Origin of the sequence: Aurantiacibacter xanthus, from assembly GCF_003584015.1 — a bacterium.
GTDB lineage: Bacteria > Pseudomonadota > Alphaproteobacteria > Sphingomonadales > Sphingomonadaceae > Alteraurantiacibacter > Alteraurantiacibacter xanthus.
The window spans coordinates 1-54,443 of record NZ_QXFM01000010.1; the positions used below are offsets into that span (position 1 = coordinate 1).

The following is a 54,443-nucleotide window of genomic DNA, read 5'->3' on the forward strand; positions in this document are numbered from 1 at the left end:
CAAGCTGCTCGCCCCGCAGCTCGCGCCCGCGTGCGATCCGGTCGCGCAGCCCCTGCGTGCGTTCGCGCACCTGCGGCACGGCATCATGCATCAGCGCGCGCAGATAGACGACATCCTTGACCGAGCCGGGCCGGAGCACCGCCAGCGCCACCGGACGACGCGAGAACTTCTGCAACGCCGCCGTGAGGCGAACGACGGGGCGCTGCTGATGGCCGATCTCCTCGCGCAGATCGAGCCGCTCGCGGTCGATCATGGCGATGCGGGCATGGGCGGCGGCGATCCCCGCCTCGGCCTGCTGGATGCGCGCGGCGGTGGCAGCGGCCTCGGCGGCGTAGCGTTCGGCGGCATCCTCGGCCTCGCTGGCCTGCTGCTCGAACTGCGCGCTGCGTGCCTCGGCAGCGCGGCGCTCGGCCAGCGCCTGGGCAAGTGCGGCGCGAGTATCGTCAGCATTGTCGAACATGACCGGGGCCTGCGCGAAGGCCGTGGCGGCGAACAGGCCGGCGGCAATCAGCAGCAGGATGAGGCGGTCCATCGCGCTATCCTGCCCGATGATAGGGGTGCCCGGCAAGGATCGCGGTGGCGCGGAAAAGTTGCTCCATCACCATCGCGCGTACCAGCAGGTGCGGCCAGGTCGCCTTGCCGAACGAAATAAGCAGGTCCGCCGCCTCACGTTCCTCGGGCGCGTGGCCATCGGCGGCGCCGATCACGAAGCGGCACTCGCGCATGCCGCCATCGCGCCATTGTTCGAGCTGACGGGCCAGCTCTTCGGACGAGAGGTTCTTGCCCTTCTCGTCGAGCAGCACGGTGCGCATGGGCGTGAGCGGCTCGGGGATGCGACCGCCGGTTTCGGGCAGTTCGGTGAGTTTGAGCGGCCAGGTGATGCGCTTCTCATAGCGCGCGACCAGCTCGGCCTCGGGCGACCGGGCGATCTTTCCGCGCGCGATGACATGGAGCAGCATGGGAAGGAGGCCTAAATCGGTCGCTCTGCGACCGCAAGCATGTCCTGAGCCTGCCGAAGGAGGCGACTGGCCGCCCGCAGGCGCCCCGCAGCCCTAAAAGGGCGAAGGGAATAGCGCCGAGGACGCTCGCCCGGATGGGCGAGCGCAAAGATAGCTACGCGCTTCCCACGGCCTCGCGCTTGCCTTCGTCGCCGAAGCCCCACATCCGTTCCAGGTTGTAGAAGCTGCGCACTTCGGGGCGGAACAGGTGGACCACCACGTCGCCCGCGTCGATCAGCACCCAGTCGGCGGCGGGCAGGCCCTCTATCCGCGGGCTCGGCTCGCCGGACTTCTTCAGCTCCTCGGCCAGCTTCTGCGCCATCGACGCGACCTGCCGGGTCGAACGGCCCGAGGCGATCACCATGTGATCGGCCACCGAGCTTTTGCCTTCGAGCGGGATCGAAACGATTTCCTGCGCCTGATCGTCGTCAAGCTGCTTGAGGATCATGGCGTGGAGCGATCCGGGGACCGCTTCGATTTCTGAAAGTTGGTCAGTCATTGCAAATATGGTTGCTGCTCTGGTGCTGGTGCCGATGTCGCTGCGGCGCGGGTGCGCTGGTGTGCTCGCTTCGGTCATCACGAAAGGTCAGGCTCCTCATAGGGAAATGCTCATGGGCAATAGCGAGGCCCGGCGGCTCACGCAGCCGGCTCCCTATGGGACACATGAATGAGAGAATGCGTCACTTCGTCGCGAGGCGGTGCGCCGGAATATCCGTCCGCCCAGTGCGGATCCTGTTCGCGCAGCATTGTCGCCGAGCGCGGATCGGGATCGAAACGCAATTCTATCAGAGCGGGTGCGCTCCATTCGCCCCGGTTGCGAAAGCGGGCTGCAGATAACCGGTAACGCCGCAGCCAGGCCATTGCAGGACTTGCAAGGGCATCGGCATCATAGCCGGGGCGGGCAATCACGGCAATGGGCATTTCCCGCGCGATGGCGCGCCAGCTTTTCCAGCGGTGAAACTGGGCGAGATTGTCCGATCCCATCAGCCACACGAACCGGCGGTGGGGGAACCTGCGCTTGAGCGCGCGCAGCGTGTCGACGGTGTAGCGGGTGCCAAGGTCGCGCTCGATTGCGGTGACCCTGATCGGAGCGCGGCGACTCTGCTGCCGGGCCGAGCGAACGCGCGCGCTGAGCGGAGCCATGCCCGCGCGCGGCTTCAGCGGGTTGCCGGGCGAAACCAGCCACCAGACCTCGTCGAGATCGAGCGCGCCCAACGTGAACAGCGAGATGCGCCGATGCCCTGCATGAGCCGGGTTGAAGCTCCCGCCCAGCAGCCCGGTCAGCGGACCATCGCGGCCTCGTCGCTGGACGCGTGTCAGCAAGAGGTAGCCCGGCGCGGAGTGATGCGGAAACCGTGGCGATGGTTCTGCGCCTTGATCGCCCAGCCCGGATAGTCGTCATCGGGCGTACCGATAGCCGCAAGCTGTTCCAGCTCGCCCGCGCTCAGCTCGATATCGGTCGCGGCGAGATTCTGCGCCAGCTGGTCGGCCTTGCGCGCGCCCATGATCACGCTCGACACCACCTCCTGATGCAGCAACCACGCCAGTGCCACCGCTGCCACAGACACATCACGCTCAGCCGCCATCGGGCGCATCGCATCGACCGCCTGCGCAGCAAGACCGATGTCGGCGCGCGGGAAATCGAGCGTCATGCGTCGGCCCTCGCCCTTCACCGCACCATCCTTGCCAAAATCGTACTTGCCCGAGAGCAGGCCGCCGATCAGCGGGCTCCACACCAGCAGGCCCAACCCTTCCGAGCGCATCATCGGCACGATCTCGCGCTCCAGTTCGCGCCCGGAAACAGCGTAATAGGCCTGATTCGAAACGAATTTGTCCCACCCGCGCCGCTCGGCAATGCCCAGCGCCCTGGCGATCTGCCAGGCCGCCCAGTTGGACACGCCGACATAGCGCGCGCGGCCCGAACGCACGATGTCCTCCAGCGCGCGCAGGCCCTCCTCCATATTGGCGTTCGGATCCCAGCCGTGGATCTGGTAAAGATCGACATGGTCGAGCCCGAGCCGCTCAAGGCTGGCGTCGATCTGGCCGAGCAGGTGATAGCGGCTGTAGCCGCCATCGTTCGGCCCCTCGCCCATCGGCCCCATGCCCTTGGTCGCGATCACGATCTGGTCGCGGGCAATGCCGAGGTCGCGCAGGGCCTGCCCGGTGAACTGCTCGCTCTGCCCGAACGAATAGACATTGGCGGTGTCGATGAAGTTCACGCCCGCATCGAGCGCCTGCTTCACCAAGGCGGTCGAAGCCGCCTGATCGAGGTCGTGCTGGAAGAAGCCGCCCGGCTTGTTGCCGAAGGTCATCGCGCCAAGGCACAGTTCGGAGACGACCATCCCGGTCGTCCCCAGTCGGTTGTAGCGCATTCGGCCTCTCCCCTATGCGGCGCGGCTCAGGGGCGTGCCTGCCCCGTGCCGTGGACCTGCCACTTGTAGGTGGTCAGCCCCTCGAGCGCCACTGGCCCGCGTGCGTGCAGGCGGCCCGTCGCAATGCCGATCTCGGCACCGAGGCCGAATTCGCCGCCATCGGCGAACTGGCTCGAGGCGTTGTGCATCACGATGGCGCTGTCGACCTCGGCGAGGAAGCGCGCGGCAGCCGCTTGGTCGGCGGTGACGATGGCTTCGGTGTGGCCCGAGGAATGAAGCGCGATATGCTCGAGCGCGGCATCGAGACCGTCAACCACGGCCACCGAGAGCACGGCGTCGAGATATTCGGTGTCCCAGTCCTCATCGGAAGCCGTGCCGATCCGTGAATCGAGCGCCCGTGCCCGCGCATCGCCGCGCAGTTCGCACCCGGCATCGAGCAGCGCGGCCACCACGTCCTGCGAGGCAGGGAAGTTGGCATCGAGCAGCAGCGTCTCCATCGCGCCGCAGATGCCCGTGCGGCGCATCTTCGCGTTCAGCGCCAGCTTCTTCGCCATCTCGGGATCGGCAGCGGCATGGATATAGGTGTGGCAAATGCCGTCGAGGTGCGCGAGCACCGGCACGCGGGCATCGTTCTGCACCCGCTCGACCAAACTTTTCCCACCGCGCGGCACGATCATGTCGACCAGCCCCGCAGCCTTGAGCATCGCGCCCACGGCGGCACGGTCCTGCGTCGGCATCAGCTGGATCGCCTCAGCGGGCACGCCCTTGCTGGCGACGCCCTCGGTGAAGGCAGCGTGCAGCGCACGGTTCGAATTGACCGCCTCGCTCCCGCCGCGCAGCAGCGCCGCATTGCCCGAGCGCAGGCACAACGCCGCCGCATCAGCGGTGACATTGGGGCGGCTCTCGTAAATGATCCCGATCAGGCCGATAGGAATGCGCCGGCGCACCAGTTCGAGCCCCGAGGGCACGGTGCTGCGATCGATCTCCTGACCGACAGGATCGGGCAGGCTCGCCACGTTCTCGATTGCAGAAGCAATGCCGTCGAGGCGCTGCTCGTCGAGCATCAGCCGGTCGAGCATCGCAGGCGCGAGGCCATTGGCCTTGCCCGCATCGAGGTCTTTCGTGTTGGCGGCGAGGATTTCCGGCGCAGCCTTGCGGATGGCGGCGGCGGCGGCGCGCAGGGCGTCTGCCTTGTCGGCATCGCTCATCAGCGCGAGCACGCGCTGCGCCTTGCGCCCGGCACGCGCCAGATCGTGTACGATCTGCTCGCAATCGGAGGGGGTGTTCTGGCCGGAATCGGCCGTGCGTGTCTTCAGTTCAATATCCATAAAGGCAAACCTACCATTGCTGCGACGGCTTGTCAGGGGGCGATTCGCGCACACTCGAGTCGTCAAAAAGTTCCCGCATCCCGCGAAAATATTTCGCAAATCCGCACGACTCATCCCGCGCAACCGTCAGTTCATCCCGTCTCAGCACCCCAAGCGGTCGACCTCACACACGCTTCCGCTATCGCCCCCCGCGGACAGGGGTAACGCGTCAAGCGGGGTCGACATTGGTTTTTCCTAAGGTTGCAAAGCGCCTTGCGCGCGTCCGCTCCTGGTTTCCCGAGCGTGAGTTCTTCATGCGCTCGCAAGGGCAGGTTCGCTTCATCAAGGTCAGCTCGCGCCTGCAGATGGGCGCTGCCGCCGTCGTGCTGACGGCTGGCCTGCTCTGGCTCGGCGCGCTCGGCACCATGGCGGTCACCCAGTACCAGACCAGCAGCGAAATGGCCTCGCTGCTTGACCGCGAGGCGACCGTCGCCAGGTCGGAAGACCGGCTGGACGCCTATCGCGGCGATCTCGATGCCACCATGGCCGATCTTGCCAAGCGGCAGGATGTGCTCGACCAGCTCGCCGACGAACTGCCCGAAGACCTGCTGACCGACAGCGCCGACGACACCGTGAGCGATTCGAGCAAGGAGGCCACGCGCCTGATCAGCCTGGTGGGTGAGAGCTTTCCCGAGGCGGTTGGTCTGGCCCGGCTTGAGGCCCGCCAGCTCGCCTTCGTCGAGCGCATGACCCGCTTTGCCGACCGCCGTTCGCGCCGCGCCGAGGAGGCGCTGCGTTCGCTCGGGCTCGATCCGGCCTCGATCCTCGCGCAGGACCGGGTCGCCACAGGTGGCCCACTCGAACTGCTGTCGACCGAGAGCGACGGTTCGCTCGATCCCCGCTTCGAACGGCTGGGCCTCAGCATTGCCCGGATGAGCGCGCTCGAACGCGGGCTGGACGGGGTGCCGCAGGTGATGCCCGCCGATGCCGGGTCGATCAGTTCGGGCTTCGGTGTGCGCCACGATCCGTTCAACGGCCACGCAGCGATGCACTCGGGCCTCGATTTCCGCGCGCCCTATGGCTCGCCGATCCACGCCGCCGCCGAGGGCGAGGTGACCTTCGTCGGGTTCAAGGGCGGCTATGGCCGCACGGTCGAGGTGAGCCACGGGTCGGGCATGATCACCCGTTATGCCCACATGTCGCGCTCATCGGCGAAGGTCGGCCAGAAGGTCGAGGCCGGCGCGGTGATCGGCGCCATCGGCAGCTCGGGCCGCTCGACCGGGCCGCATCTGCATTTCGAAGTTCGCATCAACGGGCGCGCGGTAAACCCGCGTCCGTTCCTGGAGACAGCCCCGCATGTTCTTGAAGAAGCAAGATCCAGCAGCCCTTCCCGCATCGCCGGGGAGCCAGGCGGAGCGACGGCGGGTGGCTAGTTCCGGCACCTTTTCGGTGTTCGGGCCGGATGTCACCATCCACGGCAATGTCGAGGCCTCGGTCGACCTGCATGTCGATGGCAGTGTGATCGGCGACATTGCCTGCGCCTCGCTGGTGCAGGGCGAAGGCAGCCGGATCGAGGGTGAGGTCAAGGCGCAGAGCGCGCGGCTCGCGGGAACGGTGGAAGGCCGGATCGACGCGGTCGAGCTGGTGATCCTCAAGACCGCGCGCATCCTCGGCGATGTCAGCTACGAGACGCTCACCATCGAGCAGGGCGCGCAGGTCAATGGCCGGTTCGCGCCGCACGGGGCCAATCTGGCCGCAGGCAATGCGCAGGTCGACGTGGCTCCGCTGCCCGGCGCCGACAGCGACCAGATGCTGCTGCCGAACTGATTTTCACGAATAGCCGGTTGGAGAGGAGAAAGGGGCGGACCGCAAGGCCGCCCCTTTTGCAATTTCTCGTCCTGACGGGAAAGGCCCCGATCAGCCCTGGCCGGGGGTGCTTTCGCCCGCTTCGGCAGCGCGCCTGGCTTCGAGCCATGCCTCGGCCTCGGCTTCCTGCGCGGCTTCGGAGGCGGCCTTGGCGGCTTCCTCGCGTTCGCGGCGCAGTTCCTCGATCAGCTTTTCCTTGTCGTCGCGCTGGTCGATCACCGGCACTTCGACTTCCTCGCCTTCGACGACCGGGATGTTCTTCGCCGCCTTGGCCACGGCCGCATCCAACTCGCGCTGCGAGCACAGGCCCAGCGTCACCGGGTCCTTCGGCTGGATGTTGGCGATGTTCCAGTGGCTGCGATCGCGAATCGCGTTGATGGTGTTGCGGGTGGTGCCGATCAGCTTGCCGATCTGCGCGTCCGAAATCTCGGGGTGGCTGCGGATGATCCAGGCGATGCCATCGGGCTTGTCCTGACGCTTCGACACCGGGGTATAGCGCGGGCCCTTGGTGCGGCTGACGTCGACCGGGGCTTTCTGCATCTTCAGCGAATAGTTGGCATCGGCCTGGCCACGCTCGATCTCGGCGTGAGTCAGCTCGCCCGAGTGCACGGGGTCGCGCCCGGTGTACTTCGAGCTGGCGAGGTCGTCGGCCATGGCCTGAACCTCGAGAATGTGCAGCCCGCAGAACTCTGCGATCTGGCTGAAGCTCAACGCGGTGTTGTCGACCAGCCAGCTGGCGGTCGCATGCGGCATCAGGGGAGTCGGCTGGGCCACGGTGATTCTCCAAGTGCAGATCGGGCGGAAAATTCGGCCCGAAATAAAAGGGCCGCCCCTCGCGGGACGGCCGACCTTGAGCCTCCATGTAGGCCAATTGTCGAAAGACGGCAAGGATTTCGCGCAAGAGCGCCGCGCGAGGCCGCCCGTCGTCAGGCGGCAGCGGCGCGCAGGCCCGCCATCTGCACTTCGCGCGCGATCGGCGCAAGGCCCTCGCAAAACTGGTCGGCGCTGGCCTCCCAGCTATAGGTACGGCCCGCCGCAAGGCAGTCTTCGCGCGAGAAGGTCAGCGCCTCGGCGATGGCGTCTTCGAGCCGTTCGGCCATCGCGCCGCTGCCGGGTGCCAGCACGTCGAGCGGGCCGGGGACCGGATAGGCCGCCACCGGCGTGCCGCAGGCGAGCGCCTCGATCATCACCAGCCCGAAGGTATCGGTACGGCTCGGGAACACGAACACATCGGCCCCGGCATAGCAGGCGGCCAGCGCCTCGCCCGAGCGGCGGCCGAGGAAGTGCGCCTCGGGATAGGCCTGTCGCAGCCGGTCGAGCGCGGGGCCATCGCCCACCACCACCCTGGAGCCGGGGTGGCTGTTGTCGAGAAAGGCCTCGATGTTCTTCTCCACCGCCACGCGCCCGACGTAGAGCTGGATCGGCCGTTGCAGCTCGAAGAACAGGTCGGGCGGCGGATAGTCGGGCACGAAGGTGGCGAGATCGACACCCCGGCTCCAGTGATGAAGATGGGTCAGGCCATGGTCGCGCAACTGCTCGCGGATGGTCTCGGTGGCCACCAGCACCCGCTCGGCGGGGGCATGGAACCGGCGGATCAGCGGCCAGATCGCGCTGGCGGGCAGGCCCGTGCGGCTGGCGACATAGTCGGGGAACTGCGTGTGATAGGCGGTGGTGAACGGATAGCCGAGCCTTAGGCAGTAACGCCGCGCCGCCCAGCCGAGCGGCCCCTCGGTCGCGATGTGAATCGCATCGGGGCACAGGCTATCGAGCAGCGCCCCCACCTTGCGCAGGCCGGTCAGGGCCAGCCGGATCTCGGAGTAGGACGGGCACGGCACCGAGCGGAACAGGTCGGGCGAGATGACGGCGACCTCGTGCCCACGGCTGCGCAGTTCGGCCACCACTGTGGTCAGCGTGCGCACCACCCCGTTCATCTGCGGGAGCCAGGCATCGGTTACGAGGGCGATCTTCATCGGAAAACCCCGCGCCAATCAGGCCGCGACGGCCACTGCGGTGGCGGCTTCCCGCTCCGCCGCCTCTGCCTCGCGGGCGGCGATTTCGTCGGGCCAGTGGAGGATTTCCATCGTACCGTCGGCATGTTCGACCAGCGCGTTGCAGCCTTCGACCCAGTCGCCGTCGTTCCAGTATTCGATCTCTTTGCCGGAATGGGTGAACATGCGGTGTTCGGCGGTGTGAATGTGGCCGCAGACCACCCCGTCGACCCCGCGCTCGGCTGCGGCGCGGGCCACCACTTCCTCATACTGGCCGATGAATTCGACCGCGTTCTTGACCTTGTGCTTGGCCATCTTCGACAGCGACCAGTAAGGCAGGCCAAGCTTGCGGCGCACCACGTTCACCCAGTGGCTGAGCCCCATCATGAAGGTGTAAAGCGCATCGCCCACGAAGGCGAGCCAGCGGTGCGACAGCATCACGGCATCGAACTCGTCGCCGTGCAGCACCATCAGCCGGCGGCCATCGGCGGTATCATGGAAGGCGGCGCGGCGAATCTCGATCCCGCCGAAGTCGAGCCCCGTGAACTGGCGGAACATCTCGTCGTGGTTGCCGGGGATATAGACGACCCGCGTGCCGCGCTTGGCGCGCTTCATGATCCGCCACACGATGTCGTTGTGCGCGTCGGGCCAGTAGAACTTCTTTTTCAGCCGCCAGCCGTCGATGATGTCGCCCACGAGGTACATCGTTTCGCAGTCGACATTGTCGAGGAAATCGATCAGCAGCTCGGCGTTGCAGCCCTTGGTGCCGAGGTGGATGTCGGAGATCCACACGGTGCGATAGGTGCGGCGGCCCGTGTCCTCCGGCTCGGGAACGGAGGGCCTGGCCCTAGAAAAGTCGCTGATCGTGGCCATCGGCGTAGCGCCGCCGAAGACATCTTCCAGATGGTTGCCGAACATGGTGCCCAAGCCCCGATTTGTTGTGCCTTGGGCTCAGGTTTATGGCGCACGAATGTGACAGCAGCCCCACATTTCGGGGTCAAATGGCTGACAATGTTACGTTTAGGCGGCACCGCCCGAAACATCGAGCGGTGCCGGATGGGTGCTTAGCGGACCACGTAGGGCTGCTTGCCGACCCATGGCGAGGTCATGTTGTAAGGCACGGTCACGAACACCGCCTCGACCTCGGCGATCTTGCCGTCGACGATCTTGAACAGTTCGAGCAGCACGAAGCTGTGCGGGAAGGTGAAGATCGACTTGTGGCGGCTGCCATCGGTCCATGTGATATCGGTGAGGCGGCCCGAGTGGTCGATAAAGCCGGCGGCGACCACGATGCCCTTCTCCTCGTCGACCAGCGGGAAGCGGCGGTCGCGCAGGCGGTCATCGTAGATATACTGGCCGAGGCGGAACTGATCGGCGCAGCCCATCTTCGAGATCGGATAGCCCTCGATATCGACATTGGTGGTCTGCAACCCGTTTTCGATCCGGTCGCATGCATCGGTGAAATCGGTGAACAGCTCGCCGTCGTTGTTCTGAAGCGTGTCGAAATAGCCATCGGCAATCGCGATCAGGCGTTCGCGCGGGCGGCGCTGGGCTTCGGGCACGTCCTCGGCCAGAACGGCACGTGGGCGGCGGGCATCGTCGATCTGCGGGAACGGGCCGAGTTCGCTCGGCCGGCAGACCAGCGTTTCGACCTCGGTAATCTTGCCGGCCTGCATGGCGATGCGCATCGCCATCACCGCCGCATCGCCCGATTCCTCGACAATGCCGAACCAGCTCGCCTGACCCGTCTGCGGATCGGCTGCTTTCACATCATAGGTGTCGCGCACCTTGGTGATGGTGTTCCACAGGCCGTCACCGAGCATCAGCTGCACGTTGTTTTCGGTAAAAACTACGTCGTCCGCCCAAGCGACACGCGACACGTCCTTCGCCGCGAGTGCGGCAAGGTAGGTGTCGATGGCAGAGTAAAGCTCCTCGCGCGTGGCGATCGGGGCCGGGTTCGAAGTCATGGCATTGTATCTCCCGTTACAATGCCACTTGTGAACAAGTCTCGCCTGTCAGTCCACTGCCAAGACGATTTTTCCGATGTGATCGCCCGCCTCCATCCGGCGATGCGCCTCGGCCGCCTCGGCGAGCGGAAAGACGCGGTCCATCTGCGGCCGCAGGTCGCCCTCTTCCACCAGCGGCCAGACCTCGCAGGCAATCTCGGCGGCGAGCAGCTGCTTGAAGGCGTCGGACCGGGCGCGCAGGGTCGATCCGGTCATGGTCTGGCGGCGCACCATCAGCCTGGCCATGTTGACCTCGGCCTTTGCTCCACCGAGCACGGCAATCGTCACCAGTCGCCCTTCTTCGCCAAGACAATCGAGATTGCGCTGGGTGTAAGAGCCCGCGACCATGTCGAGCACGATCTGGCAGCCCGCCTTGCCGGTGATCGCGCGGACCTCCTCGACGAAATCGGCGGTCTTGTAGTTGATCGCGTGGTCGGCCCCGAGCTCGCGCGCTGCCACACACTTGTCGTCACTGCCGCAAGTCACGATCACGGTAAGGGCAAACAGCTTGGCCAGCTTGATCGCCATCGAGCCAATGCCCGAGGTGCCGCCGTGGACCAGCAGCGTCTCGCCATCGCGCGCCAGCCCGCGCTGGAACACATTGTGCCACACGGTAAACAGCGTCTCGGGCAGGGCCGCGGCTTGCTCCAGCGGCAAGGCGTCGGGCACCGGCAGGCAGGTGCCCAGCTTCGCCACACAGTATTGCGCATAGCCGCCCCCGCTCACCAGCGCACAGACCCGCCGTCCAAGCCAGTCCGCCGCCTCGGCGTCGCCCGCGCCCACGATGGTGCCCGAAATCTCCAGCCCCGGCAGCGCGCTGGCCCCCGGCGGCGGCGGGTAAAGCCCCGCGCGCTGGAGGCAATCGGGCCGGTTGACACCGGCATAGGCAACCTTCACCAGCACCTCGCCCGGACCGGGCACCGGCACCGGCTGGTCTGCCAGCGCAAGCACCTCCGGCCCGCCCGGCTCGCTGATGGTTATCGCCGCCATGCGATCCGGCACCTGAAAATTCACCTTGTCCCCCATTGCCTTGCGTTCCCCCGTCTGGCTCTGGCTGCGCCCCCACTTAGCCGGAGCCATTGACAGCAAGCAATCCGATAGTGATGTTGCAGGGCAATGGATGGCGACGATCTCCCGCGAGTCCGTAGCGATGCGGCGAGCCTCTTGGCGAAAGAGGATCTCGACCGCTATTCGCAGGACGAGCTGATGGAACGGATCGCGCTGCTCGAAGCCGAGATCGCGCGCATCAAGGTGCAGCATGCCAAGGCCGCCGCGCACCGCAGCCTCGCCGATCAGCTGTTCAAGCCGAGGCCCGGCAGCGGAGGGGGCGAGTGAGAGGCCGCCCGGCCCCGCTTTCCCCTCGCAATTGCGCAGTGGCGCACCATATCGGTCATCACGAACAGACCCGCCCCGTGCAGGGCCGGTTTTCCCTCAAGCCGTCATTAGCCTTCCGTTCACTATGCCAGCCGCACACTGGTTCCCTTGCCGGCCCGCGGGCTGGCTGAGCCAACCGAAAGACTGCAATGCCCAGTTTCGCGCAGAACCTCGAAAAGACCCTCCACACCGCGATCCAGCACGCGATCGACCGCACGCATGAATATGCGACGCTCGAACACCTGCTGCTGGCGCTGGTCAACGATTCCGACGCGGCCGAAGTGATGACCGCCTGCGGGGTCGACCTGGAAGAGCTGGCGAACGTGGTGCGGCAGTATCTCGATCAGGAATACCAGTCGCTGAAATCCTCCGACCAGGCCGATCCGCAGCCGACCGCCGGGTTCCAGCGGGTGATCCAGCGCGCGATCCTGCACGTGCAGACCTCGGGCAAGGACACCGTGACCGGCGCCAATGTGCTGGTCGCGCTGTTCTCCGAGCGCGACAGCTATGCGGTCTATTTCCTCCAGCAGCAGGATATGAGCCGATTGGACGCGGTGAGCTTCATCAGCCACGGCATCGGCAAGAACGGCCGCCAGATCGAGAACCGCAACCCGCAAGGCACCGAAGAGCCCGAGGCGGCCAAGGCCGAGGAAAAGCCCGACCCCAAGAACAAGAAGGATTCGGCGCTCGACCAGTTCTGCGTGAACCTCAACCAGAAGGCGCTGGACGGCAAGGTCGACCCGCTGATCGGGCGCGGTCCCGAGGTTGATCGCACGGTGCAGATCCTGTGCCGCCGCTCGAAGAACAACCCGCTCTACGTGGGCGACCCCGGCGTCGGCAAGACCGCCATCGCCGAAGGCCTCGCGCGCAAGATCGTCGAGGGCGACGTGCCCGAGGTGCTCGAAGAGGCGGTGATCTATTCGCTCGACATGGGCTCGCTGCTCGCTGGCACCCGCTATCGCGGTGACTTCGAGGAACGGCTGAAGCAGGTCGTCTCCGAACTGGAGAAAATGCCCGAGGCCGTCCTGTTCATCGACGAAATTCACACGGTGATCGGCGCCGGCGCCACCAGCGGCGGGGCGATGGACGCCTCGAACCTGCTCAAGCCCGCGCTGTCTTCGGGCGCGATCCGCTGCATCGGCTCGACCACCTACAAGGAGTTCCGCAACCACTTCGAGAAGGACCGCGCCCTGCTGCGCCGGTTTCAGAAGATCGACGTGAACGAGCCTTCGGTGGAGGATACGATCAAGATCCTGCGCGGGTTGCGCACGGCCTTCGAGGAACACCACAAGGTCAAGTACACGCCCGATGCGATCAAGACCGCGGTGGAACTGAGCGCGCGCTACATCAATGACCGCAAGCTGCCCGACAAGGCCATCGACGTGATCGACGAGGTCGGCGCGATGCAGATGCTGGTGCCGCCGAGCCGCCGCCGCAAGACGATCACCGCGAGGGAGATCGAGAAGGTCATCGCGACCATGGCACGCATTCCTCCCAAGTCGGTCAGCAAGGACGACAAGGCGGCGCTCGCCAACCTTGAGAAAGACCTCAAGCGCGTGGTGTTCGGGCAGGATCAGGCGATCGATCGCCTCTCTACCGCCATGAAGCTTTCGCGCGCCGGTCTGCGTGACCCTGACAAGCCGATCGGCTCGTTCCTGTTTTCCGGCCCCACCGGCGTCGGCAAGACCGAGGTCGCGCGCCAGCTTGCCTCGATCATGGGGATCGAGCTGAAGCGCTTCGACATGTCCGAATATATGGAGCGCCACAGCGTCTCGCGCCTGATCGGTGCGCCTCCGGGCTATGTCGGCTACGATCAGGGTGGCCTGCTCACCGATGCCATCGACCAGCACCCGCACTGCGTGCTGCTGCTCGACGAGATCGAGAAGGCGCACCCCGACCTGTTCAACATCCTGCTGCAGGTGATGGATAACGGCCGCCTGACCGATCACCACGGCAAGACGGTCGATTTCCGCAACGTGGTGCTGATCATGACCACCAATGCGGGCGCGTCGGATGCGGCCAAGCAGGGGATCGGCTTCGGCAGCGGCACCAAGGTCGAGGCGGCGGAAGAGGCGGTGAAGAAGATGTTCACCCCCGAATTCCGCAACCGCCTGGATGCCATCGTGCCGTTCGGCTATCTCGGCAAGGACACGATCAGCCGCGTGGTCGACAAGTTCATCCTCCAGCTCGAACTGCAGCTGGCCGACCAGAACGTGCACATCCAGTTCGACAGCGATGCGCGCGAATGGCTGGGCGAACGCGGCTACGACAAGCTGATGGGCGCGCGCCCGATGGGCCGCCTGATTCAGGAGAAGGTGAAGCAGCCGCTCGCCGAAGAGCTGCTGTTCGGCAAGCTCGCGCACGGCGGCGAGGTCCATGTCAACGTGAAGGAAGACAAGCTGACCTTCGAGCTGACCGCCGCTCCGCCCAAGGCCAAGCCGAAGAAGGCGCGCAAGAAGCCGGCCGCGAAGAAACAGCAAGGCGATGCCTCGGCCGAGGGCAGCACCTCGGAAGACTGATCGTCCCCCCAATTACTGACTTACCGCAGGGCGGCGCTGGAACCCCAGTGCCGCCCTTTTGCGTTATCCACCAGAGTCTTGGGGGATAAACCCGAGGCGTCCTTGACCGAATCGGTCTCGCAGTACTGAAGTGAAATTGGTCGCGTGACCACTTTGTTTGATCTCAGAACCTTGAGCCCCTTTTGAGCGCGAGAGGCGAGAGGCTTTTCGGAGACGTCGGGCTCTACCCGATCTTCAAACAAAGGAGGTGGCTATGAGAAGCGTATTTGTGCGTTCTTATATCCGCTGGCGCTTTGGCCGTTGGGAGAGTGTGTGTCAGCACACTCGACGTTGGCCTCGTCAGTACTCGTTTAACTTCTAAACGAGAGCAGTGAACTCGGTCACGCGGCCACTTTTCCCAACGACCCTGTATCCATACTGGACGCAGTTTGTTCGCACATTGCGAATCCCAGTTCAATATGTGCCCGAGCTATATTTTCGCCTGTCAACCGAGCTGACGACAGGAACTCCACAGCTTTCCGCACAGTTTATAGACTATGAGCTCCGCCCCCCACTGGATCCAGCCGCACCCGCAGGGCATCTACGTCGCCCCGGCCGATTGCTGGGTCGATCCTTCGGTGGCGGTCGAAAGGGCGCTGGTCACGCATGGCCATGCCGACCACGCGCGCGGCGGCCACGGCGAAACGCTTGCAACCCCGGAAACGCTCGCGATCATGGACCTGCGCTACAACACGCGGGCGGGCGCGGTGCCCGTCGCCTATGGCGAAACCTTACGGCTCGCAGGCTCTGTCGATGCCACTTATCTGCCCGCCGGGCACGTGCTCGGCTCGGCGCAGATCCTGCTCGAACACGCGGGCGAGCGGGTGGTGATCACCGGCGACTACAAGCGCCGCCCCGATCCGACCTGCGCCCCGTTCGAACTCGCGCCATGCGACATCTTCATCACCGAGGCGACCTTCGGTCTGCCGATCTTCACCCACCCGCCGATTGCCGAGGAGATCGGCAAGCTGCTCGGCGCGCTGGCGGCCAACCCCGAGGCTTGCGTGCTGGTGGGCGCCTATGCACTGGGCAAGGCCCAGCGGGTGATCGCCGAACTGCGCGCGGCAGGCCATCACGATCCGATCTACCTCCACGGCGCGATGGAACGGATGTGCCGCCTCTATGAAGAGCTCGGCGTGCCGCTTGGCGAGCTGCGGCTGGTGGCCGATCACACCAAGGAAGATATGCGCGGCGCTATCGTCATCTGCCCGCCCTCGGCGCTGAACGACCGCTGGAGCCGCCGTTTGCCCGATCCGATCACCGCCATGGCGAGCGGCTGGATGCGCGTGCGCCAGCGCGCCCGCCAGCGCAATGTCGAGCTGCCGCTGGTGATCTCCGACCATGCCGACTGGCACGAGCTGACGCGCACGGTCGAAGAGGTGAACCCGCGCGAGACCTGGATCACCCATGGCCGCGAGGAGGCGCTGCTGCGCTGGCACGAGCTGCACCAGCGCAAGGCCCGCGCGCTGGCGCTGGTGGGATATGAGGATGAGGATGAGGATGACTGAGTTTCTTCCCCGAACCGTCGGTCCGTTCGTGTCGAGCGAAGTCGAGACACCTGTGCGGCGCGTCTCGACTTCGCTCGACACGAACGGTGTCCGGCTGAGTGTTTCGGGCAGAGAACCCTGACAGATGGAACAATTCGCCGCCCTCGTCGATGCGCTGATCTACACGCGCAGCCGCAACGGCAAGCTCACGCTGATCGCGGACTATCTGCGAGTCACACCCGATCCTGATCGCGGCTGGGCGCTCGCCGCGCTGACCGACGGGCTCGACTTTCCGGCAGTGAAAAGCTCCACCATCCGCAACCTGCTCAAGGATCGGGTCGACCCGGTACTGTGGAGCCTCAGCCGCGACTTCGTGGGCGACACCGCCGAAACCGCCAGCTTCCTCTGGCCCGAGCCGCTGCGCCCCGTCGACGCCCCGCCCCCCACGGTATCCGAAGCCGTCGCCAGCCTTGCCGCCATGACCCGCGCCAGCGTGATGGCTGACTTGCCACGGCTTCTTGACCGCCTCGACGCGAAGGGCCGCTATGCGCTGTTCAAGCTCGCCACCGGGGGCATGCGCGTGGGCGTGTCGGCGCGGCTGGCCAAGGTCGCCTTTGCGCAGGCCTTCGATGTCGAGGTCGATAAGGTCGAGGAATTGTGGCACGCGCTCGCCCCGCCCTATGCCGAACTGTTCGCCTGGGCCGCCGAGGGCGCCGCTCCGCCCGATACCGCGAACATGCCGCTGTTCCGCCCCTTCATGCTCGCCCACCCGCTGGAAAATACCGAGGTCGACCTCGCCGACTACGTGGCCGAGTGGAAGTGGGACGGCATCCGCGTGCAACTGGTCCATGTGGGTGGCGAAACGCGAGTATATTCACGCTCGGGCGACGACATTTCCGCGACCTTTCCCGAACTGATCGACGCGCTCGCCATCCCGGCGGTGCTCGATGGCGAACTGCTGGTGCGTGGCAGCCACCAAGGCGGCGAAACAGGCGGCGCGGCGAGTTTCAACGCCTTGCAGCAGCGGTTGGGCCGAAAGACCGTCAGCAGGAAAATGCTCGCCGAGGCCCCGGCTTTTGTGCGGCTATACGATGCGCTCGCCATCGGCGGCGATGATCTGCGTGCCCTGCCATGGAGCGACCGGCGCGCCCGGCTCGAAGCGCTGATGCCGCGCTTGCCCGACAGCCATTTCGACCTCTCGCAAATCGTCGAGGCCGAGAACTTCGCCCAGCTCGCGCAGATCCGCGAGGGCGCGCGCGACGAGGCCATCGAAGGCCTGATGCTCAAGCGCCGCGACAGCCCCTATGTCGCGGGCCGCAAGACCGGGCTGTGGTACAAGTGGAAGCGCGATCCGCTGCTGGTCGATTGCGTGCTGATGTATGCCCAGCGCGGCAGCGGCAAGCGCAGCAGCTTCTATTCGGACTACACCTTCGGCTGCTGGACCGCCGATCCCGACGAGGGCGGCGAGCTGCTCCCGGTCGGCAAGGCCTATTCGGGCTTCACCGACGAGGAACTGAAAAAACTCGACCGCCATGTGCGGCAGAACACCGTCAACCGCTTCGGCCCTGTGCGCGAAACCGACAAGAGCCTCGTGTTCGAGGTCGCCTTCGATTCTGTCCACGCGAGCAAGCGCCACAAGTCCGGCCTCGCCATGCGCTTCCCGCGCATCCACCGCATCCGCTGGGACAAGCCCGCGCACGAGGCGGACCGCATCGAAGCTCTGCTTGCGCTGGTGCGCGACTAGACTTGCGGCAGATCAAGGAGCCGTGAACGTGCGCGCGGCACAGGGCATGCTCAACCCTTCTGCCCGAGAGACCTTGCCTTGACCGATCAGCCCAAAGCCACGCCCTACGAACAGCTCGGCGGCCAGCCCGCTATCGCAGCCGTGGTCGAGCGTTTCTACGACCTGATGGACAGCGACCCGGCCTATGCCGAGCTGCGCGCCATCCACGCGGCCGATCTCACCCCGATGCGCGCCTCGCTGGCCGGGTTCCTCACCGGTTGGGCAGGCGGCCCGCGCGACTGGTTCGAGGCCAATCCGGGCAAATGCATGATGAGCATGCACTCGGGCTTCCCCATCACTGCCGAGACCGCCGGCCAATGGGTAGAGGCGATGGCGCATGCCTTTGCCGATTGCGACCTGGCCGATCACCCCGTGGGCAAGCTGATGAACGAACGCTTCGAGATGATGGCCAGCGGCCTGGCCCGCACCGCGGCAATGGCAGGCTGAGCGCCACCACAATCCAATTGCGCAGGACGCTCTCGTAGCGCAGGTAGGCGGCATGTATCGCATGTCCCGCGCTGACCGCGTGCTCGCCTATTCCATCGCCGGTGCGGCCGGTTTTGTCGATGCCAGCGGCTTCCTCGCGGCGGACCGCTATTTCGTCTCGTTCATGTCGGGCAACACCACCCGGTTCGGCGTCGAACTCGCGCGCGGATCGAGCGCAGCCGCGATTGCGGGGATGTTGCTGGGGGGGTTCGTGGTCGGCGTGGCGCTCGGCGCGCTGGTCGCCGACCGGTTCGAGCCATGGCGCAAGACCTCGGTGCTGATCGCGGCCACCTTGCTGCTGTTCGCCGCCGCTGCGGCACAAGCCTTCGGATTCACGCTCGGCCTCTTGCTCGGCGCGGTGCTGGCGATGGGCGCGATCAACAATGTGTTCCGCAAGAGCGGCGAGGTTGCGCTCGGCGTGACCTATATGACCGGCGCGCTGGTGCGGGTGGGCGAAGGGCTGGCGGGGCTCATCAAGCGCAGCGCGCAGCGGCGGCGCGGGGCTTTCGAAAGCCTGCTGCTGTGGGCGAGCCTGTCGGGCGGCGGCTTTGTCGGCGCGCTGGTTTACCTCCATGCGCAACCTGTGGTGGGCTGGCTGGGCGCGCTGTGGGTGCTGGGGCTTACTCTGGCGGCCTGGCGGATCGAGGCGCGCGAGTCAGTCCAGACGAACTAGCTTGCTGCGCGAAGTTGCGCCGCGCAACAAGGTGAGCCGCGAGGGCGCAGAGCCGAGCGCCTTGGCCAGCAGGCCGATCACCGCATCGTTGGCGGCACCGTCCTGCGGCTTGGCACGCACCTTCACCTGCACCGCGCCATCGACAATCGCGACGCCCTCGCTGCGCGCGCCCGGCGTTACCCGCACGGCCAGCCGTCCCTCACCGTCGGCCAGCGCGCGGATCGCCTCGGCGGGCGGGAGATCAGGCTTCGGTTTCGCCACGCAAGGTCGCCAGATGCCGCTCGGCCAGCGCGCAATAGCGCTCGGCCTGAAAGCGGATTTTCTCCACCTGCGCCGCGTCCATCGTGCGCAAATACTTGGCCGGACGCCCGATCCAGATTTCGCGCGGTGGAATAGCCTTGCCGGGGCTAAGCAAGGCACCTGCGCCCAGCATCGCGCCTTCGCCCACATGGCACCCGTCCATCGCGATCGCGCCCATGCCGACGAAGGCCTTGTCCGCCAGAGTCGCCCCGTGGACCAGCGCCATATGGCCGATCACGCAGTCCTCGCCGATGATGGTGGGGCAACCATCGGTGTCGGGCCGCGGGCCTTCGACGTGGAACACCGAGCCATCCTGTACATTCGACCGCGCGCCGACCTCGATGCGGTGAATGTCGCCGCGCAGCACGCAATTGTACCAGATGCTTGCCTGCGGGCCGATGGTGACATCACCGATGATCCGCGCACCAGGCGCGACAAAGGCGGTCTCGTGAATCTGCGGCACCTTGTCCTCAAACGGGAGGATGGTGGCGCCGGGGAACCGCTCGGCGAAGGTCATCGCTGCGCCAGCCACTGCGCGCGGGTGATGTGGTGGACGATGGTCGGGTTCAGCTCGGCGGGGAAGGTCGGGTCTTCATAGTCCCACTCCTCGCGCCGCTGCATCCCCAGCCGCTGCATCAGGCCCCAGCTGTCGGTGTTTTCCGCCACGGTCAGCGCCACCACATCATCCTCGTCACGCTGGGCGAAGATATAGTCGAGGCAGCCGCTCGCGCCTTCCTTCGCATAGCCCTTGCCCCAGACATCCTCGCGTAGCCGCCAGCCGATTTCGAGCATGCCGTGAACCTTCGTGCCTTCGGTCGTCGCGCGCTTGAAGCCGACCATGCCAAGCACAGCGCCCGAAAGATGGCCGCCATCGTCCTTGCGGCGGCAACACCAGAAGGTGTGACCGAACTCCTCGACAAATCCTTCGAGACGCTTGCGGGTCTGGGCGGTGCCCGCCTCATCGCGCACTCCGTTGAGCCAGCGCATCACCGCCGGTGTGTTGGTGTAGCGGACGAAGTCTGCCCACGAAGCGTCGTCCCACATATGAATGCGCAGGCGTTCGGTTTCGAGGATGATGGCGGGCTGGTCGCTCATTGGGTACTCCATTGGGCGCGGGTAAGGCCGTAGACCCGCGTGGGATTTTCTTGCCTCTCGTAGTCGGGGTCGTCGTAGTCGAAGTCAGGCACACGCAACAAGCCGAGCCGCGCCATCAGGCGGGTTGAGGGGCCGTTGTGGTCGCTGGCCTGCGCATAGACCGCCTCCGCGCCCATTGTTTCGAACGCATAGGCGAGCGCCGCGCGCGCCGCCTCGGTGGCATAGCCATAGCCTTCGTGCGCGCTGGCGAGGCTCCATCCGATCTCGCGCTGTCCGCGCAGGCCATCCGGGGCAGCAGCGCTGCGGATAAAGAACAGCCCCGTCCGCCCCACCCGGCATTGGCTGTCGCGGTGCCAGATCGTCCAGCGAATGCAGCGGCCCTCGGCCATGGCGGCCAGATCGGCCGCGAGGTTTTCAGTCACGGCCTGCTCGCTGCGCGGGCCGCCGAGGTGGCGCATCACCTCGGGCGTATTCATCTCCGCCAGCAACCACGGCAGGTCCGCCTCGCTCACCGGGCGCAGGTCCAGCCGCTCGGTGGCGAGAATGAGATCAGCCATTCAGCAACCTGGCCGCGAACGGGGCGTGATAGGTCAGCACGCCCGAACACCCTGCGCGCTTGAAGGCGATCAGTTTTTCCATCAGCAGCGCCTCGCGGTCGGCGATGCCTGCCGCCACACCCGCCTCGATCAGCGCATATTCGCCCGATACCTGATAGGCGAACACGGGCACTTCAAAACGCTGCTTCGCCCGCCAGATCAGGTCGAGATAGGCAAGGCCCGGCTTCACCATCACGCTGTCCGCACCCTCGGCAATGTCGAGCGCGATTTCGGCCATGGCCTCTTCACCATTGCCCGGGTCCATCTGATAGGTGCGCTTGTCGCCCTTCAACAGCCCCCCCGAACCGACCGCATCGCGGAACGGGCCATAAAAGGCCGAGGCATATTTGGCGGCATAGGCCATGATCTGAACATTGTGGTGGCCGCCCATTTCGAGCGCCATGCGGATCGCCTTCACGCGGCCGTCCATCATGTCGGAGGGGGCAATGATATCGGCCCCGGCCTCGGCCTGGGTCAGCGCCTGATCGACCAGCACCGCCACCGTATCGTCATTGGTGACATAGCCCGAGGCGTCGACCAGCCCGTCCTGCCCGTGGCTGGTATAGGGATCGAGCGCGACATCGGTGAGAATACCGATATCGTTGCCGCAGGCATCGCGGATCGCTTTAATCGCCTGGCACATCAGGTTGTCGGGATTGAAGGCCTCGGCGCCATCGTCGCTGCGCTTTTCGTGCGGCGTATTGGGGAACAGCGCGATGCACGGGATACCCAGCGCCACGGCCTCTTTCGCACGGCTAGCAATCAGATCGACCGACCAGCGCGATACACCGGGAAGTGCGCCGACCGGCTCCTCCACCCCCTTGCCCGAGGTGACGAACAGCGGCCAGATCAGGTCGGCCGGGGTAAGCACGGTTTCGCGGACCATGGCACGGCTCCAGCCGTGGGTGCGGGTGCGGCGAAGGCGGGTGGCGGGATAGGCTCTGGTCATGCCAGCGCTCCTGCCGAAAATCGGCCGCGCAGGCAATGGTAACGCGCTCAGTTGACGCGCTGGCGGTTCTCCAGCCGGTCGATTTCGCGCACCGGTTCCTCGCTGGCGCTGGCGGCAGGCGCGAGGTCGGCCAGAGCTGCCCCCGGCTCGACCGTCTGCCAGCGGGCGAGGCTGGCGCGGAAATTGGCCAGTTCACGGCCCTCAAGCTGCGCGCGGGTGACGAACTTGACGCTCGCCGGATTGATCGCACGCCCGCTCCGGTACATTTCATAGTGCAGGTGCGGCCCGGTCGAGAGCCCGGTCGAGCCAACATAGCCGATCACCTGCCCGCGCTTGACCGACTGGCCCGAGCGGACGGCCATCCGGCTCATGTGGCAATAGCGCGTCTCCAGCCCGCCGCCGTGCGACAGCTTCACCGTATTGCCGCAGCCCCCGGCGCGCCCGGCGGACGCCACACGGCCATCGCTCACCGCGACAATCGGCGTGCCGCTGCGGGCGCGGAAGTCCATGCCCGAGTGCATCCGGCGATAACCGAGGATCGGGTGCCGCCGCATCCCGAAGCCCGAAGAGATCGGACCGGGGACGGGCGCGACCATGCCCTGCCGTTGCTCACCAACGCCGCCGGCATCGTAGAACAGACCCTCGCGGCCCCAGCGCATCATCTGCTTGCGCGGTTTGCCGTCGCGCAGGATCGCCGCATATTGCAGCTTGCCGACCTCGATATCGCCGGTGGCGGCGCGCTTGTAGTCGAGGATGAAGTCGAACTCGTCGGTGGCCGAGATGTCGCGGTCGAGGTTCAGCTCCTGACCGATGGTGCGCAGGAACTGCTGCACCGCGCTCGGCGGAGCACCGGCAGCGCGGGCCGAACGGTAAATCCCCTCGCCCACCGTGCCGCGAATGCGCAAGGGGGTGGCATCGACCGCAATCGGGCGCGGCACCAGCGCCAGCGCGCCACTCTCGCGCCGTTCGACCGCCAGTTGCAGATCGAACCGCGCACGGAATGACAGCGCATCGACCGGACGCGGCGCATCGGGCGCGGCGCGGCGGCCAAGCGTGATGTCAACCTGCGTACCCGGCGCGATCTCGCGCAGCGGCATGGCCCCTGCCACCATCGACGCGATCTGCTCCGCCTCACCCGAGCCGACTCCGGCCCGGCGCAGCATCCGTTCGAACCCGTCGCCCTGTGTCAGCGTGGCAACCAGATCGATGCGTGGACGTTCGGGTGCGCTGGCCAGTTCTTCCACCTTGAAGGTCGCGCCCATTCGGCGGCCGCTGTCGGCACCGAGCGCGAGCGGCATGATCATCTGGCTGCGGAATTCATCGCGCACCCGGTCGTCGATGCGCATGGCAGGCGCGGCTTCGACCGGCGAAAATCCGGGCCAGGCCGCGATGGCCACGGCAGACAGGCCGAGCATCGTGGCGGTGCCGCGCAGCCAGCGGGCCGAGCCGATATCCTGCGCAAGGTCGGTCGCCAGTTCGTTGCGCTGGAACAGCAGGGCAATGCGGCGGCGCCACTGGTCGAGCCGCTCGCCCTTGCCGGAAAAGCGCGCAATGCGGCGCTTGCCCTCGCCGGTGGGCGCGGCTGCGGGGAGACTTTCGGTGGTGGGTTGGGCAGGCGGTCGCGGTGCGTTGTCCTCGCTCCACACGATCGCCCTGCGCTTGTTGGCCAACACTCTGCTCCTTGCAGCCCGGCGCGCACCTGCGCACGAAGGCGTGCCGGGCCATTCTGCGATACTGCGCGTTTTCCTAGCTAAACGCCTGCCGCAATAAAGTTAATTCCCGTCTAATGGCGACGAACCGATTCGGACGAGCGCCCAGCCGATCGCCCATGCCACCTTGCGCTAAGCCGAACGGCCCGCCATGATTGGGTCATTGTGCCCCGCTCTGACGCCAATGCGACCATTCGCGCCGTGCTCGGCCCCACCAACACGGGCAAGACGCATCTCGCGATAGAGCGCATGTGCGCCCATTCGAGCGGCGCGATGGGCTTTCCGCTCCGCCTGCTGGCGCGCGAGGTCTATGACCGGGTGCGCGCGATCAAGGGCGACAAACAGGTCGCGCTGATCACCGGCGAGGAGCGGATCGAACCGCCGCAGGCGCGCTATTACCTGTGCACCGCCGAGGCCATGCCCAGAAACGGTTTGGGCGACGGTGGCGGCAAGGCCTTCGTCGCGCTCGACGAGGCGCAGCTCGGCGCGGACCGGGATCGCGGCCACATCTTCACCGACCGGCTGTTGCATGCGCGCGGGCGCGAGGAGACGATGATCCTCGGCGCGGGCACGCTGGAGCCATTGGTGCGCGCGCTGGTGCCGCAAGCGCGGATCGAGGAGCGGCCGCGCTTTTCCACGCTGCACCACTCCGGCCCGGTCAAGCTGTCGCGGCTGCCCAAGCGCTCGGCGGTGGTCGCCTTCTCGATCGAGCAGGTCTATCAGACCGCCGAGCTGCTGCGCCGGTTTCGCGGCGGCGCGGCGGTGGTGATGGGGGCATTGAGCCCGCAGACGCGCAACCGCCAGGTCGAGCTGTTCCAGTCGGGCGAGGTCGACTACATCGTCGCCACCGACGCCATCGGCATGGGCCTCAACCTCGATGTGCACCATGTCGCCTTTGCGGGCCTGGAAAAGTTCGACGGGGTGCGCCAGCGCCGCCTCACCCCCGCCGAAATGGCACAGATCGCCGGGCGCGCGGGCCGTCATCACACCGATGGCAGCTTCGGTACGCTCTCGGGCAATCGCGGACACGCACCGCTCGAATTCAGCGACGACGAAGTCTACGCCATCGAGCAGCACCGTTTCGCCCCGCTGACCAAGCTTTACTGGCGCAACCCCGAGCCGCGCTTCGATTCAATCGACCGCCTGATCGCCGACCTCGAAATGCGCCCCGACCATCCGGCCATGGCCGCCGCGCCCGAAGCGATCGACCTCGCCGTGCTGCGCCGCCTCGCCGAAGACAGCGAGATTCGCGAGGCCGCGCGCGGCCATGCGCAGGTGCGGCGGTTCTGGGAGGTCTGCCAGCTCCCCGATTTCCGCCATCAGGGCAGCGACGCCCACGCACGCTTTGTCGCCCGCCTGTGGCGCGACCTACGCGATGGCCATATCGGCGCCGACTTCGTCGCCAATCGGATTGGCGAGCTTGACCGGCCCGAAGGGGATATCGACACGCTGCAAGGACGGCTATCGGCGATCCGCTCTTGGGCCTATATCTGTCAGCGGCCCGACTGGGTGCTGGCGCGCGACGAGATGGCCGCGCGCGCCCGTGCGGTGGAGGCGCGGCTGTCCGATGCTCTTCACCAAAGGCTAACCGAACGTTTCGTAAATCGCCGGACCTCGGTACTGATGCGGGGAATGGGAAAGGATGCAGGACTTTTGCGGGTAAAATTGGAAGACGACGGGCGAGTCATGGTGGAAGACCATGCCATCGGCCACCTTGAGGGCTTTCGCTTCGTGGTCGACCAGACCGCCGGGCAGGAAGACCGCAAGCTGATGCTCGCCGCCGCCGAAAAGCACATGCCCGCGCTGCTCGCGCAAAAGGCGCAGAAGCTGATCAGCTCCGAACTGGGCGATGTCGCGATTACGAACGGCGGCCTGTGGCGCGGCGATCAGCAGGTGGCGACGCTCGAACGCGGCAAGAGCGCAAGCCGTCCCCGGCTCGTCATGGCCAAGGAGCTGGGCAACCTCGATCCGGCGCACCGCGCGCAGCTTTCCGAAGCGCTCGACCATTGGTTGGAGGGCGCGCTGGCCCCGCTCGCCCCGCTGCGCGCGATCGAGGATGCGACCAGCGACCCCGAAGCGGGCAGCGAAGTGCGCGCCCTGTTGCTCACCCTCGCCGAACGCGGCGGCAGTGTCCCGCGCGAAGAGGCGGGCCTTGCGAACCTGCCCAAGGAGCGCCGTCCGCTGCTGCGCAAGCTTGGCGTCTCCATCGGCGCGCTTGACGTGTTCGTGCCTGCCCTGCTCCGCCCCGCCGCGCGAAAACTGCTGCACGAGCTGGGGCTTGACCGGCGCCCGGTGTCGGAGACGATGGCCCCGGTAATCGCCGGCGGCAGGCAGCTTCCCGCCGGTTATCGCCGCGCGGGCGAGCAGGCGGTCCGGCTCGACATGGCCGAAAAACTGTTCCGCGCTGCGCACGAGCAGCGGCTCAAGATCGCCGACACCAAGGATGTGCGCGGCTTCGCCATCGACACTGCGCTCGCTACCAGCATGGGCCTCGCGCCCGAGAGCTTCCGTGCCTTGATGAAGGACGCCGGATTCCGCCAGGGCGAACCCGTGGCCATGGCCGAGGGCGCCTATGGCCCGCCCCGGCCCGTGCCGTGGACCTGGCGCCCGCCGCGCAAGGACTTCCGCCCAGCGCGCCACCCGCAGCAGGGCAAGGATCGTGGCAAAGGATGGGGCAAACCCGACGCGAAAGCGAAGGGCAGGCCCCAGCGCGAATCCCGCCCGGCAGGAGACCACCGTCCGGCCACCGGCAACGCCTTTGCCGGGCTCGCCGACCTCCTGGGGAGCAACAACTAGCACATGGCGACAGGAGGCGGCCTTCGGCTCGATCTCCTGCTCGTCAGGCTGCGGTTTGTCCGCACCCGCTCAGCGGCCCGCCAGTGGGTCGAGCAGGGGCACATCCGGCGCAATCGCCAGCGGATCACCAAACCGGGGGCGCTGATCGCCACCGGCGACGTGCTCATCCTGCCCATGCCCGATCATGTGCGCCTGATAGAAATCCTTGCTTTGCCCGACCGGCGCGGACCGGCTAGCGAAGCACAGCAACACTATCGCGCGCTTGACGACAGGCCCGCAATCGCCATAGCAGACCGCGATTCCCGGCCCGCTTCCGGTGCGGTCGGCCCATTGATCGAAGGACACAGTGCACCATGACCTACGTCGTCACCGACGCATGCATCAAATGCAAGTACACCGACTGCGTTGAAGTCTGTCCGGTCGACTGTTTCTATGAGGGCGAGAACATGCTCGTCATCAACCCTTCGGAATGCATCGACTGCGGCGTGTGCGAGCCCGAGTGCCCCGCCGAAGCGATTCTGCCCGACACCGAGGGCGGGCTTGAGACCTGGCTCGAGCTGAACACCAAGTATTCGGCGGAATGGCCCAACATCACCGAGAAGAAAGACCCGCCCGCCGATGCCGACGAGCACAAGGGCGAAGAGGGCAAGTTCGACAAGTACTTCTCGGCCGAGCCCGGCGAAGGCGACTGATTCGCCTCTCCTTTTGCGGCAGGGCGGGCCGCCATGGCCCCCTGCCCACATAGGCACAATCCCTGATAGCGGGGCCGCTCATCCCTTTCTGGCGCGAGGGGGTGGCAATTATGTTACGAATCTGTTATATACTTGTTCAACTGTCGCGGTTTCCGTGCGGCAGGCGGATTAGGAAGGCAGGCTCCCCGCTCTCACCCAGAACAAGCACGCAATAAGGTCGCCGATGGGTCGCGCGGCCTCGCAGTGTTTGACTGCTGGGTCAGTTGGTCCTGTCGATGAAAGGAAAATCCATGGCAACCAGTGCGCCCGCCTTCGAAGTCGGCGATTATGTTGTTTATCCCAAGCACGGTGTGGGCCGTGTGACCGAGCTCCAGAGCGAAGAAATCGCCGGTATGAAGCTCGAGCTTTACGTTCTCCGCTTCGAAAAGGAACGCATGACTCTGCGCGTTCCTGTGAACAAGGTCGAAGCGATCGGCATGCGCAAGCTGTCTTCCGACAAGACCCTGAAAGAAGCGATGGAAACGCTCAAGGGCAAGCCCAAGGTCAAGCGCACCATGTGGAGCCGCCGGGCGCAGGAATACGAAGCGAAGATCAACTCGGGCGACCTGGTGTCGATTGCCGAGGTTACGCGTGACCTGTTCCGCCCCGACGATCAGCCCGAGCAGTCCTATTCCGAGCGTCAGATCTTCGAGGCCGCTTCGAGCCGCCTCGCCCGCGAACTGGCGGCGATGGAGAAGACCGACGAGCCGGCTGCGCTCACCAAGATCCTGCAGGTGCTGAACGAGCACGCTCCGCAGTACTACGAGAACACCGAAGACGCCTGATCTTTCGGTTTTCGTCTGAAGAAAAGGGCCGCCCGCCTCATCGCGCGCGGCCCTTTTTCGTGTTCACCGCGCTTTCACAGGTGCTGCCTAAGCTGGCGGAAACGAAGGAGAAGCAGCCCGTGCGTGGAAATCTGGCGATAGCAGTTCTGGGGCTGGCCCCGCTCACCGGCGGGTGCCTCGCAAAAACCGCGCTCGATGTGGCCACGGCCCCGGTGCGGGTGGTGTCGCAGGGGGCCGACTGGGCAACCACCAGCCAGGAGGAATCCGACCGCAACCGCGGGCGTGAAATGCGCCGCCGTGAGGCGCGGGTGGGCGATCTCCAGCGCGATTACGAGAAACAGGCCGAACGCTGTGAGCGCGGACGCCAGGATGCCTGCCGCGAGGCCATCGCGATCCGCCGCGAAATCGACGCCGAACTGAACGAACCGCTGCGCTAGGCAGCGGCGCGGCGCAGGCGGTCGGCGATTGCCTCGCCCATTCCCGCGCGCGGAATCGGAGCAACTGCGATTTTTGGCTGCGAAGCGGCAGCGGCCTCGTGCAGGCACTGATACAGCCGTGCCGCTGCCTCGGCGAGGTCGCCATTCGGGGATAGATTCGCGTTCCCGGCGATGGTGCCGAATCCGATCAGGAACTCGTCCGCCCCTGCTTCAGTAGCATTGAGCCGCACCGGCTTGCCCGGCGAATAGTGCTTGCGCATCTGCCCCGGAGCCTCGATTTTCGCCCCCATAGAGGCGCTTTGCGGCCCTACAATCGATTCAATCGCCGCTGTCTCGACCGGACCGGGTCGCAGCAGGTTCCACCCGCCATCATCGCGCAGGGCAACGATGGTCGATTCAAGACCCATCGCGCAGGGACCGCCATCGAGAATCGGCGGGCAGTCGTCTCCCAGCGACTCGCGCACATGCTCGGGCCGGGTCGGGCTGACACCAAGGCTGCGATTGGCCGAAGGCGCGGCCAGCGGCAGACCGACTGCCTCCAGCAACTGCGCCATCACCGGGTGGCCCGGACAGCGCAGCGCCAGCGTCGGCAGACCCGCGCTTACCGCCGGAGCGATCGGACTATCGGCGCGCGCGGGCAGCACCATGGTCAGCGGACCCGGCCAGAACGCCTCGGCCAGCCGGTGCGCGCGCTCGTCGAACAGGGCCAGTGTCTCGGCCTGCTCCAGTGAGGAAACATGCACGATCAGCGGGTTAAAGTCGGGCCGCCCCTTGGCGCGATAGATCTTCGCCACCGCCTCGGCGCTGTCGGCACGGGCGGCGAGGCCATAGACCGTCTCGGTCGGCACGGCGACCAGCTCGCCAGCGCGCAGCAGTTTGGACGCATGAGCAATGCCCGCCGCATCGGGCGCAATCAGCCTGTCTGCCTCACCAACCATGCCTCGCGCTAGCCCGCGCCAAGCGATTGGCCAAGTCCCAAGCTTGACGCGCGCGCCGCAAACGGCTGTTTCCTCCGCTATGACCACCGACAACGACCTGTTGCGCCGCCTCGCCGCGGCCCTCGCCCAAGCCAATCCCCATCCCGCCACCGACTGGACCGCCAGCCCGGCCTACGTGTGGGACAGCGAGGGCGGCCGCCCGGTCGCGCGGATCGTGGCGCAAAAGCTCAGCCTGCTGCGCGGGATGGACCGGCAGAAAGAGGCCGTCGTCGCCAATGTCGAGCGGCTCGCAGCGGGCCATGCCGCGCATGACATGCTGCTGTGGGGCTCGCGCGGCACGGGCAAGTCGGCGCTGGTGAAGGGTTCGATTGCCGCAACGCAGGCCGCAGGCGGCAATATCGCTCTGGTGCAAGTCGCCCCCGATGCCGTCTCCACCCTTCCCGCGCTGTTCGCGCAGCTTGGCACGGTGCCGCGCAACTTCCTCGTGTTCATCGACGATCTGGGCTTTGCCGAGGGCGACAGCGTCACCCCGCGCCACCTGCGCAGCTGGCTCGACGGCGGAGTCGAGGCGCGGCCCGCCAACGTGCGGCTCGCGGTCACCTCGAACCGGCGCGCGATTCTCGCCCGTGATGCCAGCGAACAGAACGATCCGCTCAATCCGCGCGACGTGGTCGACGACCAGCTTGCCCTCGCCGACCGTTTCGGGCTGTCGCTCGGCTTCCACGCGATGAATCAGGACGACTATCTCGCCGTCCTGCGCGGCTATGCCGAGGAATTCGGCCTCCCGCTCGACGAGGAAGAGGCGCTGGGCTGGTCGAAGCGGCGCGGCGCACGCTCGGGCCGGATCGCCTGGCACTTCATCACCGAACTGGCCGGCCGCGCGGGCAAGACGCTCGACTAGCGCGGGGTGGCATTCCCCTGACCAACCTTGCTCCCCTCCCCTTGGGGAGGGGCTGGGGGTGGGGGCTCAACGCTGGTTGGCGCAGGCCCCCCATCCCAACCCTTCCCCACAGGGGAAGGGCCTTGCGTGTCATCCTAGTCTAGCGCCGCTCACATCCCCGGCATCGAAATCCCCGGCGGCGGATTCTCGAACGCCCGGCGCGGATCGCCGTTCAGCTGAATCTGCGGGGGCAGACGCTCGCCCTTGATGCGCTCGATCGCGGGGCTGCCCGCCGCGCCGGGGGCCATCACGCGCCAGATGATCCCGGCGGTATCGTCGCTCACCAGCAGCGCGCCGGTCTTGTCCCAGCCGAGCCAGGTCGGGCGGCCGTGAGTCTCGCCCTTGCCGGTGAGGAAGCTGTCGAGCACCTGCTTCGGCTTGCCCGTCGGATTGCCGCGCTCGTCGAATTCGACATAGACCACATCATACCCGGCAGCAGGCTTGCGGTTCCACGAGCCGTGGCGGGCGATAAAGGCCCCGTTCGAGAACCCCTCGCCCATGCGCGAGCCTTCGCGGCTGAACACCAGCCCGAGCGCCGCAACGTGAGCGCCAAGAGCATAGCGCGGCGTGCGCACATAGTCAGGGTTGATGCCGTAAGCGCCCTTCACGCGATCATCCACCACGTTGCCATAGTAGAACCACGGCCAGCCGTAGTGCGCGCCGATGGGCACATCGGTCAGATAGTCGGGCACGAGGTCCGAGCCGAGCATGTCGCGCTCGTTGACCGTGGTCCACAGGTCGCCCGACCACGGGTTCCACGCAAGGCCATTGGGATTGCGCAGGCCCGCGCTGAACAGGCGCGCAAAGCCCGAATCCAGTTCAAGTTCGTGAATAGCGGCGCGGCCTTCCTCAGCCTCCATCCCGCCCTCGGCAATGTTCGAGGCCGAGCCGACCGCGATGTAGAGCGACTTGCCGTCTTCGCTCAGCAGCACGTTGCGCATCCAGTGATTGCCCGCCGCCGGCAGGTCGGCAAGCTTCTCGGGCTTGCCGGGCAGCGCGGTGGCACCTTCTTCATAGTCGAAGCGCAACAGGGCATCGTGGTTGGCGACGTAAAGCTTGCCATCGGCCCAGGCGAGGCCCGAGGGCGAGGCGAGATCGTCGCGCAGCACATGGCGTTCCTCGGCCACGCCATCGCCATCGCCATCGCGCAGCAGCACCAGCTGATCGGGCGAAGGCTCGCCCGCACCGGCCTCTGCAAACAGGATGCCCGCCACCAGATTGGTGAGCCAGCCGCCCGCCACCACGCGCTCGGGCGCGTTGGTCAGCGTCACCAGCACGTCGCCGTTGGGCATGGTGTAGATCACGCGCGGGTGATCAAGCCCCTCGGCAAACCGGTTGACCGCCAGCCCCTCGGCCGCGACCGGTGCGCCATCGTCACCCCAGCCAATCGGCTTGGCGACCTCGACCGTAGGGATGGTCTGTTCGTCAGGCGTGGCGAGCACCGGATCGGTCCCGGTGGTTTCCTCCAGCGAGAGCATGGCCGGATCGCCGCGCAGCAGCCACCAGCCAAGCGCGGCGAGCAGCACCAGAATGACGACGAGGGCGATCAGGATCTTCTTCAGGCGAGACATGCCTCACCGATAGGCCCGCCGCGCCAAGGCGGCAAATACTTTGCCACGCGCCCACACCCGGCTAGAGCGCAGACATGTTCGACTTTGCCCCCGCGCCCGACGCCGCCAAGCCCGCCATCTATGCCCAGCTGTGCGAGGCCGCCGAGGCGATCACCGCCGGCGAGAGCGACGCGGTCGCCAACATGGCCAATGTCGCCGCGCTGCTCGGTGAGTTCGTGACCGACTGCAACTGGGCCGGGTTTTACCGCATGGTGGACGGCGGACTGGTGCTCGGGCCGTTCTGCGGGCGGCCTGCCTGCATCCGAATCCCGGTCGGGCGCGGGGTCTGCGGCGCGGCAGTGGCCGAGGCGCGCAGCCAGCTGGTGGAGGACGTTCACGCCTTCCCCGGCCACATCGCCTGCGACGCGCGCAGCCGCTCGGAACTGGTGGTGCCGGTGTTGCGCGATGGCGCGGTGGTGGCCGTGATCGACCTCGACAGCCCGACCCCGGCCCGTTTCGACGCGGAGGATCAGGCCGGGATCGAGGCGCTGGCCGCACTGCTGTCCGACCGTATCTGACAGGCCCTCGCGCGCCCCGTTTCGAGACATCCGGCGCAGATTGCATGGATTTGCGCGGTCTATCATCCTAAACAGCAGGTTAATGGTGGCCATGCGATGCGTTTACGCGCCGCTCGGCCATACACTGCGAGGATGTCCAGCATGTCGACCACCACCGCCCTCCTGTCCGCTTCGCTCGCCGCACTGGCACTTGCGATTCCGGCCCAGGCACAGGACGAGCGCGCCGCCGCCACGCCCGCGACGGTGACCTACGAGAGCTACGAGGTGGTGCAGCCCACCGGCGACGAACCGGCTTACGAGGATCTCACCGAGGAGGTCTACGCCGAAGAAACCTATGTCGACCCCGCACCCGATCATCGCGCCTGGCGCGCCCTGCCCGCTCGGCAGACCGGCTATCCGACGATCATGCCCGATACCGTGGTCACCAGCGGCGGACAGCCGCTCGGCTATTCGCCCGAACAGCGCGCCAACTGGCTGACCGATTGCCGCAAGGTCTATCTCGGCGATCAGGGTAGCGATTACTGCGAGGCCTATCTCACACGCTACGAACATGGCGGCATGAGCGGCTATCCGGTCGGCGCCTATCCGGTGATGATGGTGCCGATGCAAACCACCCGCCGCGTGCCGCCGCGCGAGATCGTGCACGAGGAATGGGTCGACGCGGAGTAAGCCCAGCGCCCGACCGGATGCGCCGCGCCTGAGTCGCGCTAGATGCCGCCGCCGGTGAGGCGCTGGCAGATCATGTCGAGCTGATCGAGGCTGCGGAACTTCACCGTCAGCGAGCCCGTGCTCGGGTCTGCCTCGGTGGCAATATGCACCGGCAGGCCGAGCATTTCCTCAAGATGGTTCTGCACCGCGACGATGTCGGCGTCCTGCGCGCTGTCGCGCGGCGGACGGGCCTGACGACGCTGCGCCCGGCCATCGCCTTCGCGCCCCTTGCGCGCCAGCTTCTCCACCTCGCGCACGCTCAGGCCCTTGCGCACGGCTTCGTCCGCCAGCTCCGCCGCATTGTCGAGACCGATCAGGGCGCGGCCATGCCCCATGTCGAGGCGGCCCTGCTCAAGATGATCGAGCACACCTTCGGGCAATGCCAGCAACCGCTGGAGGTTCGCGACATGGCTGCGCGACTTGTCGACCAGCGAGGCGATTTCGGCCTGGGTCATGTCCTCATATTCGGCCAGACGCTGATAGGCGCGCGCCTCCTCGACCGGATTGAGGTCTTCGCGCTGGATATTCTCGATCAGCGCCAGCGCCATCACATCGCGGTCGTCCAGATCGCGAATAAGTGCAGGAATCTCATGCACTTGTGCCTTCTGCGCGGCCCGCCAGCGGCGCTCACCGGCAACCAATTGATACCGGCCCGAGGCCAGACGACGAACGATGACCGGCTGAATGACGCCGCGCGTGGCAATCGAGGCCGCCAGTTCTGCCAGTGCCTCTTCATCGAAGTGGCGGCGCGGCTGTTCGGGGTGCGGCTCGATCGCCGATACGGCGAGCATGGCGAGGCCTTCTTGCGCGCCCGCAGCATCACCATCGCTGGCAACACCCGTTGCAGGCGCTGCCCGTCGCGGAGCCACGAGCGATTCTTCCCGCCGGGTCTCGCCCAGCAGAGCGCCCAGCCCCTTCCCCAGCTTACGGCGTGGAGGAACATTCATCTTCAGCTTCGTCTCGGCATTCTCGTCGCTCATGCGGCTTTCCTCCGTTCGGGCAGACGACCGATCAACTCGCGCGCCAACGCCATATAGGCGCGGCTGCCAGCACAAGCGTGGTCGTAAATCAGCGCCGGCAAGCCATGGCTCGGCGCTTCGGACAGGCGCACATTGCGCGGGATGACCGCTTCGAACACCAGATCGCCAAGGCATTCACGCACGTCATCGGAGACCTGATCGGTGAGCCGGTTGCGCCGGTCGAACATGGTGAGGACCACGCCGACGATATCGAGATCGGGATTGAGGCGCTGCTGCACCTGCTCAACGGTCTGCAACAGCTGGCTCAACCCTTCCAGCGCGAAGAACTCACACTGCAAGGGCACCATCAGCGTATCGGCTGCGCACAGGGCATTCAGCGTCAACAGGCCGAGCGACGGCGGGCAGTCGATAAAACAAATATCGTGCCCGCTGTGCTGCGCCAGGGCATCGCGCAGCCTTTGCGCCCGGTCTTCGACATCGACCAGCTCGACCTCGGCACCGCTCAGATCGACCGTGGCCGGGACCAGATCGAGCCCCGGAATTGCCGAACTCACGATACATTCGGGAAGAGAAGCCTCGCCGATCAGCAGGTCGTAGCTCGACAGCTCGCGCTCCGACGCGCGCAGGCCAACCCCGGTGGAGGCATTGCCCTGCGGATCGAGATCGATCAGCAGGGTGCGCCAGCCGGTGGCAGCCATGGCGGTGGCGATGTTGATGGCGGTGGTGGTCTTGCCCACTCCGCCCTTCTGGTTGGCTATCGCGATGCAGATCATGACTCTGGCGGCCTTCCGTGTCCGATGATGATCGCCGCCTCAGGATCGGTTGCCGATTGTTCCACGTGGAACATCGCTTGAATCGCCTGCGACTGCTCCTGTAGTTCTTGCGCTGCCGAACGCCCTTTGGGCAACAGCCAAGTGGTCGTCGGTGTGGAAAAGCGGGCGGATAACCGCAGCAACTTCGCCAGAGGCGCAAATGCTCGCGCACTGATCACGCCCGCGGGGAAGGATTCGATAGTTTCGAGACGAGAGCCAACCACCCGGCATTTCGAAAGGCTGAAGCGCGCGCAGACCTCCTCAAGCCATTCAACCCGGCGCTTGCGCGACTCTACCAGCACCACCTCGAGCTCAGGCCGCGCCAGCGCAATGACGAGGCCGGGGAAGCCAGCCCCCGTTCCCATGTCGAGCCAGGGCGATGTTTCACGTGAAACATGGTCGAGGAGCTGGAGGCTATCGGCAATATGCCGGGTCCAGGCGTCAGCCAGACTGGCAGAGGAGACGAGATTCTGGCGCTCGTTCTCGCTCGCCAACATGTCCACAAACTCAGCGAAGCGCGAGATAGTTTCGGCGTCGCACCGATCTGCGCAGAAGCTGCGCGCTTGCTCGGGGCTCATACCGAGCCCTCCACCGCCTTGCGCCGGGCATGGACAAGCAGCGCCGCGAGCGCGGCCGGAGTGATCCCCCGCACCCGCCCCGCGTCAGCCAGCGTGGCAGGCGCAGCTGCGCTCAGCCGCTCAACCATTTCATTCGATAGTCCGGGCACGGCGGCCCAGTCAAAATTCCGTCCCAACACCAACTCCTGCGATGCGCGCAAATCGCGCAGCTCTGCTTCCTGACGCTGCAAATAGGGGGCATAGGCGGCGTCCTCCGCCACCTCCTGCGCCAATGGCGTGGCAGGATCGAAGCCCTCGGGCAAGTAGGCGGCCAGCGCGGTCAGCGGAATATCCGCATGGGTGAGCCAGTCGGCCAGCGATTTGCGCGTGCCATCGCTGCGGACATTCAGCCCCTGCTCCGCGAGCGTGCTCGCCGTTACGTCCTTTTCCAGTGCAACCTTCCAGCTGGCGCGACCGGCGCAATGACGCGCAAACCATTCGCTTCGCTCAGAACCAAGGCAGCCGAGGTCCTGCGCAATGGGCGTGAGGCGCGTACTGGCATTGTTGGCCCGCAGACGCAGGCGATACTCGGCTCGCGCAGTGAGCATACGATATGGCTCGCTCACACCGTGTAAGGTCAGATCGTCCACCATCACTGCCAGATAGGAATTGCCCCGATCCAGCGCCGGCGCCTTCCTCGCCCGCAATGTGCAGGCCGCATGCAGGCCAGCGATCAGGCCTTGTGCAGCCGCCTCTTCATAGCCGGTGGTGCCGTTGATCTGACCGGCGCAATAGAGGCCGGGAATGGCAGCGAGCTGCAAATCGCGCCCCAGCGCACGCGGGTCGATATGATCGTATTCCACCGCGTAGCCCGGCACGACCATCTCCACCTGCTCAAGCCCGGCCATCGTCCGCAGCATCGCCAGTTGCACATCCTCGGGTAGCGAAGTGCTGATGCCGTTGGGATAGACAAGATGTGTGTCCAGCCCCTCGGGTTCGAGAAAGACCTGGTGGCCATCCCGGTCTGCGAAGCGATGGATCTTGTCTTCGATGCTCGGGCAGTAGCGGGGGCCTGCCGCACCGATCGCGCCGGTGAACAGAGGTGAGCGGTCAAGATTATCGGCGATGATCGCATGGCTGCGCGGGTTCGTCCGCGTGATCGCGCAGAACACCTGCGGGTTGACCCGCTTCTGCGTGAGCGGCGACATCGTCCAGAAGTCGCTGTCGGAAGGTTGTTCCTCCAGCACCGCCCAATCGATTGTGCGACCATCAAGCCGTGGTGGAGTGCCAGTCTTGAGGCGCGCCATCGGCAGCTGGGCCTCACGCAATTGCTCGGCGAGGACGGAAGCAGCGTTCTCGCCGATGCGTCCGCCGGTGCTGCGCTTCTCGCCGCAGAACAGCACCCCGCCGAGGAAGGTGCCGGTGCACAGAATCGTTGCCCCAGCCCGCAGACTATCGCCATTGGCCAGCGTCACGCCGACCGCGCACCCACCCTCGATAATCAGCGAGGCAACCTCGCCGCCGATCACCGTGAGCATGTCCTGCCGCGCCAGCATGCCCTGCACTGCCGCTTTGAACAGCTTGCGGTCAGCCTGAATACGCGGCCCGTGTACGGCGCTCCCCTTCGAGCGATTCAGCATGCGGTAGTGAATGGCGGCGGCATCGGCGGCACGACCGATCAGCCCGTCGAAGGCATCGACCTCGCGCACGAGGTGGCCCTTGCCCAGTCCGCCAATCGCCGGGTTGCAGCTCATCGCGCCGAGGGTCGCGGGATCGAAAGTGACGAGTGCGGTGGCCATGCCCATACGCGCGGCGGCAGCGGCGGCTTCCACCCCGGCATGGCCGCCGCCCACGACGATGATGTCGAATGTGCTCATGATCGCGCTGACTTAGGCGCAGTGCGCGTGGCTCACAACGGGCATTTCGCGGCGGCGATGTTCCACGTGAAACACTCGGATCACTTGCCGAGACAGAAGCGTCCGAACACCGCATCCAGCACATCTTCGGTCGAAGTCTTCCCGAGCAGCGCATCGAAGGAAAGCCGCGCACGACGCAGGCATTCGCCGACGAGCAGAGGATCGCGATGAGTCGCTGCATCGACCAGCGCATCGCGAGCCGAAGCGATGAGAGTGCGCTGGCGGCGATTAAGCGCGGCCTGTCCCGGTGCCGGCATCGACGCCCGCGCCCGTTCGACCAGCGCGCGGCGCAGATGCTCCATCCCCTCGCCGCTCCGGGCCGAAAGGACGAAGTCGGGCGCGCTCTTGGCTGCGTGCTCGGCGCGGTCGCATTGGGCCTCGATGTCCCAACTGTCTTCAGGCCCCTTCCCTTCCGGGCCGAGCCACAGCACCACGTCGGCCTTGGCGATTTCCGCCTCGGCGCGTTCGATACCGATCGCCTCGATCCGGTCATCGGTCGCCGAGCGCAGGCCAGCCATATCGACGAAGCTGAAGGCGATGCCCTCGATGGCGACCGCCTGCACCAGCACATCGCGCGTCGTTCCGGCGATCTCGGCGGTGATGGCGGCCTCGCTTTCGACCAGCGCGTTGAACAGCGTCGACTTGCCCGCGTTGGGAGGCCCGGCCAGCGCCACGCGAAACCCCTCCTTCAGCATTTCGGCATGGGGCGCAGCGAGGGCCTTGCCGAGGTCCGCGACGAAGGTCGTAAGTTCGGCGGCGAAGGTGTCACCCAGAGTTTCGACCTCGTCCTCCTCGGCGAAGTCGAGCGAGGCCTCGACCTCAGCCGACAGCGCGAGCAGACGTTCCCGCCACTGGGCCACTGCGCCCGAGAACACCCCGCCCGTCATGGCCATGGCGGCGCGGCGCTGGATCTCGGTTTCGGCGGACAGGAGGTCGCCCAGCCCCTCGGCCTCGGCCAGGTCGATGCGGCCATTGGCGAAGGCGCGGCGGGTGAACTCGCCCGGTTCGGCGCGGCGACAACCGGGTATCTGCGCCAGAGCCTCCTCCAGCGCCGCGACCACCGCGCGGCCGCCGTGGCAATGCAGTTCGCCCACATCCTCGCCGGTTACCGAATGGGGTGCGGGAAAATAGAGCACGATGCCGTCGTCGATCTGCTCGCCCGCGCTGTCGCGGAAGGCAGCTCGCACGGCGCGGCGCGGTTCGGGAACCCTGCCGCACACCGCCGCAAGAGCATCAGGCACTTGCGGCCCGGTCAGGCGGACGATGCCAATGCCGGCGGGCGGCGCACCGGAGGAGAGCGCGAAAATCGTATCCATCAAGCTGCCTTATGCGGTTGCGGCCTAGCCCTTGTCGGAACTCTTGGGCGAGCTGCCGCCCGCCGACTTCTGCGCGCCTTCGACGAAGCTCTGAAACATCTTCAGCCCCATCTGCCCCATCGGCGCGAGTTGCCTGGCATATTGCTCAAGCTGCTCGACGCTGGCCGCGCCCTTCATCGCCGCGGCGAGATTGTCGACATAGATCGCGTTCGCCTGCTCGACATCGGGCAGCCCCATGAACTGGCGCGCCTCTTCCGGGCTGCAATCGACTTCGATGGTGATCTTCATGGCGCAGGCCTCTCAAAATAGCTGGGCTCCGGCTCTCTCAACGAAAGCCGGAGCCCACCAATATGCGCCGATTGCCGGAAATTTCCAGCAGCGGGTGAAAACCCTTACTGGTTCATCGTCGCGAAGAAGTCCTCGTTGGTCTTCGAGTCCTTCATCTTGTCGAGCAGGAACTCCATCGAGTCGATGGTGCCCATCTGCATGAGGATGCGGCGCAGCACCCACATCTTCGAGAGCTGCTCCTTGTCGACCAGCAGCTCTTCCTTGCGCGTGCCGGACTTGCCGACATCGAGCGCCGGGAAGATGCGCTTGTCCGCCACCTTGCGGTCGAGCACGATTTCGGAGTTGCCGGTGCCCTTGAACTCTTCGAAGATGACCTCGTCCATGCGGCTGCCGGTGTCGATCAGCGCGGTGGCGATGATCGAGAGCGAACCGCCCTCCTCGATGTTACGCGCGGCACCGAAGAAGCGCTTCGGCCGCTGCAGCGCGTTGGCGTCGACACCGCCGGTCAGCACCTTGCCCGAGCTGGGCACCACGGTGTTGTAGGCACGGCCCAGACGCGTGATCGAGTCGAGCAGGATCACCACGTCGCGCTTGTGCTCGACCAGACGCTTGGCCTTCTCGATCACCATTTCGGCGACCTGCACGTGGCGCGAGGCCGGTTCGTCGAAGGTCGAGGAAATGACCTCGCCGTTGACCGAACGCTGCATGTCGGTGACTTCCTCGGGCCGCTCGTCGACAAGCAGCACCAGCAGGATCACCTCGGGGTGGTTGTCGGTGATGGCCTTGGCCATGTTCTGCAGCAGCACCGTCTTACCGGTGCGCGGCGGGGCGACGATCAGCGCACGCTGGCCCTTGCCCTGCGGCGAGATCAGGTCGATCACGCGGGCCGACTTGTCCTTGACCGTCGGGTCCTTGGTGTCGAGGTTCAGCCGCTCGTCCGGGTACAGCGGCGTAAGGTTGTCGAAGTTGGTGCGGTGGCGCACCGCGTCGGGATCGTCGTAGTTGACCTTGATCAGCTTGGTGATCGCGAAATAACGCTCGCCATCCTTGGGCGCGCGGATCTCACCTTCGACCGTGTCGCCGGTGCGCAGGCCCCATTTGCGGACCTGGTTCGGCGAGACATAGATATCGTCCGGCCCGGCGAGATAGTTCGCCTCGGGGCTGCGCAGGAAGCCGAAGCCGTCCTGCAGCACCTCGATCGTGCCGATGCCGAGAATTTCCTCGCCGTCCTCGGCCACTTCCTTGAGGATCGCGAACATGAGGTCCTGCCGGCGCATGGTGCTGGCACCCTCGACGCCCAGTTCCTCGGCCATCGAAACCAGCTCGGCCGGCGTCCTGCGTTTAAGTTCTTTAAGATGCATTTTGTCTGTATTTCCAAAGAGTTACATTGGGATGCCGGCAAGGCCACGGGGCTTGGGGAAAGCAGACCTTGATCGCTTCTGACGAGCAATCTGGTGCCGGTTGGTAGGCGCTAAATATGGCTTCGCGCGCCGCCGGTCAATCGGAGACGCGCGACAGCCCTGCAATCCAGCCGAAAATCAGAACGGCTTGATGACCACCAGGATCACGATCAGCACCGCAGCCACGCCCGGCACCTCGTTCACGACCCGCAGCGTCTTCTCGCTCAGCGGTCGCTCGCCGCGCGCCATCTTCTTCGCATTGGCGACCATCCAGCCGTGATAACCGCTCAGCAAGATCACCAGCAGCAGCTTGGCGTGGAACCACCCCTGCGCGAACGCGCCGCTGCTGTAAGCGAGCAGCAGGCCAAAGACCCAGACCGCGATCATGCTCGGCGTCAGAATCACCTTGCGCAGCAGCCCGCTGCGCTTGGCCCAGAGCGCCTCTTCCGCCGAACCGGGCGCGCTGTCATGCATGTAGACCATCTGGCGCGGGAGCATGAACAGCCCCGCCATCCAGAAGATCACGAAGATCAGATGTCCGGCCTTGAGCCAGTAGTAGATCATCAAGAGGAAGTCCTGCATGGCGGCCTAGATAGGCGCGTCGAGGCCGCCCGTCATCCTCTTATCGACGAAGCACCGACAGCGCCTGCTCGACATGGGCGATGGGGGTTTCCTTGTCGATCCCGTGCCCGAGGTTGAACACATGCGGACGGCCTTCAAAAGCCGCGCAGATGCTCTCTACAGCGCGATCGAGCCCCTCCCCGCCCGCCAGCAGCAGCATCGGGTCGAGATTGCCCTGTACGGGCATTCCAGCGGGCAATTCGCGGTTGATCCAGACCGGGTCGACCGTCTCGTCGACCCCCACGGCATCGACTCCGGTTTCGCGGGCATAGGCGGGCAGCTTGCCGCCCGCGCCTTTCGGAAAGCCGATCACCGGCACACCGGGGCGCGCTTCGTGGAGACGGGCGGCAAGGCGGGCATTGGGCGCGATCACCCATTGCTCGAACTGCGCCGGGCTGAGGCTGCCTGCCCAGCTATCGAACAGTTGCACGGCCTCGGCCCCGGCGTCGATCTGGCCAACGAGGTAGGTAAAGCTCGCTTCTTCAATTGCCCCGATCAGCGAGCCGAACGCCTCGGGATCACGATAGGCGAGCTGGCGCGCGGCATGATGATCCTTCGAGCCCTGCCCCGCCACCATATAGGTCGCCACGGTCCACGGAGAGCCTGCAAAGCCCAGCATGGTCACTTCAGGCGTCAGCATGGCGCGGCACCGGCGAACCGTCTCGTAAACCGCCTCAAATCGCTCGGGTGCGGCTTCCAGCCTCTGCCACGCCGCATCGACCAGCGGCGGCGCCAGTCGCGGCCCCTCGCCCGCCTCGAACCACAGATCCTGCCCCAGTGCATAGGGCACGATCAGGATGTCGGAAAACAGGATCGCCCCGTCGAAGCCGAACCGGCGCAGCGGTTGCAGCGTGATCTCGGCTGCCGCTTCGCTGTCGTAAACCAGTTCGAGAAAGCCGCCCTTCTCTGCTCGCAAAGCACGGTATTCCGGGAGATAGCGGCCCGCCTGACGCATGAACCACACCGGAGGCCGGTCCTGGCGCTGACCGTTCAAGGTATCGAGCAAAGGTCCGGGCATCGCGAGAGTCCAATCAATATAATAATATTTATAAATAGGATTTGGGTGTTTGTAGGCCCTGTGGATAGCGGGGAAAGCGCAGTTGTCGCGGATTTGTCCCGCCGCCTTCAGGCCTGCCCGGCTGATCGACTCATGACTCTGCGCTGTCAATCATTGCTTGTCCCCGCAATCCCCAGCCTGTCGACAAGGCGTTGCATCCGGGGATCACTGGCGGGAGGAAATGGCTGCCAGCGGGGATGAGATTCCATCCCAAGCTTGTCCGCAGCTGCCTCCCGTGGTTTATGCCGGGACTTATCCACATGACCCGTTTGCACCTCCATTTGCTGTCGGATTCCACCGGCGAAACGCTCGAAATGCTGGCGAAGGCTTCGCTGGCGCAGTTCGACGATACCGATGTCGTGCGCCATTTCTGGCCGATGGTGCGCTCGCTTCAGCATCTGGAGCGGATCGTCGATGACCTGAAGGCCAATCCCGGCCTCGTGCTTTATACGCTGGTCAATTCGGAAATCCGCTCGAATCTCGAGATGCGTTGCCGCCAGCTCGGCCTGCCGCATGTGGCCGTGCTCGATGCGGTGACGGCGGCGCTGGAGGAGCGGCTCGGCCAGCAGGCGCGCGGACGGCCGGGCAAGCAGCACCAGATGGACGAGGCCTATTTCAAGCGCGTCGATGCGATTCAATACACGATTGCGCAGGACGACGGGGTCGGGTTCGACAACTGGGAAGAAGCCGATATCGTGCTGGCGGGCGTGTCGCGCACCTCGAAGACGCCGACCTCGATCTATCTCGCCAATCGCGGCTTCAAGGTGGCGAATATCCCGCTGGTGGTGGAAAGCCCGCCCCCGCCTGCCTTGTTCAAGCTGCGCCGGCCCATGGTGGTGGGCCTCACCACCGCACCCAAGCGGTTGATCGAGATCCGCCGCAACCGCCTCTTGTCCCTCAACGAGAGCACCACCACCGCCTATGTCGACGAGGAACGGGTGGAAAAGGAAGTCGCCTTCGCGCGGCGCATGTTTGCTGACAACGGCTGGCCGGTGATCGACGTCACCCGCCGCTCGATCGAGGAAACCGCCGCCGCGATCATCAAATTGCACAGCGAGCGCGCCAATCGTGCCCGCCAACCCCAGGTCGGACCCAAACCGATATGATTATCCTTGCCTCCAAGAGCGCCTCGCGCCGGGCCATGCTCGGCGATGCCGGGGTCGAATTCGACGTGATGCCTGCCGCCGTTGACGAGCGTGCGCTCGAAGCGGCGCTGGGCGCGGTGCCTCCGTCGCAGGTCGCGCTCGAACTGGCCAAGGCCAAGGCCGTCTCCATCGACGGCGGCGAAGTGCCGGTGCTGGGCAGCGATTCGGTGCTGTCGGTGGCGGGCGAGCGGTTCGACAAGCCGACCAGCCGCGCGCAGGCAGCCGAGCATCTGCGCTATTTCTCCGGCAAGGAAATGGTGCTGGATTCGGCGGCGGCGATTGCGCTCGGCGGCTATGTCCGGTGGGAGCACAGCGATCAGGCGCGGCTGACCGTGCGCGATCTGACCGAGGACTTTATCGAGCGCTACCTGCGCGCCGAGTGGCCCGAGGTCGCCCAGTGCGTCGGCGTGTTCCGGATCGAGGCGATGGGCGTGCAACTGTTCGAGAAGATCGAGGGCGACTATTTCACCGTGCTCGGAATGCCGTTGCTGCCCGTGCTCCGCGCGCTGCGCGAGCTGGAGGAGCTGCCCGCGTGAGCCGTCCTTACGCCGAGGTGATCGGCGATCCGATTGCCCATTCGAAGTCGCCGCTCATTCATGGCCACTGGCTCGGCCGGGCCGGCATCGCCGCCGACTATCGCCATTGCCGCGTGGCGGTGGACGACGTGGCGACCTATCTGGCCGAACGGCGGGCCGATCCCGACTGGCGCGGCACCAACGTCACCATGCCGCACAAGCTGGCGGTGATGGAGCATCTCGACGTGATCGAGGAGCCGGCGCGGTCGATTGGCGCGGTGAACACGATCTATCGCGCCGAGGATGGCACCCTGCACGGCACCAACACCGATGCGCCGGGTTTTCTCGAACCGCTGCGTTCGCTGCTGGACGAAAGCCACCTGTTCCGCATGGCGCGCATTCTCGGCACCGGTGGGGCGGCGCGGGCCATCGTGAAGGCGCTGGCGGGCGAAGGCTTTACGCTGGTGCTGGCCGGGCGCGACCCGGAGAAGGCCCGCCGCCTGCTCGACGAACTTGCCCCCGAGGGCGAGCATCACGCCGTCGATCTCGCGCACTTTGCCGATCCCACCGATTTCGCCTTTGACGACCGTGAGGGCCTGCTCGATCTGGTGGTCAATGCCAGCCCGCTCGGCATGACCGGCCAGCCGCCGCTGCACTTCGATTTCAGCCATGCCCCGCCGGGCGCCCTCGCCTACGATATCGTGACCAGCCCGCTCGACACGCCGTTCCTGCAAGAGGCGCGCGCGGGAGGCCTGCCGACGGTCGATGGCTATGCGATGCTGATCGGGCAGGCTGCCGCCGCGTTCGAACATTTCTTCGGCCAGAAGCCTCCGCGCGAGCAAGGCGATGCCGAATTGCGCGCCCTGCTCACGGCATGAGTGCTGACGGCCCGATCCTGCTCGGGCTCACCGGCTCGATTGGTATGGGCAAGAGCACGGTGGCACAGATGTTCGCCGATCTCGGCGTGCCGGTGTTCGATGCCGATGCCGAGGTGCGCGCGATGCAAGGCCCCGGTGGCAGCTTGCTTGGCGCAATAGAGGCCGCGTTTCCCGGCTCCACCGATGAGAACGGCGTGCGCCGCGAGGCGCTGGGCGCGCAGGTGTTCCACGATCCGGCGGCGCGTGCGCGGCTGGAGGGGATCGTCCACCCGGCCGTGGCAGAACGGCGGCGCCTCTTTCTGCTGCGCCATATCGATGCGCCGGTGCTGCTGTTCGACATCCCGCTGCTGTTCGAGACGGGCGCGGACTATGTCGAGCGGACCGTGGTGGTCTCCGCCCCGCCCGAGGTGCAGCGCGCGCGGGTGCTCGCCCGCCCCGGCATGAGCGAGGAGAAATTCGCCGCGATTCTCGCCGCGCAGATGCCCGATGCGAAAAAGCGCGAGCGTGCCGACTATGTCATCGACACCGGCCTTCCGCCCGAGGAAACGCGCGCGCAGGTCGCCGAATTGCTGGCCAGCCTGATTGCCTAGTTGCAAGGTCTGCCGCGAAGGCAGATAACGAGTCCCATGCGCGAGATCGTGTTCGACACCGAAACCACCGGCCTTGACCCGCAAACCGGCGACCGGCTGGTCGAAATCGGCTGCATCGAGATCGTCAACCGCATCCCCACCGGCGCGAACTTCCACGCCTATTTCAACCCCCAGCGCGACATGCCGATGGAGGCCGAACGGGTCCACGGCCTCTCCGCCGCCTTCCTCGCCGACAAGCCGCTGTTTGCCGAGCGCACGGCCGAACTGCTCGATTTTCTCGGCGATGCACCGCTGGTGGCGCACAATGCGCAGTTCGACTTCGGCTTCCTCAACTTCGAGTTGCAGGCCTGCGATCTTGCCCCGATCAGCCTCGAACGGATGATCGACACGCTGGCCATCGCGCGCAAACGGCATCCCGGCGCGAAGCACACGCTCGATGCGCTCTGTTCGCGCTACGGGGTCGACCGCAGCCACCGCGTGCTGCACGGCGCATTGCTCGATGCCGAACTGCTGGCGCAGGTCTATGTCGAGCTGATGGGAGGTCGGCAGATCGGGCTTGGCCTTGCGGTCGAGCACGAGACGACCACCGAGCGGATCGCCACCTCCTTTGCCCCCAAGCTGGGGCAGCATCGGCCAGCCCGCCCCCATTCTGCGACGGATGACGAAATTACGCGGCACCAGGAGTTTCTGAAAACATTAAGTTCCCCTCTCTGGACGCAATGAGGCGTCGTACCCATATCGGGTATGGTACAAGTGAGAAGCAGGAGAAGTCTTATGGATATTCGTGTGTCGGGCCACCAGGTGGATACCGGTTCAGCGCTGCAGGAGCATGCCTCCGATCGCCTCACCACGATTGTCGACAAGCACTTCAGTCGAGCGCTGTCCTCGACCGTCACCTTTGGCAAGGCACCCGCAAACGCCTTTGCTGCTGACATCATCCTGCACGTCAACCACGGGCTGATCCTCAAGAGCCGTGGGCAGGCGCACGATGCGCACCAGGCCTTCGACCAGGCGGCGGAGAAGATCGAGAAGCAGCTGCGCCGCTACAAGCGTCGCCTCAAGGGCCACCACGAACAGGCAGTCCATGCCGTGCGTGAGGAAGAGGCCGCCTACACCGTCTTCGCGCCGTTCCCGTTTGAAGATAACGATAACGTCGAGGAAGAAGTGGGCGAAGATGCGCCCGCTATCATCGCTGAAACCAGCATTGATGTGCCCGAAGTGAGCGTGGCCGATGCAGTGATGTTGCTTGACCTGCGTCACACAAATGCCTTGTTTTTCAAAAACGCTGGCACCGGACGTCATAATATGGTCTATCGCCGGGATGACGGGGCCATCGGCTGGGTCGAACCCGCCTGATGATCGGACCGGGCCTTGCATCGATGGTGTAAGGCTCCTGTTATAGCGAAGTGACTATAGGGCCCGCATCCCCGTGATGCGGGCCTTAAGCCGAGGTGGAAACAGCCCCGGCGCGAAAGAACGAACCACAGACCATGCACGCCACCTTTGCCATGAACCCGCAGTCGGTCGACATCGTCGATGCGGCGACCAAGGATGACATCCTTGAGCAGCTCAGCGCGCTGTTTGCGCGCGCCTATGAGCTGGATGCCGAGCAGGTGCTGGAGGCTCTGGTCGAGCGCGAGAGCCTTGGCAGCACCGGTTTCGGCCGCGGGGTGGCTATTCCGCACGCGCGCATTGCGCGCATCAAGCGTCCGATTGCCGCGCTGATGCGGCTGAAGCGGCCCGCCGATTTCGCCGCTGCCGATGGCATGCCGGTCGATCTCGTGTTCGGCCTGCTCTCGCCCGAAGGCAGCGGGGCGATGCACCTGCATGCCCTGGCCGAGATTTCGCGCCTGATGCGCGATGAAGAGGTCCACGAGGCACTGAGCGAAGCGCCCGATGGCGAGGCGCTTTACGGTCTGCTCACCAATGCGTCGGATCGTGACGCCGCCTGAGCGGGCGGGCGCGGACCCCGCATCGGCGAGCGGGGCGCAGGCGCACTATCGCGCGCTCGAGCATCTCTATGCCTCGGCCCCGATCAACGACCTGTTCGCCTCGCGGCTTGAAATCACCGAACCCGGCATGGCGCGGATCACCTTCACGGTGGACGAGCGGGTCTATCACGCTGCCGGTGCAGCCCATGGCACGATCTATTTCAAGATGCTCGACGATGCGGCCTTTTATGCCGCCAATTCGCTGGTGTCTGACCGGTTTTTGCTGACCACGGGGTTCAATCTCCATTTCACCAAGCCGGTCCGTGGCGGCAAGGTGGTGGCTGAGGGGCGCTGGATCAGCGGCAAGCGCCGGGTGTTCATCGCCGAAGCCCATCTTACCGACGAAGAGGGCGACGAAGTCGGCCGTGGCACGGGCACCTTCATGCGCTCGCGCATCGCGCTGTCGGGCCTCGACGGCTATCGTCTGCCGGGCTGAGACGAGGCACAGCTTGGATACCGCGCGCATTCCCGCTCACCTCGAAGTGGCCGGTCTGCTGCGTGCGGTGGAGGCCCAAGGGGGTTTCGGCACCGTTCTGGCTAAGGGGGAACACGAGGCCGGGACATTGCTGGTCATCTGTTGCGATCGGGGCACAAACGGTTGCCTGTTTGAACGGATGCCGCAGCTCGACGGCACCCGGAAATGGACCCTTTCCAAGCAGGAAAGCCATGAAAATCCATTGGAAATCACCGAATACTGGCAGCGCCGCAAGCGTCAGGATCACGATCTGTGGGTGATCGAACTAGACCATCCCGAAGCGACCCGATTCCTGACCTAGTGGTCTCACTCCGGTTGACTTTGGATATCCGAGGGCTATTTGGCCCGCGCCTTTCCTGAAGAAGCGTAAACCATGCTTTCCGACATTTCGGTCGGTTGTCGTGGTGCGCAGACGGGGAGACGCCGCCGGGCCACCGCACGATACTGTGGCCTTGCCGAGCGCCTGTTGATCGCGCTGGCAAGCCTTTGGCCCGGACTGGCTTCTCACCGCCCTGGTGACGGAATACATGATTGCAGGATTTGTCCGTGTCGGGGTGATTGCCTCGGCCGTAACTCTGTTTGGCGCGACTCTCGGCACCATTGCCGAAGGCGCCAGAGCCCAGGATCAGGGCGTGGCCGAAGAGGCCCGGACGATCGATCAGATTTCTTCCGGGAACACCGCGGCCAACGAAGTGCGCTTCGTGGCGAGCCCGGTGGTCCAGGACACCGACACCGCCGAAGATGGGCCAGCCATCGTGCTGCCGCCGGTCGATGTCAGCAACCTGCGCGAACTGGTGGCGCAGACCGAAACCGGCGACGCGCTGACCGGCGATCTCAAGTGCCTTGCCCAGGCCGTCTACTTCGAATCGCGCGGCGAACCGCTGGCAGGCCAGCTGGCCGTGGCCCGTGTCATCATCAACCGCGCGGAGAGCGCATCGTTCCCCGACAGCTATTGCGGTGTGGTGCGGCAGCGGGCGCAGTTCTCGTTCGTGCGCGGCGGGCGCATACCCGAGCCCAATCGCAATTCCGTCGCCTGGCAGCGCGCCAAGGCTATCGCGCAGATCGCCGAACGCGACATGTGGGACAGCGATGCCGAAGATGCGCTCTATTTCCACGCCACGCACGTGCGCCCGCGCTGGGCCCGCTCCAAGGTGGCGCGGGCGACCATCGACAGCCACATCTTCTATCGCTGAGACAGCGGGTATTGACCGTTCGTGCTGAGGAGGGTGACGCCGTTGGCTGAACCCGTCCTGTAGCGCGAGGCTCAATCCTTCGAGACGCTCAGACTGCGTCTTCACTCCTCAGGACGAACGGGTGAGCGGGTTGGTGTTCAGCCAAGCTCCACCCACACCGGGGCGTGGTCGCTGGCCTTTTCGCGCCCGCGGTATTCCTTATCGACGCCGGCGGCGTTCATGCGGTCGGCGCATTCGGGCGACAGCAGCAGGTGATCGATGCGGAAGCCGTGGTCGCGCTGCCAGGCGCCGGCCTGATAGTCCCAGAAGGTCCAGACGCCGCCGCGCGGGTTCAGCACGTTCAGCGCATCGGTCCAGCCCAGCCCGAGCAGGCGGGCATAGGCGTCGCGCGATTCGGGCTGCATCAGCGCGTCGCTGGCCATCGCCTTCACCGAATAGACGTCCTTGTCCTCGGGAATGACATTGAAGTCGCCCAGCACCACGCAGGGCTTTTCGCTCGCCAGCAGACCTTCGAGGTGAAGGCGGAGCCGCTCCATCCACGCCAGCTTGTAGTCGAACTTGGGGCCGGGCTGGGGGTTGCCGTTGGGCAGGTAGAGGTTGGCGACGTGGACGCCGTTGAAGTCCGCCTCGATGAAACGCGCCTGTTCGTCGTCAGGATCGCCCGGAAGCCCGCGTGAGACGTTTTCCGCCGGACCGCCATCGGTGAGGATGGCGACGCCGTTGAAGCCCTTCTGGCCGTGGGTCTCGACATGGTAGCCGATCGCCTCGAACTCTTTCCTCGGAAAGCCCTCGTCCTGGCTCTTGATCTCCTGCAGGCAGGCGATGGCGGGGCGTGTCTCCTCCAGCCATTCGATCAGGCGCGGCAGGCGTGCTTTCACGCCGTTGATGTTGAAGCTGGCGATGCGCACGTCAGATGCCGAAGCTCGAACCGCAGCCGCAGCCCGAGGCGGCGTTCGGGTTCTCGACCCGGAAGGCCGCCCCGCCCAGCGATTCGACATAGTCGACCGTCGCCCCGCCGACGAGATCGAGGCTGACCGGATCGACCACCAGCCGCACGCCCGCCGTCTCGCTCACCGCATCGTCGTCCTCGGCCGTCTCGGCGAGGTCGAACTTGTACTGGAAGCCAGAGCACCCTCCCCCTTCCACCGACAGGCGCAGGATGGCGGGCTTGTGCTGGCGCTCGGCAATCGCATTGATGCGTGCGGCGGCGGCTTCGGTGAGGGTCAGGGGGCTGGTCATGCCCCTGATCTAGGCCTTGGCAGGCGCAGGCTCAAGCCGAGGTGATATATTCGCGCATCTGATCGGCCTCGGATTCGATCTGATCCATGCGGAACTTGATCAGATCGCCGATGGAAACGAAGCCGACCATGCGCTGCCCGTCCATCACCGGCAGATGGCGGATGCGGCGCCGGGTCATCAGCGACAGCGCCCTGAGCACGCTGGTGTCGACTGCGATGGTGATCGGCGGGCTGGTCATCACCTCGCCCACCGTGCGGCTGAGCGCGCGTTCGCCTTCGCGCGCAATCGAATAGAGCAGATCGCGCTCGGAGAAGATGCCCGCGATCTCGTCGCCCGCGAGCACCGGCAGCGCACCGATGCGCCGTTCCGCCAGCAATCCGGCGGCGGTCTGGACGCTTTCGCTGGCGGTGCAGGAAATCACCTGCGACTCACGGCTTTCGAGTATCATCGCAATCGTCATGGCTGTGCCCTCCCGTGCCTGGCCGTGATGCGGCCTTGTCCGTATAGTGCCACGCTTTGGCCGGTCTGCGCAAATCGAAGCGATGGTTTGCCTTGCGGAAAGGTGCGCGAACGGGCATTGCGAGCCCATGATTGGCTCCTCCCCCCTCGACGACCCCAAGAAGGCCACTCACGCCTGGGCGCGCTTTCGCCGTTTGATGTGGTTCATGCTCTCCATTACCGTGGTAACGGTGGTGGTGGCGCTTGCGGTGATCTACAGTCAGGTCGAGGACGTTTCGCCGCACTTCTTCATCGCCACGGCACTGGGGATCGGCCTTTCGATGCTGCTGATGAGCGCGCTGATGGGGCTGGTGTTTCTCTCCAGCGGGTCCGGGCACGATGAGTCGGTAGAAGACTCGCGCGATAAGCCCGATTCGCCGGCAAGGCCGCCGCTCGATCGCCGCAAGGCACGCTGGAAAGACTAGCTGGCCGGATAGAGCCGGTATTGCTCGACGGGTTTCCCGCCGATCAGATGCTGCTGGATGATCTGTTCCAGCACTTCTTCATCGCATGAGTGATACCAGACGCCATCGGGCCAGACGACCGCGATCGGCCCGGCGTCGCAGATCTGCAGGCAATCGGCCTTGGTGCGCTGCACCGGGCCGATCAGCCCCAGCTCCTTCAACCGCTTCTTGAGATATTTCCAGGCACGCTCGCCATCGTCGCGGCGGCAGCACTTCTGCTTCTCGGAAACGGCACAAAGGAAGATCTGGCGTGTGATCGCGTCGCCGCCGATCTTGGCCAGCGCGCGCTGCGCCTTGACGAGATCGCTCAGCGCGACTTCCCCGCGATGCGGTCGATCTCTTCGCGCACCAGCTGTTCGACGATGGCGGGCAGGTTGGTATCGAGCCATTCGGCCAGCATCGGGCGCAGCATCTCGCGCACCATGCCTTCGAGCGGGCTTCCGCCGGGGGCATCGGCATGGCCCGCATCGCCGCTGGCAAGCATCGCCAGCGCGGCAAAGCTGTCGTTCACGCTCTGCCGGGCGGCGTTGCTGGTGAGCGGTTCGGGCTCGACCACCGGTTCGGCCTCCGCACTGTCGGCGGCTTCGGGAGGGCGCTCGCCATCGATCATGACCTCGGCCTCGCCGAGATCGAGCACTTCGTCCGAAGCCTCGGGCGTAACCGGACTGTCGTCGCTTTCGGCGGGGGCTGGCGCGTGCAGGCTCGTGGTGAAGCTCATCGACCGGCGCTTGCGCTTTTCGTCGGCAGCGACTTCCCGGTTTTCGCGTTCGATCACCCGCTTGATGATGCCGAGGATTTCCGCGGTCGAGGCTTCCGAGTGCTGCATGACTATTGCTCCAGCCCAGTGGTGCGTGGAATTTCCGCATCTTGCGCCGGTATGTCAACCGTACGGGCGCTCTGGGTCACGGGGTCTTCGTCCTGGCTCCAGTCCCACACATTGCCGCGCACGCGGTCGTAGTTCACGGCCGGATCGTAGAGCGGGCCATAGTCGGCAAGGCCAAGATCGCGGGCTTCGGCGCGGCCCATGGCGGCCAGCAGCGTGAAGCCCGCGACATAGGCGTTGCGCCGCGCGGTCACCAGTTCGACCTGCGCGTTGAGCAGTTCCTGCTGGGCGTTGAGGATATCGAGGATGGTGCGGTTGCCCACGGTGTTTTCCGCTCGCACGCCCTCAAGGCTGAGCGATGCGGCATCGACCGCGCTTTGCGACGAGAGCACGATGGCGCTGGCGGCGCGCCAGGTCGAATAGGCGCCGCGCACTTGTGCGATGATCGCGCGTTCGGTCGCCACGACCTGCTCAAGCGCGGCCTGCGAATTGGCCTGGGCCTGCCGCTCGCGCGCCGAGACGCGGCCACCCTGGAACAGCGGGAGCCTGAGCCTCAGTCCCGCCTGCGCGGTGGTCGAGGCCTCGGGTGTCGTTGGCGAGCTGAGCGTGCCGAGAAAGTTCTGGTAGCCGCCGGTCGAGAATGCCTCCACCGTGGGCATGCGCCCTGCCCCGGCCACGTTGATATCGTAGCGCGAAGCCTGCGCGCGTTCGAGCGCGGCGATCAGGTCGGGGTTGTTCTCGAGCGCGATCTGCACCGCCGTATCGACATCGGTGGGCAGCCCCGGCAGCGGTGGCGGCGGGGCCAGCTCGCCCGGTGCCTTGCCGATCAGCTCGACATAGCGTTCGCGCGCGGTGATGAGGTTCGCCTCGGCCGATTGCAGGTTGCCGCGCGCCACCGAGAGCCGCGCTTCGGACTGGGCCACGTCGGTGCGGGTGAGATCGCCGATCTCGAACCGGTCGCTGGTGGCCTGGAAATTGACCTCCAGCACCTGCACGTTGTTGGCCGACAGGCCGACGATCGCCTCGTTGCGGATCACGTCCATATAGGCGGCGACGACCTGGCTGAAGATCATGCTCTCGGTCCCGCGCAGGTCGGCCCGGCCGGCCTCCACGCGTGTTTCTGCCGCGCGCACGCCGTTGCGCACCGCGCCGCCCTGATAGAGCGGAACCGTCAGATCGACACTCGCGCTGAGCGAGCGGTCGGGCGCGATGAAGCTGGCCGAGTTCTGCTTGAGGAATTCCGTGTAGGTGCCCGAGGTGCTGGCGCTGGGCAGGCCACTGGCGCGCTGAATCACCACGTTCTCGTCGGTCGCGCGCAGCTGGGCGCGTGCGGCTTCGAGCGTGGGGTTCTCGGTGTAGGCCGAGGCGAGCGCATCCTTCAGCGTATCCGCACGAACCGGGCCGGCAAGCAGGCAGGCAGAGGCAAGCAGCGCAACAATGGCCGAGCGGCGTGGCATGGTCAGAAGGTCCAGCCCTTCGGCGCGTCGAACGCGGCGATGCGCGGAATGCCCATGTCCTGCACCGGGAACAGCGCGGCCTTGCCATCGGTCAGGCGGCCGATGGCAAGGCGGGTGACGCCGCCCTCGACCGTGCCGGTGACGATGCGGGCATCGTCCGCCAGCCGGGCGAGCAGCGCCTCGGGCAGCTGTTCGGCTGCGCCATCGACCAGCAGCAGGTCGGCAGGCTTGCCACCGGTGCCGGCGGCGAGAGCTTCGGCGGGCGTCAGTTCGATCACCTCGGCGACCATCGGGCGCAGCAGTTCGGCAAGGTAGCCGCTGCCGTTGTTGACGACGATGGCGACCTCGCTGCCCCTGGGGGCGGCTTCCTGCAGGATCGCACCCTGCACCAGCGGCGCGGGCAATGCGCCGCCATTGTCGAGCTTGATCGCACGGTCCATATAGGCGGTGGCGCGGGCGCTTTCGGGCACGAAGTCCTCGCGCGGCACTTTGTTCATGCGGGCGAGCACCTCGGGAGCGTTCACCCCGCTGGTGCGCAGCTGGCTATCGATCATCGCGCGGCGCGCAGGGTTGGTCGGGCTAAGGGTGGTTTCGAGCATAGTCTCTTCAGCAAACTCTTGTCGGATGCGGCACAAAGTGCCTTAAGCGCAACCAAAGCCGAGGCCAAGGCCTTTGACCGTCGCAAACTGTCGCACAGCGAGCGCATCGGTTAGGGGCCATCGACCAACAGGAGTTACGAGACGATGAGCGACATGGTGACGATCCGCGAGGACGACCTGATCGAGACGGTGGCCGACGCGCTGCAATATATCTCCTACTATCACCCGATGGACTACATCACCGCGCTGGGCGAGGCCTACAAGGTCGAGCAGGGCCCCGCGGCGAAGGATGCCATCGCGCAGATCCTCACCAACAGCCGCATGTGCGCCGAGGGCCACCGCCCGATCTGCCAGGACACCGGCATCGTCAACGTGTTCATCAAGTGGGGGCAGGAATGTCGCCTCGAATCGAAGCAGAGCCTGCAGGAGGTCGTCGACGAGGGCGTGCGCCGGGCTTACAACAATCCCGACAACAAGCTGCGCGCCTCGATCCTCGCCGACCCGGCCTTCACCCGCCGCAACACCCGCGATAACACGCCCTGTGTGCTGTCGGTCGAGATGGTGCCGGGTCGCACGGTCAGCATCGATGTCGCGGCCAAGGGCGGCGGCAGCGAAAACA

The 54,443-nt window shown here is 65.9% G+C and carries 62 protein-coding genes and 1 pseudogene (1 of these 63 running past the window's edge); 28 read left to right on the forward strand and 35 right to left on the reverse strand.

All coding sequences use genetic code 11. The annotated features are described in order from the left end of the window. The 6 genes and pseudogenes from D2V17_RS01540 to D2V17_RS01565 form a co-directional block, all read right to left on the reverse strand. Positions 1–532: pseudogene (locus D2V17_RS01540) on the reverse strand (metalloendopeptidase); the annotation flags it as partial. 4 nt (positions 533–536) lie between these two features. Then, a complete protein-coding gene (locus D2V17_RS01545) occupies positions 537–959 on the reverse strand; it encodes a 23S rRNA (pseudouridine(1915)-N(3))-methyltransferase RlmH (protein WP_119591387.1) in 423 nt (140 codons plus the stop codon). 154 nt (positions 960–1,113) lie between these two features. Further along, positions 1,114–1,497 carry a ribosome silencing factor gene (gene rsfS / locus D2V17_RS01550; protein ID WP_119591473.1) on the reverse strand — a complete coding sequence of 128 codons (384 nt, stop codon included), beginning with the start codon at positions 1,495–1,497 and terminating at the stop codon, positions 1,114–1,116. Between the two features lie 137 nt (positions 1,498–1,634). Beyond that, positions 1,635–2,321 (reverse strand): nicotinate-nucleotide adenylyltransferase, encoded by a 687-nt coding sequence (locus D2V17_RS01555; protein ID WP_119591388.1) that lies wholly within the window; start codon positions 2,319–2,321, stop codon positions 1,635–1,637. Then, positions 2,315–3,370 carry an aldo/keto reductase gene (locus D2V17_RS01560; protein ID WP_119591389.1) on the reverse strand — a complete coding sequence of 352 codons (1,056 nt, stop codon included), beginning with the start codon at positions 3,368–3,370 and terminating at the stop codon, positions 2,315–2,317. Before D2V17_RS01560 ends, D2V17_RS01555 begins: the two co-directional genes overlap by 7 nt. 26 nt (positions 3,371–3,396) lie before the next feature. Next, positions 3,397–4,698: a glutamate-5-semialdehyde dehydrogenase gene (locus tag D2V17_RS01565; RefSeq protein WP_119591390.1), complete on the reverse strand. Its 1,302-nt coding sequence runs from the start codon at positions 4,696–4,698 to the stop codon at positions 3,397–3,399. A 293-nt stretch (positions 4,699–4,991) separates the two neighbouring features. On the opposite strand from D2V17_RS01565, the gene D2V17_RS01570 reads away from it, so the two are divergent. After that, entirely contained in the window at positions 4,992–6,110 is a 1,119-nt protein-coding gene (locus D2V17_RS01570) for a M23 family metallopeptidase (protein ID WP_119591391.1), read from the forward strand. Then, positions 6,103–6,504 carry a bactofilin family protein gene (locus D2V17_RS01575; protein ID WP_245978428.1) on the forward strand — a complete coding sequence of 134 codons (402 nt, stop codon included), beginning with the start codon at positions 6,103–6,105 and terminating at the stop codon, positions 6,502–6,504. Before D2V17_RS01570 ends, D2V17_RS01575 begins: the two co-directional genes overlap by 8 nt. 90 nt (positions 6,505–6,594) lie before the next feature. Here the strand turns inward: D2V17_RS01575 and D2V17_RS01580 are convergent, their stop codons facing one another. From D2V17_RS01580 to D2V17_RS01600, 5 genes are all read right to left on the reverse strand, one after another. Next, complete coding sequence (locus D2V17_RS01580; protein ID WP_119591393.1) at positions 6,595–7,317, reverse strand: DUF1013 domain-containing protein; 723 nt, start codon at positions 7,315–7,317, stop codon at positions 6,595–6,597. A 152-nt stretch (positions 7,318–7,469) separates the two neighbouring features. Next, entirely contained in the window at positions 7,470–8,513 is a 1,044-nt protein-coding gene (locus D2V17_RS01585; protein ID WP_119591394.1) for a glycosyltransferase family 4 protein, read from the reverse strand. Positions 8,514–8,531: 18 nt separating this feature from the next. Further along, positions 8,532–9,404 (reverse strand): UDP-2,3-diacylglucosamine diphosphatase, encoded by an 873-nt coding sequence (locus D2V17_RS01590; RefSeq protein ID WP_245978445.1) that lies wholly within the window; start codon positions 9,402–9,404, stop codon positions 8,532–8,534. Positions 9,405–9,595: 191 nt separating this feature from the next. Beyond that, positions 9,596–10,498: a DUF8021 domain-containing protein gene (locus D2V17_RS01595; protein WP_119591396.1), complete on the reverse strand. Its 903-nt coding sequence runs from the start codon at positions 10,496–10,498 to the stop codon at positions 9,596–9,598. Positions 10,499–10,546: 48 nt separating this feature from the next. After that, positions 10,547–11,563, reverse strand: a complete 1,017-nt coding sequence (locus D2V17_RS01600; RefSeq protein ID WP_425453608.1) for an NAD(P)H-quinone oxidoreductase — start codon at positions 11,561–11,563, stop codon at positions 10,547–10,549. A 90-nt stretch (positions 11,564–11,653) separates the two neighbouring features. Between D2V17_RS01600 and D2V17_RS01605 the strand changes: the two genes are divergently transcribed. The 6 genes from D2V17_RS01605 (at position 11,654) to D2V17_RS01630 (ending at position 18,898) form a co-directional block, all read left to right on the forward strand. Further along, on the forward strand, positions 11,654–11,872 hold the full coding sequence (locus tag D2V17_RS01605) for a DUF1192 domain-containing protein (protein ID WP_119591397.1): 219 nt from the start codon (positions 11,654–11,656) through the stop codon (positions 11,870–11,872). A gap of 188 nt (positions 11,873–12,060) precedes the next feature. After that, on the forward strand, positions 12,061–14,430 hold the full coding sequence (gene clpA, locus D2V17_RS01610; RefSeq protein WP_119591398.1) for an ATP-dependent Clp protease ATP-binding subunit ClpA: 2,370 nt from the start codon (positions 12,061–12,063) through the stop codon (positions 14,428–14,430). 536 nt (positions 14,431–14,966) lie between these two features. Then, positions 14,967–15,977, forward strand: coding sequence for a ligase-associated DNA damage response exonuclease (locus tag D2V17_RS01615; RefSeq protein WP_119591399.1), 1,011 nt, complete (start codon positions 14,967–14,969; stop codon positions 15,975–15,977). 124 nt (positions 15,978–16,101) lie between these two features. Next, entirely contained in the window at positions 16,102–17,700 is a 1,599-nt protein-coding gene (locus D2V17_RS01620; protein WP_119591400.1) for a cisplatin damage response ATP-dependent DNA ligase, read from the forward strand. A 78-nt stretch (positions 17,701–17,778) separates the two neighbouring features. Continuing rightward, complete coding sequence (locus D2V17_RS01625) at positions 17,779–18,186, forward strand: group II truncated hemoglobin (RefSeq protein WP_119591401.1); 408 nt, start codon at positions 17,779–17,781, stop codon at positions 18,184–18,186. A 52-nt stretch (positions 18,187–18,238) separates the two neighbouring features. Then, complete coding sequence (locus D2V17_RS01630) at positions 18,239–18,898, forward strand: YoaK family protein (RefSeq protein ID WP_119591402.1); 660 nt, start codon at positions 18,239–18,241, stop codon at positions 18,896–18,898. On the opposite strand, the gene D2V17_RS01635 is transcribed toward D2V17_RS01630, so the two are convergent. From D2V17_RS01635 to D2V17_RS01660, 6 genes are read right to left on the reverse strand one after another with little or no spacing between them, the layout of a single operon-like run. Then, positions 18,881–19,159 carry a DUF167 domain-containing protein gene (locus D2V17_RS01635; RefSeq protein ID WP_119591403.1) on the reverse strand — a complete coding sequence of 93 codons (279 nt, stop codon included), beginning with the start codon at positions 19,157–19,159 and terminating at the stop codon, positions 18,881–18,883. The two genes, D2V17_RS01630 and D2V17_RS01635, sit on opposite strands and share 18 nt — an antisense overlap. Further along, on the reverse strand, positions 19,140–19,715 hold the full coding sequence (locus tag D2V17_RS01640) for a gamma carbonic anhydrase family protein (RefSeq protein ID WP_119591404.1): 576 nt from the start codon (positions 19,713–19,715) through the stop codon (positions 19,140–19,142). The genes D2V17_RS01635 and D2V17_RS01640 overlap by 20 nt, the downstream gene beginning before the upstream one ends. Next, on the reverse strand, positions 19,712–20,293 hold the full coding sequence (locus tag D2V17_RS01645) for a GNAT family N-acetyltransferase (RefSeq protein ID WP_119591405.1): 582 nt from the start codon (positions 20,291–20,293) through the stop codon (positions 19,712–19,714). The genes D2V17_RS01640 and D2V17_RS01645 overlap by 4 nt, the downstream gene beginning before the upstream one ends. After that, positions 20,290–20,850, reverse strand: coding sequence for a GNAT family N-acetyltransferase (locus D2V17_RS01650; RefSeq protein WP_119591406.1), 561 nt, complete (start codon positions 20,848–20,850; stop codon positions 20,290–20,292). Before D2V17_RS01650 ends, D2V17_RS01645 begins: the two co-directional genes overlap by 4 nt. Beyond that, on the reverse strand, positions 20,843–21,838 hold the full coding sequence (gene hemB / locus D2V17_RS01655) for a porphobilinogen synthase (protein WP_119591407.1): 996 nt from the start codon (positions 21,836–21,838) through the stop codon (positions 20,843–20,845). Before hemB ends, D2V17_RS01650 begins: the two co-directional genes overlap by 8 nt. 47 nt (positions 21,839–21,885) lie before the next feature. After that, positions 21,886–23,511 (reverse strand): peptidoglycan DD-metalloendopeptidase family protein, encoded by a 1,626-nt coding sequence (locus D2V17_RS01660; RefSeq protein ID WP_425453605.1) that lies wholly within the window; start codon positions 23,509–23,511, stop codon positions 21,886–21,888. Between the two features lie 201 nt (positions 23,512–23,712). On the opposite strand from D2V17_RS01660, the gene D2V17_RS01665 reads away from it, so the two are divergent. The 5 genes from D2V17_RS01665 to D2V17_RS01685 all read left to right on the forward strand — a co-directional run bounded on the left by D2V17_RS01665 (position 23,713) and on the right by D2V17_RS01685 (position 28,296). Then, on the forward strand, positions 23,713–26,343 hold the full coding sequence (locus tag D2V17_RS01665) for a helicase-related protein (RefSeq protein ID WP_425453606.1): 2,631 nt from the start codon (positions 23,713–23,715) through the stop codon (positions 26,341–26,343). A 3-nt stretch (positions 26,344–26,346) separates the two neighbouring features. Continuing rightward, a complete protein-coding gene (locus D2V17_RS01670) occupies positions 26,347–26,700 on the forward strand; it encodes a S4 domain-containing protein (protein ID WP_119591408.1) in 354 nt (117 codons plus the stop codon). After that, entirely contained in the window at positions 26,697–27,035 is a 339-nt protein-coding gene (gene fdxA / locus D2V17_RS01675) for a ferredoxin FdxA (RefSeq protein WP_119591409.1), read from the forward strand. Before D2V17_RS01670 ends, fdxA begins: the two co-directional genes overlap by 4 nt. 290 nt (positions 27,036–27,325) lie before the next feature. Continuing rightward, the gene (locus D2V17_RS01680) at positions 27,326–27,859 is read left to right on the forward strand and encodes a CarD family transcriptional regulator (RefSeq protein WP_119591410.1); all 534 of its coding nucleotides are present in this window, start codon (positions 27,326–27,328) and stop codon (positions 27,857–27,859) included. A 119-nt stretch (positions 27,860–27,978) separates the two neighbouring features. After that, on the forward strand, positions 27,979–28,296 hold the full coding sequence (locus tag D2V17_RS01685; protein ID WP_245978434.1) for a hypothetical protein: 318 nt from the start codon (positions 27,979–27,981) through the stop codon (positions 28,294–28,296). Here D2V17_RS01685 and D2V17_RS01690 read toward each other — a convergent pair. Continuing rightward, a complete protein-coding gene (locus tag D2V17_RS01690) occupies positions 28,293–29,234 on the reverse strand; it encodes an L-threonylcarbamoyladenylate synthase (protein ID WP_119591411.1) in 942 nt (313 codons plus the stop codon). The genes D2V17_RS01685 and D2V17_RS01690 overlap by 4 nt on opposite strands. 79 nt (positions 29,235–29,313) lie before the next feature. Here D2V17_RS01690 and D2V17_RS01695 point away from each other — a divergent pair, with 79 nt between their 5' ends. Further along, on the forward strand, positions 29,314–30,135 hold the full coding sequence (locus tag D2V17_RS01695) for an ATP-binding protein (RefSeq protein WP_119591412.1): 822 nt from the start codon (positions 29,314–29,316) through the stop codon (positions 30,133–30,135). 149 nt (positions 30,136–30,284) lie between these two features. Here D2V17_RS01695 and D2V17_RS01700 read toward each other — a convergent pair whose 3' ends face one another. Further along, on the reverse strand, positions 30,285–31,745 hold the full coding sequence (locus D2V17_RS01700) for a PQQ-dependent sugar dehydrogenase (RefSeq protein WP_119591413.1): 1,461 nt from the start codon (positions 31,743–31,745) through the stop codon (positions 30,285–30,287). 74 nt (positions 31,746–31,819) lie between these two features. Here D2V17_RS01700 and D2V17_RS01705 point away from each other — a divergent pair, with 74 nt between their 5' ends. Both D2V17_RS01705 and D2V17_RS01710 read left to right on the forward strand, forming a co-directional pair. Further along, on the forward strand, positions 31,820–32,302 hold the full coding sequence (locus D2V17_RS01705; protein ID WP_119591414.1) for a GAF domain-containing protein: 483 nt from the start codon (positions 31,820–31,822) through the stop codon (positions 32,300–32,302). A 141-nt stretch (positions 32,303–32,443) separates the two neighbouring features. After that, positions 32,444–32,971, forward strand: coding sequence for a hypothetical protein (locus D2V17_RS01710; RefSeq protein WP_119591415.1), 528 nt, complete (start codon positions 32,444–32,446; stop codon positions 32,969–32,971). A gap of 38 nt (positions 32,972–33,009) precedes the next feature. On the opposite strand, the gene D2V17_RS01715 is transcribed toward D2V17_RS01710, so the two are convergent. The 9 genes from D2V17_RS01715 to hemE form a co-directional block, all read right to left on the reverse strand. Continuing rightward, positions 33,010–33,990, reverse strand: a complete 981-nt coding sequence (locus tag D2V17_RS01715) for a ParB/RepB/Spo0J family partition protein (RefSeq protein WP_119591416.1) — start codon at positions 33,988–33,990, stop codon at positions 33,010–33,012. After that, on the reverse strand, positions 33,987–34,763 hold the full coding sequence (locus D2V17_RS01720; protein ID WP_119591417.1) for a ParA family protein: 777 nt from the start codon (positions 34,761–34,763) through the stop codon (positions 33,987–33,989). Before D2V17_RS01720 ends, D2V17_RS01715 begins: the two co-directional genes overlap by 4 nt. After that, positions 34,760–35,380 carry a 16S rRNA (guanine(527)-N(7))-methyltransferase RsmG gene (gene rsmG / locus D2V17_RS01725; RefSeq protein ID WP_119591418.1) on the reverse strand — a complete coding sequence of 207 codons (621 nt, stop codon included), beginning with the start codon at positions 35,378–35,380 and terminating at the stop codon, positions 34,760–34,762. Before rsmG ends, D2V17_RS01720 begins: the two co-directional genes overlap by 4 nt. Next, the gene (gene mnmG / locus D2V17_RS01730) at positions 35,377–37,236 is read right to left on the reverse strand and encodes a tRNA uridine-5-carboxymethylaminomethyl(34) synthesis enzyme MnmG (RefSeq protein WP_119591419.1); all 1,860 of its coding nucleotides are present in this window, start codon (positions 37,234–37,236) and stop codon (positions 35,377–35,379) included. Before mnmG ends, rsmG begins: the two co-directional genes overlap by 4 nt. Positions 37,237–37,316: 80 nt before the next feature. After that, complete coding sequence (gene mnmE, locus D2V17_RS01735; protein WP_425453607.1) at positions 37,317–38,594, reverse strand: tRNA uridine-5-carboxymethylaminomethyl(34) synthesis GTPase MnmE; 1,278 nt, start codon at positions 38,592–38,594, stop codon at positions 37,317–37,319. Between the two features lie 21 nt (positions 38,595–38,615). Then, positions 38,616–38,879, reverse strand: coding sequence for a DUF6489 family protein (locus D2V17_RS01740; protein ID WP_119591421.1), 264 nt, complete (start codon positions 38,877–38,879; stop codon positions 38,616–38,618). A 104-nt stretch (positions 38,880–38,983) separates the two neighbouring features. Next, positions 38,984–40,240 carry a transcription termination factor Rho gene (gene rho, locus D2V17_RS01745; protein WP_119591422.1) on the reverse strand — a complete coding sequence of 419 codons (1,257 nt, stop codon included), beginning with the start codon at positions 40,238–40,240 and terminating at the stop codon, positions 38,984–38,986. A 177-nt stretch (positions 40,241–40,417) separates the two neighbouring features. Then, entirely contained in the window at positions 40,418–40,861 is a 444-nt protein-coding gene (locus D2V17_RS01750; protein ID WP_119591423.1) for a CopD family protein, read from the reverse strand. Positions 40,862–40,901: 40 nt separating this feature from the next. Further along, the gene (gene hemE / locus D2V17_RS01755) at positions 40,902–41,918 is read right to left on the reverse strand and encodes a uroporphyrinogen decarboxylase (protein WP_119591424.1); all 1,017 of its coding nucleotides are present in this window, start codon (positions 41,916–41,918) and stop codon (positions 40,902–40,904) included. 299 nt (positions 41,919–42,217) lie between these two features. On the opposite strand from hemE, the gene D2V17_RS01760 reads away from it, so the two are divergent. From D2V17_RS01760 to D2V17_RS01805, 10 genes are all read left to right on the forward strand, one after another. Further along, positions 42,218–43,063 (forward strand): pyruvate, water dikinase regulatory protein, encoded by an 846-nt coding sequence (locus D2V17_RS01760; RefSeq protein ID WP_119591478.1) that lies wholly within the window; start codon positions 42,218–42,220, stop codon positions 43,061–43,063. Continuing rightward, positions 43,060–43,638, forward strand: coding sequence for a Maf family protein (locus tag D2V17_RS01765; protein ID WP_119591425.1), 579 nt, complete (start codon positions 43,060–43,062; stop codon positions 43,636–43,638). Before D2V17_RS01760 ends, D2V17_RS01765 begins: the two co-directional genes overlap by 4 nt. Beyond that, positions 43,635–44,495 carry a shikimate dehydrogenase gene (gene aroE, locus D2V17_RS01770; RefSeq protein ID WP_119591426.1) on the forward strand — a complete coding sequence of 287 codons (861 nt, stop codon included), beginning with the start codon at positions 43,635–43,637 and terminating at the stop codon, positions 44,493–44,495. The genes D2V17_RS01765 and aroE overlap by 4 nt, the downstream gene beginning before the upstream one ends. Continuing rightward, positions 44,492–45,085 (forward strand): dephospho-CoA kinase, encoded by a 594-nt coding sequence (gene coaE, locus D2V17_RS01775; RefSeq protein WP_119591427.1) that lies wholly within the window; start codon positions 44,492–44,494, stop codon positions 45,083–45,085. Before aroE ends, coaE begins: the two co-directional genes overlap by 4 nt. A gap of 36 nt (positions 45,086–45,121) precedes the next feature. Continuing rightward, entirely contained in the window at positions 45,122–45,808 is a 687-nt protein-coding gene (dnaQ, locus tag D2V17_RS01780; protein ID WP_119591428.1) for a DNA polymerase III subunit epsilon, read from the forward strand. A 51-nt stretch (positions 45,809–45,859) separates the two neighbouring features. Then, the gene (gene hpf / locus D2V17_RS01785; protein ID WP_119591429.1) at positions 45,860–46,441 is read left to right on the forward strand and encodes a ribosome hibernation-promoting factor, HPF/YfiA family; all 582 of its coding nucleotides are present in this window, start codon (positions 45,860–45,862) and stop codon (positions 46,439–46,441) included. A 134-nt stretch (positions 46,442–46,575) separates the two neighbouring features. Beyond that, positions 46,576–47,037: a PTS sugar transporter subunit IIA gene (locus tag D2V17_RS01790; RefSeq protein WP_119591430.1), complete on the forward strand. Its 462-nt coding sequence runs from the start codon at positions 46,576–46,578 to the stop codon at positions 47,035–47,037. Beyond that, entirely contained in the window at positions 47,012–47,512 is a 501-nt protein-coding gene (locus tag D2V17_RS01795; RefSeq protein ID WP_119591431.1) for a PaaI family thioesterase, read from the forward strand. The genes D2V17_RS01790 and D2V17_RS01795 overlap by 26 nt, the downstream gene beginning before the upstream one ends. 13 nt (positions 47,513–47,525) lie before the next feature. After that, positions 47,526–47,852 carry a DUF1491 family protein gene (locus tag D2V17_RS01800; protein ID WP_119591432.1) on the forward strand — a complete coding sequence of 109 codons (327 nt, stop codon included), beginning with the start codon at positions 47,526–47,528 and terminating at the stop codon, positions 47,850–47,852. Positions 47,853–48,078: 226 nt separating this feature from the next. Continuing rightward, positions 48,079–48,744, forward strand: coding sequence for a cell wall hydrolase (locus tag D2V17_RS01805; RefSeq protein ID WP_119591479.1), 666 nt, complete (start codon positions 48,079–48,081; stop codon positions 48,742–48,744). 137 nt (positions 48,745–48,881) lie between these two features. Here D2V17_RS01805 and xth read toward each other — a convergent pair whose 3' ends face one another. The 3 genes from xth to D2V17_RS01820 are packed head-to-tail and all read right to left on the reverse strand — an operon-like array spanning position 48,882 to position 50,443. Further along, complete coding sequence (gene xth, locus D2V17_RS01810; protein ID WP_245978437.1) at positions 48,882–49,652, reverse strand: exodeoxyribonuclease III; 771 nt, start codon at positions 49,650–49,652, stop codon at positions 48,882–48,884. Position 49,653: 1 nt separating this feature from the next. Then, positions 49,654–49,983, reverse strand: coding sequence for an iron-sulfur cluster insertion protein ErpA (gene erpA, locus D2V17_RS01815; protein WP_119591434.1), 330 nt, complete (start codon positions 49,981–49,983; stop codon positions 49,654–49,656). Between the two features lie 31 nt (positions 49,984–50,014). Then, positions 50,015–50,443: a CBS domain-containing protein gene (locus D2V17_RS01820; RefSeq protein WP_119591435.1), complete on the reverse strand. Its 429-nt coding sequence runs from the start codon at positions 50,441–50,443 to the stop codon at positions 50,015–50,017. A gap of 127 nt (positions 50,444–50,570) precedes the next feature. Between D2V17_RS01820 and D2V17_RS01825 the strand changes: the two genes are divergently transcribed. Beyond that, the gene (locus D2V17_RS01825) at positions 50,571–50,906 is read left to right on the forward strand and encodes a hypothetical protein (RefSeq protein WP_119591436.1); all 336 of its coding nucleotides are present in this window, start codon (positions 50,571–50,573) and stop codon (positions 50,904–50,906) included. Here the strand turns inward: D2V17_RS01825 and D2V17_RS01830 are convergent. Genes D2V17_RS01830 through D2V17_RS01845 form a run of 4 tightly spaced genes read right to left on the reverse strand, consistent with a single transcriptional unit; the run spans position 50,903 to position 53,824 of the window. After that, positions 50,903–51,334, reverse strand: coding sequence for a (2Fe-2S) ferredoxin domain-containing protein (locus tag D2V17_RS01830; protein ID WP_245978439.1), 432 nt, complete (start codon positions 51,332–51,334; stop codon positions 50,903–50,905). The two genes, D2V17_RS01825 and D2V17_RS01830, sit on opposite strands and share 4 nt — an antisense overlap. Further along, entirely contained in the window at positions 51,253–51,771 is a 519-nt protein-coding gene (locus D2V17_RS21880; RefSeq protein ID WP_119591437.1) for a DUF2497 domain-containing protein, read from the reverse strand. The genes D2V17_RS01830 and D2V17_RS21880 overlap by 82 nt, the downstream gene beginning before the upstream one ends. 2 nt (positions 51,772–51,773) lie before the next feature. After that, the gene (locus D2V17_RS01840) at positions 51,774–53,225 is read right to left on the reverse strand and encodes a TolC family outer membrane protein (RefSeq protein WP_119591438.1); all 1,452 of its coding nucleotides are present in this window, start codon (positions 53,223–53,225) and stop codon (positions 51,774–51,776) included. A gap of 2 nt (positions 53,226–53,227) precedes the next feature. Beyond that, positions 53,228–53,824 (reverse strand): protein-L-isoaspartate O-methyltransferase family protein, encoded by a 597-nt coding sequence (locus tag D2V17_RS01845; RefSeq protein WP_119591439.1) that lies wholly within the window; start codon positions 53,822–53,824, stop codon positions 53,228–53,230. Between the two features lie 153 nt (positions 53,825–53,977). On the opposite strand from D2V17_RS01845, the gene D2V17_RS01850 reads away from it, so the two are divergent. Beyond that, on the forward strand, positions 53,978–54,443 hold the beginning of the coding sequence (locus D2V17_RS01850) for a fumarate hydratase (RefSeq protein ID WP_119591481.1). It continues 1,052 nt past the right edge of the window; 466 of the gene's 1,518 nt are visible here — the first part of the coding sequence; its start codon is at positions 53,978–53,980; the stop codon falls past the right edge of the window.

Coding starts and splice junctions, on each gene's coding strand:
- D2V17_RS01630 (WP_119591402.1), top strand. CDS start 18,239: ATGTATCGCATGTCCCGCGCTGACCGCGTGCTCGCCTATTCCATCGCC.
- D2V17_RS01680 (WP_119591410.1), top strand. CDS start 27,326: ATGGCAACCAGTGCGCCCGCCTTCGAAGTCGGCGATTATGTTGTTTAT.
- D2V17_RS01805 (WP_119591479.1), top strand. CDS start 48,079: ATGATTGCAGGATTTGTCCGTGTCGGGGTGATTGCCTCGGCCGTAACT.
- D2V17_RS01790 (WP_119591430.1), top strand. CDS start 46,576: ATGCACGCCACCTTTGCCATGAACCCGCAGTCGGTCGACATCGTCGAT.
- D2V17_RS01590 (WP_245978445.1), bottom strand. CDS start 9,404: ATGGCCACGATCAGCGACTTTTCTAGGGCCAGGCCCTCCGTTCCCGAG.
- D2V17_RS01620 (WP_119591400.1), top strand. CDS start 16,102: ATGGAACAATTCGCCGCCCTCGTCGATGCGCTGATCTACACGCGCAGC.
- D2V17_RS01565 (WP_119591390.1), bottom strand. CDS start 4,698: ATGGATATTGAACTGAAGACACGCACGGCCGATTCCGGCCAGAACACC.
- D2V17_RS01840 (WP_119591438.1), bottom strand. CDS start 53,225: ATGCCACGCCGCTCGGCCATTGTTGCGCTGCTTGCCTCTGCCTGCCTG.
- D2V17_RS01700 (WP_119591413.1), bottom strand. CDS start 31,745: ATGTCTCGCCTGAAGAAGATCCTGATCGCCCTCGTCGTCATTCTGGTG.
- rho (WP_119591422.1), bottom strand. CDS start 40,240: ATGCATCTTAAAGAACTTAAACGCAGGACGCCGGCCGAGCTGGTTTCG.
- D2V17_RS01545 (WP_119591387.1), bottom strand. CDS start 959: ATGCTGCTCCATGTCATCGCGCGCGGAAAGATCGCCCGGTCGCCCGAG.
- erpA (WP_119591434.1), bottom strand. CDS start 49,983: ATGACCAGCCCCCTGACCCTCACCGAAGCCGCCGCCGCACGCATCAAT.
- D2V17_RS01750 (WP_119591423.1), bottom strand. CDS start 40,861: ATGCAGGACTTCCTCTTGATGATCTACTACTGGCTCAAGGCCGGACAT.
- hpf (WP_119591429.1), top strand. CDS start 45,860: ATGGATATTCGTGTGTCGGGCCACCAGGTGGATACCGGTTCAGCGCTG.
- rsfS (WP_119591473.1), bottom strand. CDS start 1,497: ATGACTGACCAACTTTCAGAAATCGAAGCGGTCCCCGGATCGCTCCAC.
- D2V17_RS21880 (WP_119591437.1), bottom strand. CDS start 51,771: ATGCAGCACTCGGAAGCCTCGACCGCGGAAATCCTCGGCATCATCAAG.
- D2V17_RS01615 (WP_119591399.1), top strand. CDS start 14,967: ATGAGCTCCGCCCCCCACTGGATCCAGCCGCACCCGCAGGGCATCTAC.
- D2V17_RS01595 (WP_119591396.1), bottom strand. CDS start 10,498: ATGACTTCGAACCCGGCCCCGATCGCCACGCGCGAGGAGCTTTACTCT.
- D2V17_RS01710 (WP_119591415.1), top strand. CDS start 32,444: ATGTCGACCACCACCGCCCTCCTGTCCGCTTCGCTCGCCGCACTGGCA.
- fdxA (WP_119591409.1), top strand. CDS start 26,697: ATGACCTACGTCGTCACCGACGCATGCATCAAATGCAAGTACACCGAC.
- D2V17_RS01820 (WP_119591435.1), bottom strand. CDS start 50,443: ATGACGATTGCGATGATACTCGAAAGCCGTGAGTCGCAGGTGATTTCC.
- D2V17_RS01845 (WP_119591439.1), bottom strand. CDS start 53,824: ATGCTCGAAACCACCCTTAGCCCGACCAACCCTGCGCGCCGCGCGATG.
- D2V17_RS01585 (WP_119591394.1), bottom strand. CDS start 8,513: ATGAAGATCGCCCTCGTAACCGATGCCTGGCTCCCGCAGATGAACGGG.
- D2V17_RS01740 (WP_119591421.1), bottom strand. CDS start 38,879: ATGAAGATCACCATCGAAGTCGATTGCAGCCCGGAAGAGGCGCGCCAG.
- D2V17_RS01650 (WP_119591406.1), bottom strand. CDS start 20,850: ATGGCTGATCTCATTCTCGCCACCGAGCGGCTGGACCTGCGCCCGGTG.
- D2V17_RS01825 (WP_119591436.1), top strand. CDS start 50,571: ATGATTGGCTCCTCCCCCCTCGACGACCCCAAGAAGGCCACTCACGCC.
- D2V17_RS01570 (WP_119591391.1), top strand. CDS start 4,992: ATGCGCTCGCAAGGGCAGGTTCGCTTCATCAAGGTCAGCTCGCGCCTG.
- D2V17_RS01720 (WP_119591417.1), bottom strand. CDS start 34,763: ATGATCTGCATCGCGATAGCCAACCAGAAGGGCGGAGTGGGCAAGACC.
- D2V17_RS01600 (WP_425453608.1), bottom strand. CDS start 11,563: ATGGGGGACAAGGTGAATTTTCAGGTGCCGGATCGCATGGCGGCGATA.
- D2V17_RS01605 (WP_119591397.1), top strand. CDS start 11,654: ATGGATGGCGACGATCTCCCGCGAGTCCGTAGCGATGCGGCGAGCCTC.
- D2V17_RS01795 (WP_119591431.1), top strand. CDS start 47,012: ATGCGTCGGATCGTGACGCCGCCTGAGCGGGCGGGCGCGGACCCCGCA.
- clpA (WP_119591398.1), top strand. CDS start 12,061: ATGCCCAGTTTCGCGCAGAACCTCGAAAAGACCCTCCACACCGCGATC.
- D2V17_RS01715 (WP_119591416.1), bottom strand. CDS start 33,990: ATGAGCGACGAGAATGCCGAGACGAAGCTGAAGATGAATGTTCCTCCA.
- mnmG (WP_119591419.1), bottom strand. CDS start 37,236: ATGAGCACATTCGACATCATCGTCGTGGGCGGCGGCCATGCCGGGGTG.
- D2V17_RS01760 (WP_119591478.1), top strand. CDS start 42,218: ATGACCCGTTTGCACCTCCATTTGCTGTCGGATTCCACCGGCGAAACG.
- D2V17_RS01830 (WP_245978439.1), bottom strand. CDS start 51,334: ATGGCTCGATACCAACCTGCCCGCCATCGTCGAACAGCTGGTGCGCGA.
- hemE (WP_119591424.1), bottom strand. CDS start 41,918: ATGCCCGGACCTTTGCTCGATACCTTGAACGGTCAGCGCCAGGACCGG.
- rsmG (WP_119591418.1), bottom strand. CDS start 35,380: ATGAGCCCCGAGCAAGCGCGCAGCTTCTGCGCAGATCGGTGCGACGCC.
- dnaQ (WP_119591428.1), top strand. CDS start 45,122: ATGCGCGAGATCGTGTTCGACACCGAAACCACCGGCCTTGACCCGCAA.
- D2V17_RS01765 (WP_119591425.1), top strand. CDS start 43,060: ATGATTATCCTTGCCTCCAAGAGCGCCTCGCGCCGGGCCATGCTCGGC.
- D2V17_RS01690 (WP_119591411.1), bottom strand. CDS start 29,234: ATGGTTGGTGAGGCAGACAGGCTGATTGCGCCCGATGCGGCGGGCATT.
- D2V17_RS01560 (WP_119591389.1), bottom strand. CDS start 3,370: ATGCGCTACAACCGACTGGGGACGACCGGGATGGTCGTCTCCGAACTG.
- D2V17_RS01705 (WP_119591414.1), top strand. CDS start 31,820: ATGTTCGACTTTGCCCCCGCGCCCGACGCCGCCAAGCCCGCCATCTAT.
- coaE (WP_119591427.1), top strand. CDS start 44,492: ATGAGTGCTGACGGCCCGATCCTGCTCGGGCTCACCGGCTCGATTGGT.
- hemB (WP_119591407.1), bottom strand. CDS start 21,838: ATGACCAGAGCCTATCCCGCCACCCGCCTTCGCCGCACCCGCACCCAC.
- D2V17_RS01640 (WP_119591404.1), bottom strand. CDS start 19,715: ATGACCTTCGCCGAGCGGTTCCCCGGCGCCACCATCCTCCCGTTTGAG.
- D2V17_RS01645 (WP_119591405.1), bottom strand. CDS start 20,293: ATGAGCGACCAGCCCGCCATCATCCTCGAAACCGAACGCCTGCGCATT.
- D2V17_RS01670 (WP_119591408.1), top strand. CDS start 26,347: ATGGCGACAGGAGGCGGCCTTCGGCTCGATCTCCTGCTCGTCAGGCTG.
- D2V17_RS01695 (WP_119591412.1), top strand. CDS start 29,314: ATGACCACCGACAACGACCTGTTGCGCCGCCTCGCCGCGGCCCTCGCC.